This window comes from Pseudoalteromonas sp. XMcav1-K (genome assembly GCF_044005875.1).
GTDB classification, from domain to species: Bacteria; Pseudomonadota; Gammaproteobacteria; order Enterobacterales; family Alteromonadaceae; genus Pseudoalteromonas; species Pseudoalteromonas spongiae.
The window spans coordinates 1-57,671 of record NZ_JBIPJE010000031.1; the positions used below are offsets into that span (position 1 = coordinate 1).

The window sequence follows — 57,671 nt, forward strand, 5'->3', positions numbered from 1 at the left end:
ATGTGTGGCCTAGTAATCTAAGCGAATATCGAGCAACAATGAGAAAAGTGCGCTCAAAAGAACCGTTCGGCAGCGCTTGATTGGCTTTTCTACTGTGTTATCGGCTGGCTCACATAGAATAACTATGTCACGCAGCCTCTGCCTAGTATAAAACCCAATCAAACTGCTGCAAAAACGAACTTGAAAGGTCAACAGACCCTAGTTAATAACCTAGATTATTGAAGAATCAAAAAAGGCCGCATATGCGGCCTTTTTGTTTTATAGAGTTACTATTTTAGAACTGTAACTCACCAACAGTGACTGGCACTTCAATAACTTTACCTTCACGAATAATTGTAAAGTTTAATACGCTACCTGGAGGTGTGTTCGTTACTAATTCCAATGTTGTATTGGTATTCACGACTTTTTTACCGTCGATTTTTGTCACGATATCGTTGAGTTCAAAGCCGGCTTGCCATGCAGGTCCCAACGGGTCAAGGCGAGCAATGCGCATGCCATACACCGGGGTGTGATTGTTTCTCACAAAACGACCTGAACTGTCGACAGGGTCGGCGTCAAAGCCAATATAGCCACGAATAACACGGCCATACTTGATGATTTTGTCCATCACTTCTTTGGCAAGCGAATAGGGAACCGCAAAGAAAATACCTTGCACTTCTAAATTGCGTGCATGCTTAAACTTAGCTGAGGTAATGCCCACTAGCGTACCGTTGGTATTAATCACTGCACCACCCGAATTACCGGTATTAACCGCGGCATCCATTTGTAAAAAACGGGTATGGCGGGTTTGCGCAATATTAGTTTTGTCAGTGGCACTAATAATGCCTTGCGTAATTGTTTGACCTAAGTTTAATGGATTACCAATTGCTAAAATAACGTCGCCCACTTGTGGAATAAAGTCGTTATTGGTTGGGATTTCCGGTAGATGTTCAGCGGTTATTTTTAATAATGCCAAATCCGTAGGTACGTCAAAACCAATAAGCTGTACATCAGTAAATTGTCGGCCATCGTTTAGTACAACTAAAATTTGGTCCGCGTTATTAATAACGTGATAGTTAGTGAGAATATAGCCTTTTTTGGACATGATAATGCCAGAGCCAAGCTCTCTTACCGGAGTTGATGGACGCAGGCTGCGAGGGCGATTACTAACTGATTCTGAATATATGTTCACAACAGCAGGCGATGCGGCTTTTACCGCGTTAGCAAAGCTTAAATGACTGGCATTAAGTGGCGCTTTATTTGTTGAAAGCTGTTCACGCAATAACTCTGGTGAAAATACCAATAGGTAGATAAAGGCAAAACCAAGTCCTAATAAAATAGGGGTAAGCAAAAACTGAAGCTTCTTTAACACGCTGCGCCGTTAATTATTATTTTCAAAGGGTGTTTATTGTGGCAAGAATATGACTATTCGGCAAGTTGCAGGTTTTTACACTAATCCATAAAAAAACGCCCAAATTACTTTGGGCGTTTGGATTAGCAAGGTGTATGATTTTTTGAACCGCAGAGATTACTGAATTTGTACGTTAAAAATACGAGAACCACGTTGAACTCGTAGGAAAATATAACCTTGTACATCTTCAACTGCCTTGGTTAAGTCGCGCACAGAATCTACACGGGTGCGGTTAACCATTAAGATTACATCGCCTTCCTCTAACCCTACGCGTGCAGCTGGAGCACGGTTAGAATCAATCGATTTAATCAACACACCTTCTTTACCATCGCTCGTTTCGCCGGCTTCTAGCGTTGCACCCGTTAAATTGCGATGTAGTTTATCTGCCGAGGTTGCAACATCTGATATCCCGCCTAGTTTAACCTTAACGGTTTTGCTCTTGCCGTCACGAATAATTCCTAACTTAACCGTTTTACCTTCACCAGCGGTTGCGATTTTACTGCGCAGCTCTAAGAAACTATGGATTTTCTTACCATCGATACTGGTGATTACGTCATTCACCTTTAAACCCGCTTTTTCAGCAGGGCTATCTTCATCAACCGCGTTTACGAAAGCGCCTTGTTTGGTTTCTAGATCAAATGCTTCTGCTACGCCTGCATTCACATCACCACCGCGAATACCTAAGCTACCGCGACGAACTTCACCGTATTCTAAAATTTGGTCTACAAGACTTTTCATCATGTTTGATGGAATCGCAAAACCAATACCAACGTTACCGCCAGATGCGCCTAAAATTGCAGTGTTAATACCGATTAGTTGACCGTTTAAATTTACCAGTGCACCGCCAGAGTTACCTTGGTTAATTGCCGCATCGGTTTGAATAAAGTCTTCGTAACCTTCAATGTTTAAGCCCGAGCGACCAAGCGCACTTACTATGCCTGAAGTTACTGTATGGCTTAGCCCAAATGGGTTACCAATCGCCACTGAAAAATCACCGACACGTAGTTCGTCTGAATCAGCCAGTTTTACTTCAGTTAAATCATCGCCTTCTACTTCAAGTAATGCGATATCAGACTGAGGATCGCTACCAACTAACTTGGCTTCAAATTCGCGGCCATCTTGTAAGGTTACAATAATTTTTTCAGCGTCTTGAATAACATGGTTGTTGGTAACGATATGACCGTCTTTTGCGTCGATAATTACGCCAGAGCCTAAGCCACTAAACGGGCGTTTTTCGGCGCGGGGTTGGCGCTGCGGGTTACCAAAAAAGAAATCAAACGGGTCAACGCGTTGGCGTACTTGTTTTGAACCAGAGACGCGAATACTTACAACACCGGGGGTCACACGTTCTAGCATAGGCGCTAGCGTTGGCAGTTGTTGTCCGTTAACCGAAACAGGTAATTTTGCATGGCTAATTGCCGGTGAAACTAAAATAGTTGCAGATAGTATTGCTGCACTTAAAACGGTAAATTTAGTTTTCATAGTCAAAATAACGCTCCTTAAATCAAAAGGGTAGCTGATTTGCTTTTTGTTGTTAGCGGCAAACCAGCCAGTTACTTATAATGACTATGGGGTCAAAAAAAAGTTCATCAAGATGCGATTAAGCACTTTCTGTTTGCTTGTTTTCTGAGCTGTTACCTCTAAAAATGCCCGATTCGCCAGTGACAAAGTCGGCTGGTGCTGCTTGTAATTCAGCGTTTCGTGCTAATAACTCAGAGCGAGTTTTGTCGTTATTACGTGTCTCAGACAAAATCTCGTTAGCTTCTTGTGAGAAGAAAGGTACGACTTCAACGTTTTTTTCAGCAACTAATAACTTGTTAGTTTCTTCCATATGCTTAACTAGCTGTACGTAGCTGTCTTGCATTTTATTAACAAGTTTATTGGTGTGAGCAACATGGTCGGCCACATCTTGTTTAAATTGCTCAAGGTCACCTTGTGCTTTTTCTACTTCTTTTTCGAGCTCATCATGTTCGTATTGACGTTTGGTAATTAGGCTTCCGATAAAAAAGCTAGCAACGGCAGTGACTACTAATAGGGTGATCCAAATGGCTGTACTCATACTATTAAGCCTTATAATTTTTCAAAATAGATAGTTTAAATATACGCTTTGATTGCGCTCGTGTTAATATTTTACATCAAAATTTCAGTAACGCTTTGTATTTATCATGACCCCTTGGCAAAAATATCAACAAGATTTAACTCGCGATGACTTCCACCATGATGCTGCGCAGGAAAATGCAGTGCGTCATTTGCAACGTTTGTACGACGATTTAACTGCACAGCCACCGGCTAAAAAAGGCTTTTTTGCCAGCCTTTTTTCAAAACAAGAAGTAAAGCCGATCAAAGGCTTGTATTTTTGGGGCGGGGTTGGGCGTGGTAAGACTTATTTGGTTGATACGTTTTTTGATTCGCTGCCGTTTGAGCGCAAAATGCGAGTGCACTTTCACCGTTTTATGCACCGTGTACATGATGAATTAAAGCAGCTAAAAGACGTAAAAGATCCGCTTGAAAAAGTTGCTGATAAATTTAAAAGCGAAGCGGATATCATCTGCTTTGATGAGTTTTTTGTGCAAGATATTACCGACGCTATGCTATTGGGCGGTTTAATGCAAGAGCTGTTTAAGCGCGGCATAGTACTCGTTGCTACATCCAATATTGTGCCTGATGAGCTCTATCGCAATGGTTTACAGCGTGCTCGCTTTTTGCCAGCAATTGATTTAGTTAATGCGAATACTGAGGTGGTTAATGTTGATTCGGGCATTGATTACCGTTTGCGTACACTTGAGCAAGCAGAAATCTATCACAGCCCTTTAGATGCACAAGCAGATAAAAATTTATTTGAGTATTTCGATAAATTATCACCTGAAGCCGGTTGCTTAGATAAGGTGATTGAAATTGAGGGACGTAACCTTACGACGCGCAAAGAAGCTGACAGCATAGTGATGTTCGAATTTAGCGAGTTATGTGAAACTGCGCGTAGCCAAGTAGATTACATGGAACTCAGTCGTATTTATCATACTGTGTTGCTATCAAATGTAATTCATATGGGGTCGGAACATGCTAATGACGACGCAGCGCGCCGTTTTATTGCTTTAGTTGATGAGTTCTATGAGCGTAATGTAACTTTAATCATTTCAGCGATTGCACCATTAGAAGAGCTTTATACTGGTGGTATTTTAGACTTTGAATTTAAGCGCTGTATCAGCCGCTTACAAGAAATGCAAAGCTTAGAGTATTTAGGGCGCGAGCACTTAGCTTAATCTATAAAAAGAAGCGAGATATGACGATCTCGCTTCTCAATACTATTTATTCTTGATTCAACTTTACGCTTTTTATTTTTACCCAGGCGTTACCGCCTTTCTCATCGGTTAGATTTGGCACAAAATAAAGTGCAGAAACATTGGCTTTTATAATGCCTTTATCCTTTGACCAGCTTGGCGTCCATTCTGGGCGGTTGAAATCATCTAAGGTCAGAGTGTGCGTTTGCCATTGATTAGCGCTTGGCAAAAGCGTTTGATAGTGTGCATAGCTTTTATCACCTTTTCCACCATAATCCTTCTGCGATAACTTAACCACAAGCGGTTTGTCGCTTTGGTAGGTTAGTTCAATATTCGCAATGTCGTTTAATGATTTATTCGGCAGATCGTAAATTAACTCTACCCACGAATTATTCTGTGCATCAACGCGGGGTACTCGGTTGAAAGCAATCCCCACATACTCTTCTTTAACTAAGGGCTTTTCATAACTTGCAGTACTGCCGTGCGGGTCTACTGCATAGCGCCATTGGCTTGCATCGAGGGTTTGCCCAGCGTAAAGCGCAGAGCTTGAAAATAGTATTGCTGTATGCAGTGATTTTAAATACATGATCTTTTTCTTATGGTGATTATTTTATGTGTGTAGCAATACAGGGGAGGTTGCTGGGTGAGTGTTTGATTGTACGGTAGTTTATTTTGTTGTGGAAGTGGGAGGTTAGTCTTACTTTGTTGTGTCGTTCTGAACTTGTTTCATAGCAATGGACTAAAGAATCACGTCTGGGCAATTGAGTTTACTGAAACCATGTCTGCCGCGCTGGCGACGGCAGCCAAAGGGAAGCTAACGCCGGCCTCCCCTTGGAACCCCTCGGCGCCCCGAAATCAAACCTATCTTCAAATAAGTTTTAATTGTGAACATAAACGCCATCAAGCAACATCCCTGTCGCGCATTATTCACTTAAAACCTCATTTTCAGGTTTGATTTAAGGGGCTAAAAACCCCGGTGAATAATGATTGTCTATAATGTAGCCAATCAGTTTAACTAACTGGTTGATTAATATTTGAATATTTTAAATAAGTAGTTAAAATTTTGCGGTTGAAAACTAGAAAGGGATTTAAATTCAATGAATCGTTATTTATTCGCTAGTATCTGTTTATTGATTTTGTCAGGGTGCAAGTCTAACAACTCAGCAAGTATTCAAACGGAATCACAGTTATCACTTGAGTTGATGGAAATAAACGGCATTCAAAGTTACCAGAAGGGTGATTATGAAAATGCTTTAAGATTATTAAATAAGCCTGCGGCTTGGGGATATAAAGGTTCACAATACACTCTAGCTTTTATGTTTCTCAAGGGGCAGCATGTTCCGCAATCAACACTTATTGGAATGGGGTGGTTAGGTGTAGCAACTGAAGTTGAGACTGAAGAATGGTCAGAGCAATATCGACAGTTTTACGAAGCGGCTCCCGTTCAAATGAAAAGTGAAATTGATTCTATTGTTAATGAATATATTCGACGATACGGTATGAAAGCGCAAAATATTACTTGTAAAAAGGGCCCCACGATTCATACAAGAGCGGTAAGACATGTTTGTACCAAGTCTGATGCAATAAGTACAGTTTATGACATAGATTTAAACGAAGAAGATGTAACGATTAAACAATAATTCTGATGGGGATATTATCCTAGAACCCTTTAATCAAGCCTGAAAAAGGGATTTAAATGAATAATGTGAGACAGGGAGCGAAGCGGTCGAGCAAGCCATGCTTAGGCTTGGGTGAATAGTGTCTTGAAACGAACAAGTTTCGGCTAGTAATTCCGTTTTAACCAACCTTAAAAGTAGGTTTTAATTAACAATACGAGACAGGAAGCGGAGCGTGTCGAGTAAGTCATACTGAGATAGGGATATCGATTTATGACGTTTATCTTTAAATTAAAAGCTACTTTGAGGATCGAGTTTGATTGTACGGTCGCCTTTCTTTTGGTTACTTTATCTTTGGCGAAGCACTAATTTGTCGGGAGCAAATTAGAATGCCGTAGGCAGTCTTTAGATGTAAAGAGGGACCTTGCAATAAAGAAAAGTGACATGAGCCCCATGGATGGGGTTTATAAATATACAAAGAAGTAAATGCTGAGGTTTTGTTCAATCTTTCAAAATCCTACCAAACCCCATGCTAGTAGCCAAAAACCTTTATTTTCCTCAAATTATTAGTAGAAAAACTATCCAGCTCTTGCTATACTCCGCGTCCGCCACTTACCGTTCTACCTCGGTTAGTTTAGCCACAGCTGAGGGTTTTAAGTCTTGAGCTCGAAGGGGTTGAAGCAAGTGTAATAGAGCAGCAGAAATTTTTCTGCTTGTGGTTTTTAAATTGTAAACATTGGATTTTTAATAAATGAAAACGTTTGTTGCTAAGCCAGAATCTGTAAAACGTGACTGGTACGTAGTTGACGCTGAAGGCAAAACTTTAGGTCGTATCGCTACTGAAATCGCTCGCCGTCTACGCGGTAAGCATAAAGCTGAATATACTCCTCACGTAGATACTGGTGATTACATCATCGTTATTAACGCTGAGAAAGTTACTGTAACAGGTAACAAGACGACTGATAAAATGTACTATGCTCACACTGGTTTCCCAGGTGGTCTTAAGTCTATCACTTTCGATAAGCTTCAAGCTAAAAAGCCTGAAATGATCATCGAAAAAGCAGTTAAAGGTATGTTACCAAAAGGCCCTCTAGGTCGTGAAATGTACCGTAAACTAAAAGTATACGCAGGTTCAGAGCACGCACACGTTGCTCAACAGCCTCAAGTACTGGACATTTAAGGAGCATAACTCATGGCAAATCAATACTACGGTACAGGTCGTCGTAAAAGTTCAAGTGCTCGCGTATTCTTACGCCCAGGTACTGGCAACATCGTAATCAATCAACGTTCTATCGAAGAATACTTCGGTCGCGAAACTTCTCGCATGGTTGTTCGTCAGCCACTAGAGCTAGTTGAAATGACTGAAAAGTTTGACCTTTACATCACTGTTGAAGGTGGTGGTTCTACTGGTCAAGCGGGTGCTATCCGTCACGGTATTACTCGTGCGCTTATGGAGTTTGACGAGTCTCTTCGTTCTTCACTTCGTAAAGCTGGCTTCGTTACTCGCGACGCTCGTAAAGTTGAGCGTAAGAAAGTGGGTCTTAAGAAAGCACGTAAGAACACTCAATTCTCAAAACGTTAATTTTTTACGTTTACAAGAATTACAAAACCCGGGTTTATACTCGGGTTTTTTATTGCCTAAAATTCGTGTTTGTCAGAAAGTCACTATTTTTAAAAATTACTATTTAACGGTTTTGTTACGGCACCCTACATTTCTCAACATTTTCCCACAGTCACTTACAGAGAGTATGGGTATTATTTCCCGCGTTAACTTCTTACTCAACTAATCCGTATCAAGGAAGTGATATGACTTCATTTAAACCGATCTCTTTAGTCGCGCTGGCTGTGACGAGTGTATTTGCAACTAATGCTTTGGCTGAACAAGTTAAAGGCGAACAAATTGAACGCATTCAAGTAGTATCGAAGCGTTCAAGTGTACTTACTGAAATTACCGAAGATGCTGAAAAGCTGATCAATATGCCGGGTGCTTTGGGTGATCCTTTGCTTGCTGTATATGCATTGCCTGGTGTCGTAGCAGCCGGAGGCTCAATGGGTGAACCCGCTGTACGTGGCTCATCGCCAGATGATAACTATTTTGAAGTCGACTTTATGCCTGCAGGCTATATTTTCCATGACTTTGGCAGCTCGATTTTTAATAAGTATTTGGTGCAGGACTTTCGCCTTTATTCTGCGGGCTATGGCACTAGCTTTAGTGATGCAACTGGGGCGGTGTTTGACGTCACACTGCGTAACCCAAAAAATCAGGATATTAAAACCACGCTTGATTTTACTATGTTTAAAGCGGGGGTTTTTGTTGAAGGTGCAATCACCGACGATATTTCATTTTATCTGTCTGGGCGAAAAAGTACGCTTCCGTTGTTTTTCTCAGAAGGTGAGGAAATTGAAGACGAAGATGGCGAAAACACAGGCATTACAATAAACGATGCTCCCGATGACTATGATTACCAAAGCAAATTTGTTTTGGATATTAATAACAACAATGTGTTAAGTGTGTTGTTTACTGGCGCAGAAGACAGTGCCGCAGCAAGTTTTAGTGAACGCGCGGATTTATCACTTAAGAATCCTGACTTTCAAGGCGATGCAGATTTTGCGCGTTCCTTCGATAGCCAAAATGTTATTTGGGATCATTATGGTAAAGGTTATCAAGCAAAAGTGGGGGTTGGCTCGTTAACACATTCGGGTCGATTAGATTATGGGCGCAGCAAGTTAACACCCAAGGGATATTTTGAAGAAGAAAAAGAAGAGCTACTTACCTACAAAGGGCGTGTAAGTATAAATGTGGTAGGTGATGACTTACTTACATTTGATGCCGCTTATTTTGATAAAACGATAAGCTATGAATATGATACTTTTCTCTATGTCTGTACAGAATTAGATCCAGATTGCGAGCTTGCCAAAGGAGAGCGCATAGCAGGTAAACGAGAAGTCGATATTGGTAGTTACTTTATTGGCGCAAATTATCAATACACGATAACCGACTCGTTAATTGCCGACATTGGCGTACAACATCAAAAAAATGATTACAGCGATGAGTCGTTTACTCACCCGCGTTTAGGATTAACCTATCACATTAATCAAGATCAATCAGTGTGGGTTAAATATGGCAGTTACAATCGCCTGCAAGATATTGGTACGATTTTAGAAGACACAGGTAACCCCAACTTAAAGTCGCAAACAGCAAATCAGTCGGTTGTTGGTTATCAGCAGTTTTTGGCGGATGACTGGAGTTGGTCAATTGAAACCTATTACAAAACCATGGACGATTTACCTTTAGCACTGACTGCAAACGATGTGGATCAGCATTTACGTTATAGCAACGATGTAACGGGTAGAGCTTATGGTGTTGATTTACTTATTAATAAAAACAAAACCGACCGTTGGTACGGCTGGATGAGTTTAAGTTACGGTAAAAGTGAACGTACGGATGAACGCCGTAATATCACTCGAGACTACTATGCTGACACACCGCTAGTGTTTAATATGGTGTTTAATTACCAAATTAGCGAACGCTGGAATGGTGGCTTTAACTTCACAGCACGCAGTGGTCAATCTTACACACCTATTGTAGGTGTGCGTGAAAACCCTGAATTTGAGGGGAATTTTTTACCGGAATATGGCGAACCATTCTCTGAGCGTTTTGATGCTTATCACCGTTTAGATTTGCGCTTTGAACGCAAAACGGATTTCTTTGGGCTAGATGCGTTGCTGATTTTAGAAGTAATGAATTTATACGCTAAAGACAATACGGCGTATATTGACCTTGATTACGCAAAGGTGCAGTCAACCGATGACTTGATTTTGAAAGAAGAGAGCGATGACTTTGAAATGCGCCCGTCAGTTGGTTTTAGTTTCACATTTTAGTCACAAATTAGTCTAAAGCGAGGAATTTCCTCGCTTATTTCATTGGTTAATCCTCCCGCAGGTTGCTATACTCTGGCATGCATCAAATGTGGCTCGAAAAGCATAATTTAGCGACTAATTACTTTGAATTTCACGCATACTTCTACGGAGTTTTGATCTCTATCAGGACACGCTCACTCAATTTTGGGTAGGCTCTGTAAAAGCACAGAATTTTCACAGTTTTAGGCTGTGTGTTCGTGATTTCAAATAAATCGAACTAAAATACAATTTAATTGTGCTTGAAGACCGGTATAACCTTGTTTTAATCAAGGCTTTTATTTATGATCGCACCTATTTTGTAAAGTCAAAATTTAAACTGCTGTAACTGATGTTCTCAATATGGCAAGTGTTGAGAATCATAGTGGAGATGAGTGGATGAGCAATGCGCCAGTAGACAATAGCCGCCGTCGCTTTCTAACTATCGCAACTTCTGTTGTTGGTGGTGTGGGAGCTGTAGGGGCTGCTGTTCCTTTTATCGCGTCGTGGAACCCAAGTGAGAGAGCAAAATCTGCAGGCGCGCCTGTAGAAGTTGATATCTCAAAGCTTGAGCCAGGACAATTAATTCGTGTTGAGTGGCGAGGTAAGCCTGTTTGGGTTATTAATCGTACACCAAAAATGCTTGAGCAGATGAAAGCTCACGAAGGTCAACTTCGTGATCCTAATTCTGAAGAGCCACAACAACCAGAGTTCGCACAAAATGCGTACCGTTCGCAAAAAGAGAATATCTTTGTTGCTGTTGGTATTTGTACTCACTTGGGTTGTTCACCAACTTTCCTTAACGGTGGTTTTGGTGAAAAGGTTGAAGGTACTGAAGATGGTTTCTTCTGTCCTTGTCATGGTTCTAAGTTTGATATGGCTGGCCGTGTTTTCCAAGCTGTACCAGCACCATTAAACCTAGAAATCCCTCCTTACACATTTATCGATGACACCACTATTTTAGTTGGTGGAGAAGAAGGGGCTGCGTAATGTTTGCGAATATTATCGATTGGATTGATCAGCGTATTCCGATGACTCGCGTTTGGAATATGCACATTGCACAATATCCTGCGCCAAAAAACTTTAACTTCTGGTACTTCTTTGGTTCATTAGCCATGTTAGTACTTGTTAACCAAATCGTAACGGGTATTTGGTTAACAATGAACTATGTTCCTTCAGCAGAAGGCGCGTTTGCTTCAGTTGAATACATCATGCGTGATGTAGAATACGGCTGGTTACTGCGTTATTTACATTCAACGGGTGCTTCTGCATTCTTCGTTGTTGTATACCTGCACATGTTCCGTGGCATGATCTACGGTTCTTACCAAAAACCACGTGAACTACTGTGGTTATTCGGTATGTTTATCTTCTTAGCGCTAATGGCTGAAGCATTTATGGGTTACTTACTACCTTGGGGACAAATGTCTTTCTGGGGTGCTCAGGTAATTATCTCGCTATTTGGTGCTATTCCAGTGATTGGTGAAGACCTTACTCAGTGGATCCGTGGTGACTACGTAATCTCTGGTGCAACGCTTAACCGCTTCTTCGCACTACACGTAATTGCATTACCACTGGTACTTGTTATCTTAATTTTCTTACACATTATTGCACTTCACGAAGTGGGTTCAAACAACCCAGACGGTGTTGAAATTAAACGTAAGAAAGGCACTGTTGCTGAAGAAGATAAAGCTAAATTCAAGTTCCATGAATACTACACAGATAAGAAAGATATCGTTGACGCGATTCCGTTCCACCCTTACTACACAGTAAAAGATATTGTGGGTGTAACAGGTTTCTTAATCTTGTTCTGCTGGGTTGTTTTCTTTGCGCCAGAGATGGGTGGTTTCTTCCTAGAAGCGCCAAACTTTGAAGCTGCAAACCCGTTGAAGACGCCTGAGCATATTTTCCCTGTTTGGTACTTCACACCATTCTACGCAATCCTACGTGCTATCCCTGATAAGCTACTAGGTGTAATCGCGATGGGTGCATCAATTGTTGTGCTTGCGTTACTACCTTGGATTGACCGTGGTAAAGTGAAATCAATTCGTTACCGTTGTGGCTTCCACAAGTTAAACATTGCTCAGTTTGTTGTTACTTTCATCATCCTAGGTTGGGTTGGTGCGACACCACAAACAGACTTTAAAACTGTGTTATCACAAATTACGACTGTAACTTACTTTATGTTCTTCGTATTACTGTTCTTCTACAGTAAAAACGAAAAGACTAAGCCAGTGCCAGAGAGGTTAACGAAATGATGAAAAAGCTAATTATTGGTTTATTCGCTTTGTTGCCTTCACTAACAATGGCAGCAGGCCCGTCGGTTCCACTTTTAGAAGCGAATCATGATTTAACGGACAAAGCATCGTTACAACGTGGTGCTAAAACGTTCATGAACTACTGCTTAGGTTGCCACCAAATGCAGTACCAGCGTTATGAACGTACATTCCGTGATATCGGTATTCCTACTAAAGTGGGCGAAGAGCAACTTATTTTTGATGGTTCAAAAGTAGGTAGCCACATTCTTAACGCAATCGAGCAAGACGATGCTGCAAAATGGTTTGGTGCTGCGCCACCAGATCTAACATTAGTAGCACGTGTTCGTGGTGCAGATTGGATTTACACTTACCTGAAGTCTTTCTATGTTGATGAAAGTCGTCCATTTGGTGTAAACAACACTGTATTCCCATCGGTTGGTATGCCACACGTATTGCAAGAGTTGCAAGGTGTACCTACTGCGCGTTTCGAAGAGGTTGAAGAACACGGCGTTAAAGTTAAGAAAGTTGTTGAAATTACGACTGATGGTTCAGGCGAAATGAGCGATGACGAGTACGACCAAGCGGTACGTGACTTAACTAACTTCTTAGCGTATGTTGGTGAACCAACACGTTTACAGTCAGAAGCGATTGGTTATAAGGTATTAGGTTTCCTAGTAATCCTGTTTATCCTAGCGTTCTTACTGAAGAAAGAATACTGGAGAGATGTGCATTAATTTGCACACTTTTTAGCACAAAATTTGTAATAGGGGCTTAAGCCCCTATTGCTGTTTTTAATATACTGGAGGAAAGCATGGCTGTAGCTGCCAATAAGCGCCCTGTGATGACACTGTTTTCTGGTGAAAACTGTATGTATAGCCACCAAGTGCGTATCGTACTTGCAGAGAAAGGCGTAAGTGTTGATATTCACCTAGCAGAAAAGGACAATTTGCCAGAAGCGTTACATGAAATTAACCCTTACGGCACTGTACCAACATTGATCGATCGTGAGCTTGGTTTATACGAAGCAAACATCATCATGGAATACCTTGACGAGCGTTTTCCTCACCCACCACTAATGCCTGTATACCCAGTTATGCGTGGTCGCAGCCGTTTAATGATGCACCGCATCGAAAACGACTGGTATAGCCTTGCTAAGAAAATTGAAGCAGGTGTTGATGTTGACGCGTCACGTCGTGAGTTAACTGAAGGTTTATTAGCGATTGCACCTATTTTTGGTGAAGCGCCTTACTTTATGAGCGAAGAGTTCAGCTTAATTGATTGTTACCTAGCACCACTACTATGGCGCTTACCTGAGTTCGGCATTGAACTTACAGGTCAAGGTAGCAAAGAGCTTAAAGACTACATGATGCGTTTATTTGAGCGTGAGTCGTTCCAAGCATCATTAACTGAAGCTGAGCGCGAGATTCGACTTTAATGACTTCTAATCGCCCTTATTTACTGAGAGCTTTCTTTGATTGGATTGTAGACAATCAATGTACACCGCATTTAGTGGTGAATGCTGAATTTCCAAATGTTACTGTGCCAATGCAGTTTGTGCAAGACGGACAAATTGTGTTGAACATCAACCCAAGTGCGGTTGCACAGTTTCATATGGATAATCATGAAGTAAGCTTTAATGCACGTTTTGGTGGTCAGCCAATGCGTGTGGTGGTACCAATTGGCGCCGTACTTGCTATTTACGCAAGAGAAAATGGCGAAGGTACAGTGTTTACCCCTGAAGACTTTTCAGAATATGAAGAACCAGCAGAGGTTGAATCACAAGAAACACCATCTGAGGGTGATGGTAATGATGAACCACCGAAAAAGCGTGGTTCTCATTTAAAAGTGGTTAAGTAATCGCAAAAACCGGCAATAGCCGGTTTTTTTATAACCTGCGATTTTTACAACCTACGATATTGCTATCTTGTAACAATCTCTGGAAACATCACTAATAAACCAAGCATCAGCAACATAATCAAAAAATACGGTAAGCAGGCTTTTGCCAGCTGAGCCAAAGAGGCATTGGTGAGTGACTTTAAAACAAACAAGTTAAAGCCAATTGGCGGCGTGATTTGCGATATTTCTACCACCACAACCAAGTAAATACCAAACCAAATGAGATCGATGCCAGCTAGCTCTACAATAGGTAAGAGTATGGCTGCGGTCAGCACAATAATCGAAATACCATCTAAAAATAACCCTAATAAGATAAACGCTAAGGTTAAATAGATTAGCAGTTGATAGTTACTAAGTTCTAGGCTGGCTATCCAAGTGGCAAGCGTTGCGGGTAATTGCAAAAAGCCCATTGCGATGGTAACAAAACTCGCACCGAGTAAAATCAGTAATATCATAGCTGTGGTCATCGCCGCATCTACTAAGCTTTGCTTAACCAGCTCTAGCGTCAGTCGTTTTTTTGCTTTAATTAAAATAAAACTACCCAGGATACCTAACACTGCCGACTCACTAGGTGTTGCAAAGCCGAAGTAGATGGCTGCAATAACAAATGTGATTAACAAGATAATTGGAAGTAACGTTAATGGATTACCTGAGCTTGCAAGGAGTTGGCTTTTATCTACCGGTTTTAAGTAGCCGCGAATCGCAATATAGGTGGAAAACAGCGCTAATAAAATTAACCCGGGCAGAATGCCGGCAATGAATAGGTCTGCAATGGAAATATCCGCAGCAACGCCATATACAATCAAAATAATCGATGGTGGAATTAGCAGTCCAAGAGTAGCAGAGCCAGCGAGCGAGCCATAAATATCTTGCTCGTTATAACCGCGTTTTTTTAGCTCTGGAATAGTCATACGGCCAATGGTTGCGGCTGTCGCGGCAGAAGAGCCTGAGAGCGCAGCAAAAATACCAGAACCAAACACGTTAATGTGCAAGTGTCCGCCCGGTAACTTTGCCAGTATAGGGCTTAAACCATTAAATAAGTCATCGGCTACTTTGGCTTTATATAACAGTTCGCCCATCCAAATAAATAGCGGTAAAGCGATTAATGACCACGGTGTTAAATGCGCAAATGCAGTGCCTGCAAATATCAGGTCGATAGCCGAATTGTTATTAATAATAAGTGCTACCAAAGCAACGCCAATTAAACTAAAACCAATCCATACGCCTGTTAGCAGTAAAAGGGCAAAAATAACCGCCAAAATAGCGCTAAGGCTAACTATGTCCACGTAATACCTCCAATCCCTTAAATGCAATGGTAATAGTTGTTACGCAGCTGGCATAGGCCATAATAGCTTGAATGGGCCATTCTAAAATAGCAATCTCACCGCTCGATACTTCATGAAAATGATAAGAGTCGAGCGTTAGCTGAATACATGCATAGCTAATAAAGGTGCAAATTAAGGTCGCTGTTAAATAGCTAACCACTTGGGCGAAATGGCTGAGATTGGGGTTGTCGAATTCAAACACCAGAGCCACACGAATATGTTTCTCTTGTTCAAAGCTATAGCCTAGCGCCAAGAAAAAGCTGCTGATTAGCAAATATCCGCATATCTCATTGAGTGACGGAATGTACAAATTAAACAAACGTAATACGATTTGGCTGAGCACTAACAAAAAAATCGCAACGATGAGTAAAATGCTCACTTTCATGTTCAACGCATTTAATTTATTGAGCATTTTGTTGCTCCTTAAATTTTTGCAGTACGTGCAACTCGCTTTGCGTTGCATTGAGTGCCCATTCTTGCTCCATGTTAGCGCCAACAATTTTTAAACTCTGCGATAAACTATCGCTCACAGGCGAAATAATCATGCCGTTATCCGCTAATAGCTTAGTCATCTGTGTGGTTTGCTGCTCAGCTTGTTGCCACGCGCGCTGCTGATACTTGTTCACGATTTGTTTCAGTTTCTGTTTTTGCGTTGGGGTTAAAGATTGATACAAGGCATGGTTCATTAACACCATATTTTTTGGGATCCATGCATTGATTGGTGTGTAATAGCGACTAAATTGCCATGCTCTGCTCGAAACTCCCGTCGCTGGCGAGGTGATCATTGCTTCAATCATGCCGGTGGCAAATGCCTGTGCAATCTCAGCGCTTGAAACGGCGGTTGGGATCATTTTAAGGTGGTTTGCTAATTTTGCTGTCATTGCGCTATAGCTTCTAACCTTAAGGCCACTTAGGTCGTTTGCAGTTTTGATTGCTTTACTAGTAAATAAACCCTGTGGCGGCCAAGGGTTGGTAAATAACAGATGTAATCCGTGCTCGGCAAATTGGCTACGTAATTCAACGGCTTGTTGGTTAGCTAGTTGTTGAGCGCTGCTAAAATTTGTGGCTAAAAACGGTAAGTTGTCGAGTTGATAGATAGCGGCGTGATTGCTCAAACGAGCGATAAATATTTCACCAAGTTGTATTTGGTTTGTGCGCAGTGCGCGGTAAATTTCATTGTGCTTATAAAGGCTTTCACCGCTATGAAAAACAATGTTAAGCCCTAACTCTCGATTTACTTCATCAGCAAATGCCTTGGTGATTTGGGTAACATAAACACGTTCGCTATAGGGTGTAGCAAAATGCTGCTTGGCGTGTAGAGTGAATACTGCAAATAGCAGTAACAGTAAAATTAAATAATGGCGCATGTTTTTATTCTTATTTTTATAATAAAAAAGGCGCTAACTGCGCCTTAAAGGTATTCGAATACTTTTATTACTTTTTCGACTCCCGAAACATGACGGGCAACGTCGGCTGCTAAATTAGCTTCTTGTTCGGTAACGAGTCCCATTAAAAAGACTTCCCCGTTTTCGGTAATTACCTTGATATCATTAGCACTGACACTTTCTTCTGATACCAACATGGTTTTTACCTTTGAAGTTAGCCAAGTATCGTGTGTTTTAGTGCTAACACCTGTGATATTACCTATGCGAATTTGATTATGGATTTTTTCAACGCCACGTATTGGTTTTACAATCGCTTCGGCTTTAGCGCGCATTTCTGTAGTTGGTGTTTGGCCAATCAGTAATACGCGGCCATTTAAGCTCACCACAATAATATTGCTAAATTTTGCTAACTGCTCGTCGTCTTTTAAGGCCAGCGTGGCTTTGATCTCAAGGTTGTTATCATCAATCTGTGTGCCAAGCGTGCGGCGATCGGTTGCTGATGTTACTGCGCCTGCAGTACCAGCGACTATGGCAGCGCTACACCCTTGTAAAAGAACAATAGATGCAACAACAGCTAATTTAAATTTCATTAACTATCATCCTGTGGAAAAAGGGTTAAATCGATAAGCTCACTTAAGCAATGGATATTAAACAAGTGAGATTCGATAATTCGGCTTGGTCTTTTTGAGGGCACGCGTATTTCAACATCGTTTGGCCCTAATAGTCCTGCCAGCTCGCCGCCATCATCACCACTTAATACAATTACTTGCATATCTTTGGTTAGAGCAGCTTCAACGGCGCTGATCACTTCTTTCTCGTTACCGGTTACCGTGATCACCACAAGCAAGTCACCGCTTTGTCCGTAGGCACGTACTTGGCGTGAAAAGCTTTCGTTGGCATCGGTTGTGGCATAGCTCGACAGATGTGTTAATTCGTTGCTTAATGCAATCGCTGGCAAGCACGGGCGCTCAGTTTCATAAAAATTAACCAGCAAATTGGCAAAATGCGCTGCTAACATATGATTATTGCTGCCACCGCAACACAGTACTTTATTGCCATTAATTAGGCTTTGCACTATGGTAAATGCCGCAGCTTCTAAAGCGCTAGGTAATGCTTCACCAGCGGCAATTTGAGCTTGAATGCTTTCTGTGTATATTTCTTTAACGAGTTCTTGCATACTAAAATGCGCTTTTAATCCAAGTAAATTGTTCTGAGTTCTGCCCGCTTATTGCGACATAGTCGACTCTATATGGACAATCCTCTAGCCTATTTTGTTTCAAATAATAAAACAAGGTGCGTGTTAGTTTTTGCTGTTTAGCGTGCGATAACGCGTTAATTGCACCGCCAAACGCCTCTGACTTACGGTATTTAACTTCAACAAACACTAAAGTGTTACCGTCTTTCATTATCAAGTCGAGTTCACCGTAACGGCAATTATAATTACGTGTTACCGGTGTTAAACCTTGTTTCTTTAAATATTGCTCAGCTTGCAGTTCGAAAAAGTTTCCCTTTTCTTTACTGTTTTTAAATAACTTAGAGGTCCATCCCATGCTATTCCTTTTGCCTTACAAAGCCGCGTCCTGCGTTTCTTGTTGGTGATTTTTAATAAACAACGGCGTTGGTTTTTGCGACTTAATATCGAGCGTTACGATTTGTTTTTCTCGATATTGTGCCCACTTTAATGCGCGTTCAATGTCGCCATCTTGATTTACTGTTAGATCACCTGTTAGGCCTGTTAATGTTTTGCCTGGTACCATTTGTAGTTGGCGCAATTGCGGAATTAACTTAACCGCATCAAAACCCATGGCAAACAACTGTTGCTCTAAAGTTGTATGCTCAGGCCAGATTTGATCAAATTCACTGCGTAAAGACTGTTGTTCGCCTGTTAATGGCAGCATCCACGGAATTTCTGAAAAATACAAACCGGCTAAGTCTTTTTTGTCGGTTTTATCAGATTTAATATCGTGGCTACGCGAGCTGGCAAAAATAGGAATGCGCTTAGCAAACGTTGAAATATTCACATCAAAAGACGGTTTCAGCAGTCGCGTTTGCGCGGCATCGGCAATAATATAAATCGCATCAATGTCACGGCGAGAGCGCGTTTCTTCATGCAGCTTGCCTCTGAACATTAGACTGATTTCTCTAATACGCTGCTTACTCTTATCGACTTCAAGTAGCTCTTGCACCAGCTTTTGCATATCACGCTTGTTTGCATAAAAACCTACTTCCGGCTCATTATCAGAAAACTCCAACCACTGGTTGGTGAAATGGTTGGCTAATCGTTTACCTAAACGGTTGCCTGGTGCAATGACAAGTGGCTTGTTAAACTCTTTATTTACAAAGTGATAAACTGCTTGGGTTACTTCATGCTCAGGATTAAGTGCAAAGGCAAAGTGATCAATCGACTCAAGTGCCTGTGGTGTGGTGTTAAGATACATTGTAGGATAAGCATCGAGCGTGCCCGCTTGTTGTAACTTATCAATATTTTCTTTTAAAAGTGGGCCAATAACAAAATCAGGCGCGAGTTCATTTAGTTGCTCTGCAATTTGTTCTGCGCTCAATGCTGAATTAATAAAGTGCAATTCTCGGTCAGGGTGTTTTTCTGATGCCGCTAAAATGCCCGCCTTTAATGATTGCGATAATGCTTTTTGCTTACTTTGATTGCTTGGCAAAATAATTGCGATGCGGTTCACATTAATTGGTTGCACATCGATAATCTGCTGCATGTTATCAGGTAGAGCAAAGCTTGCCGGGTGATTTGAATAGGCATAATTCCACTTATTTAGCGCGGCTTGTAATGAGGTCGCATCGCCAATATAAAGCTGGGTATAAAGTGCCAAGCTAACCCATCCTCGTTGAATACTGCTACCTGAGTTAAGTGCTTCAAGCTGTTTAATTGAAAGTTGGTTTAAAACCTGCCAAAGTGCTTTATTTACTTTGTCGGCCTTAAAATCGTGTTTATTTGCGGTTTCTGACGCGCGAATTAAATACGGTGCCGCCTGATGAGGTAAGGCTTGAGCTGAGTATATATTGCCGTAAATTTCTTGGTGTAGAAAAAAATGCATTGGGGATGTGAGTTTGGCATTGAGCGACTCAAGCGTTTTTAATGCCGTGTGATAATCTTTTTGCTGGGTGTAAGCAAAGGCAATATAAAGCTGATTACGCACACTATCTGGGCCACCCGATTCGATTAGTTGTTCGCAAATGGTAATAACAAGCTGCCAGTTTTGCTCTTCAATTGCACGGTCGCGTGCAGTATAAAGTAACTGAATCTTATCAAAATCTCGTTTAGATAAGGCTTTTTGATATAAATCTTGTGCGCTGAGATCTACCTCAACAGCGGGTTTGGCTTTTACCGTTTCAACAACCGGTGTTTTTTCGGTTGTACTACACGCTGATAACAAGGAAAATATAGCTGTTAACCCTAATAGTTTTAGTCGCACGCTGATCTCAGTATTTTTCTATCCAATTAGGTCATATATTACAAACTGTTGTAGGAGAGCTCAATGGCAAATAGCCAGAAACCAACCGATTTAGGAACATCAAATCACCAAAGCGCTAAAGGGCAGTTATTTGTAGTAGCAACACCCATTGGTAATTTAGAGGATATTACGCAACGAGCACTCAGTGTTTTATCAAGCGTTGACATTATTGCAGCAGAAGACACGCGCCATACCAACAAGCTATTAAGCCACTTTTCAATTAAAGCAAAAGTGATTGCGGTACATGATCATAATGAAAAGCAAAAAGCGAGCGAGCTACTAGATTGGTTGGAGCAAGGATTAAATGTGGCGCTTGTATCGGATGCAGGCACGCCGCTGATTAGCGATCCTGGTTATGCCGTGGTTAATTTATGTCGTGAAAAAGGCGCAACAGTAAGCCCAATTCCAGGAGCATGTGCTGCAATTGCTGCGGTTTCATGTGCTGGCCTAGCGACAGATCGCTTTCAATTTATTGGTTTTACACCAGCTAAAAGCAAAGCGCGCCAAGAGTTCTTTATTGATGCGTACAATTCAGGCATGACAAGCATTATGTACGAAAGTACACACCGTATTATGGCCAGCTTAGATGACTTAAAACTCGCGCTTGGTGATGAGCAAAAAGTGGTGTTGGCAAAAGAGTTAACGAAGAGCTTTGAAACTTTCTTTAGTGGTACTGTGGTGGAATTAATCGATTTCTTAACGGAAGACACTGCACGTCAGAAAGGTGAAATTGTGTTAATGTTGCCTGGAAAACAAGCGGATAAAAATGCAATACCACCTGAAGCAATAAAACTGATTCAATTGCTACAAGCAGAAATGCCACTGAAAAAGGCTTGTGGTATTGCCGCAGACTATTTAGATTTAAAGAAAAACGCGCTGTATAAAGCAATGCTCGAACTGGAGTAAAAAAACACATATTCACATGTAAAGCGCATTAACTGTGCGCTTTTAAATATTAAACAGCAATAGATTAAGGAAGATAGATGTTTAAAAAAGCACTCGCATATTCATGTGCACTCTTACCATTGGTTGCAATGGCCAGCTCAGATGGCTTCGTCGTGGCAAAAAATGAGAGCGCCGAAACCCTTAGCAGTGCGCAATACGCGTATATACCTACTGTAATAATGATGGACAATGAAGGTAAACAATCCGTTGAAATTACAGGTCAATATAAGTCTTATGTTCAAGAACAAATAAGTCAGCCTAGCATCAGTTACTCGCATTACCTTGAAGAATTAGCAAATAACCTAATTGCAGACGGTTTTACAATTGCCACAAAATGCCTTACAGATTGCAGTACAAAATCTTACCGGAAAACCGTTGAAAACAGCTTTCGCTATAAAAATATTTACCAAATAGGTTATACAGGTGTCAGAAAAAATCGCTTTGGTTACCTTTCGGCGATAAAAGGAGAGGAGGGCAGTCGCCAAGCGATACAAGTGTTTGTACAAAATGATTATCGAGATGCATTAATGTATGCCTATGAACAGATTGTTGAAACGAAAATGCCAGATATTGGTGTATCTGTGGATAATAACTTTAAAATCAAACCATTCGATTTTTCGAGTTTAAAGGCACCAGAAGATGATGCTAGAGGCAGTGCTGACCATCCAATGATAGAGCGCTTCCCTGGCAGTTATATTGTTCATTCAGCGGTTAATGATTTTGAGTCATACCCTTTAATAATTGGCCCGTATAAAAAGTCGATACCGACTAAAAAAGTAAATGGTAAAGTTACTACGATTAACTACCGTATTAACAAGAAGGTTGGCCCCTACGCCGTGCATCAGAATTACATTAATGCATTACAAAAAGCAGGGTTTAACTTAATTTATGAGTGCAGTGCAGTAGATTGCGGTAACTATATTCTCCGCGATAACCTTCAAAACACAATTCATGCCAAGAATCACCGCTCAGACATTTATAATATAACCCGCAAGAGTCATTATTATTTATTCAGTGCTGAGAAAGTGACACCTCAAGGTAAGATCTACGCAACCATTTATAATCTGCAGTACAGTGGTAAATACGATGTAGAAATGGTGGTTGATATTATTGAAGAACGTGCAATGAGCCAAGTTGCACTTAATATTGATAGCGATACCCTAAGCAAGCAAATTCAAGCGACAGGCAGTGTGTCTTTGTATGGCATCGAATTTGATTTTGATAAGCACACACTAAAAGCTAGTTCAGATAAGCAACTAGCAGAAATTGCAGACTTTTTGAAAAACTCGAAGCAAGTATCTTTATATGTGGTGGGACACACAGATAACAAAGGGCAATATGGTTACAATCATGATTTGTCTAAACGCCGTGCTGCAGAGGTGGTTAATACGCTGGTATCAAACTACAAAATTGATAAGCAGCGTTTGACGCCTGTAGGTGTAGGCCCAGTTGCACCAAAAGCAGCAAACGATACCGAGTCGAATATGCAGCAAAATAGACGTGTTGAACTAGTTTTAAAATCGCCGCAGTTTCTTTGATTTAAGATGAATGGTTTTGCGGGGGCGCTAATAAAACTAGCCGCAGACGTTAAAATCCGTATAATGGCGCCCTGAGTCAGCCAGATAATCGCTGCTTTATCGTTGTATCTTCGGATATACGGGTAAAGGGGAGGAAAGTCCGGGCTCCACAGGGCAGGGTGCCAGCTAACGGCTGGGAGGCGCGAGCCTACGACAAGTGCAGCAGAGAGAAGACCGCCAACTTCGGTTGGTAAGGGTGAAAGGGTGCGGTAAGAGCGCACCGGGCCACTGGTAACAGTTGGTTGCAAGGTAAACTCCACCCGGAGCAAGACCAAATAGGGTTCCTTATGGTGTGGCCCACATCGGAACCGGGTAGGTTGCTTGAGCTTAAGAGTGATTTTAAGCCTAGACGAATGATTATCCACGACAGAACCCGGCTTATAGGCTGACTCAACAAATACAATAAAAAAGCCCAAGCGTTTTAGCTTGGGCTTTTTTATGTGTGGAATTAACCACTAGCGCTTAATAATTTCAGCGCGGTGTGGTGCGAGCTTTGCAAGTACTTGGTTTTGAACTGGGTAGCTTATGTTGTTGTCTTCCATTGCTTTTACCAATAGCTCGACAATGCGGTTAAAGTCGGCTTCATTAATATTCATGCCGGTGTGAATGTCGACCATATTATCGCCTTTATATTCACAAGGTCCGCCTATGACATCACATAAGTGCGTAATAAACCCAGCACGGAAGTGGCTTACGCTGGCTTTTGCAAAGTAATGAAATATTTGTTCATCATTAGCGATGTGTTGAATAAAACTATCAACAATATTTTCCAGCCCTTGTTCGCCTTTTAATTGGCTATAGAGTGTTTGATTTGCGTTATTGGCGGCACATGCTGTTAGTAGGACTGCAGTAAGAAAAAGTGTTAAGAGCTTAGCCATTAATAATACCCCGTGAGAGAAAGATACCAGCCACGTTGCTTTTCGATACCCGCAATCGTGCCTAAATTGATATAGGCCGCGGTAACGCTAATGTGTTTGTTAGGAAACCAAGCGACAAACACATCATGCCAATCATCTTCTTTTAGCCCCAAGTTGTCAGGCTTTTGCCGATACTCAGTGCCAATGGCAAGGTGTTTGTTGACTAAAATGGCCGCGGAGGCTTCAAACTGAATGTGGCTTTTTTGTTGTGGTCCGCCAAAGCCAAGTAACCCGATTTCATTTGCGTGTGTGTGTCTAACGGTGGCGTTCCATAACAGGTTATAGCCGGCGACCGCGCCTAAATATAGTTTGCTTGCGGCAAGGTAAAAGTCAGTAGCAGAATCATCTTTTGCACCTAGGGCAAAGGCGATATCTGCTGTCTCGAGTCGCTTGTGTTGTATACCAAGCGATATTTGAGGGTAGCGACTGTAAACAAGGTCGCCGTAGAGTTTCACTTTCGCGCCATAAATTGATTGCTCGAGTGTTGTTGCAAGCGGTAGAACATCAAAGCGCTGTGCTGTGTAAGAGAGCTCAATACGGTCATACAAGTTACCTTGTACGCCACAAGTACTTAATTCAAAGTCATCAACATTTGCCTGTGTGCAATATCCCGAAATCGACATTTCATCTTCGCTTGCGTAGCCCGCGAGTTGCGCCCATGGCACTAAGCCGCCGCCAGCGGCCCCTTCAATTTGTGAAACGCCCGGCGTTGCCAGCAATTTACCATTGCCATAACAACTCGTGGTAATCAGCAATAATAAAAAACTAATGATTTTTGACATAGTGTGCATACCATTCGCTAAGCTGCTCCGCCTTTTGCGGTTTAGCTAAGTAGTAACCTTGAATATAGTCGCAGTTAAACTGTGTTAATAAATCTAAACTTGGTTGATTTTCAACCCCTTCGGCAACTACACGCAGCCCTAGTTTGTGGCCAAGCGTAATAGTTGATTCGACAATATCTTGATCTTGTGAAGACTCATTAAGTTTAAGGATAAAACACTTATCGATTTTTAATTCATCAACAGGTAAGTTTTTTAATTTGGCAAGTGATGATTGTCCGATACCGTAGTCATCAACTGAGATTTCAAAACCGAGTGATTTTAAATGGGTTAATTTGGCGATGACTAATGCTTCGTTTTCGGCAATGTCGCGCTCGGTTAGCTCTAAGATTATATTTGAAGGATCAACACAATAATACGTTGTTGTTTCTAATAAAAAGTGCACAAATTGCTCATGCTGAATATCTTGCGCAGAAAGGTTGACCGATACATTAAAGTACAGCCCTTGCTGGTTCCAAATTTGTATTTGATGCGCGGCTTGGCGAATAACCCACTGGGTTAAGGTTACAATAAGGCCTGATTGTTCGGCGAGCGCAATGAACATTTCGGGATTTACAAATTCATTGTTTTTATCGACCCAACGAATAAGCGCTTCGGCTTTATCTACTTGTTTTGTTTTTAAGTTGAGCTTAGGTTGATAGGTTAAAAATAAATTTCCAGTATCTTGCTCTAAAGCGAGTTTTAACTCTTCAATTAAATTCAATTTGTATAGGTAAGCTTCATCGTCACCGTTTTGGTAAAATTGCAACGTATTATTACTTTTAACTGCATTTGCTGCGGCCATTGAGGCGCGACGAATTAGCTTTTCGCCATCGTTACCGTGCTCAAGAGAGTTTGCAATGCCGTAATAAATTTGCAGTGATAAATCGATGCCATCTAAATAAAAAGGACGCTCTAATTCATTGCGTAGTTGAGAAATAAGGCCTTTAATTTGCTGTTCATCTGAAATGGTTATCGCAACAATAAACTCATCAGCGTTGGGGCGCGAAAGCAAGCAATGTTTAGGTGTTTGGCTTTGTTTATGAAAGTTGCCAAGCCTTAGCGCAATTTCTTTTAAAATAACATCACCATTGGTAATGCCAATAGTGTCGTTAAGTGCTTTAAAGCCTTTAACATTTAGGTTTATTAATACGATTTGCAGGTTTAGCTTAAGCAATGCATCAATATCATTGATTATTTTGTAGCGGTTGTATAAGCCAGTCAGTAAATCGCGCTCAGCTTGGTAGGTAATTTTTTCTTCACGTTGTTTAATCGCGCTGCTCATCAGGGAAAAGCCACCATAAAGCTTCTCTAGCTCTTTAGGAAAGCGATTATTTAACTGAGGTACTAGAAAGTTACCATCACTAATGTTTTTAGTGATGTTCATTAATTTATCAAGTGGTTGTGTAATACGTTTCGATAAAATGCGCGATAAACTAATGGCAATAAATAAAATAAATAAAATAGCCAGTACCGTGGCGATAATAAGTCGGTTTATATCGCGATGTAACGGATCAAGTGAAGCAGAGAGCACGGCAGAAATATTGTTAGCGGTTGTAATTTCTATTGGTTGATGAAAAAACGACGCAGACGATAACAGTAAGCTGGTACCTGTTAAATTCGCACCAAAAACATTTTCATTGGCTAGTACATCTTTTGTTAAGCTGGACTGAATAATGTGTTTATTGGCTAAAAATGTAATATCCAACGATAGTAATTCACGTAATTGCGATAAGGTATTTTGATCAATGCGAAAACCAATTATTGCATAGGCAATGGTGCGTGGCGCTTTTACCGGAGCGAGTATAATTTGATAGATACTGTCGTTAATTGCGAGCATTTGCGCGTTAACCGCTTTTAGCGGAAGTGCATTAAGGTGTTTACGAAGTTGCGCTAAAGAATATGAATTATTGTTGCTGGCAATAAACTCGCCGTTTAGATCAATTAACACCATAAGATCAGCTTTAATACGCTGACCATGATTAAGCAGCGCGCTTTGCAGTGTTTTGGTGTCTTGGGTCGCAACAGCTTGTTTAAAACCAAAATCGGCAGTTAGCACGTTGGCCGATGTAATCAGCACTTGCTCTTGTTGTTTAAGGTTTTGCTTGAGTACATTCTGTGCAAAATACACCTGTTGTTGTAATTGCTGTTCGACATAGCTTGCCGTGGTTAGCCAGTAATTAATGGTTAGCAACAAGGTTGTCATAATAATAAGGCTGGCAGCTAGCCATGTAATTTGCGCCCGCAGGCTAAGTTTAATTAGCTGTTTTAAAAACATCTTGGAAGCTACCTGTTGCTTTTGCAGGTGAAACTGTTAACGCCAACTTTATAGCCCCTTTTGTTTGCTTCAGCTTGGTAAGATCAACCACTTGTTTATGATTTACCCCCTTAGCGTTTCTCGGATGCCAAAGCCAAGCTTTTTTTATTTCAGAGGGTGCTAAATCAATTATTGCTTCGCCTTTAGTACCCGATATATAAGTACGATTATTGTTGTGCACATAAATATATCCCACCATCGCATCATGGATATTGCACCCAAGTACGACTACGCCTGTGTTTTCAAACATGATGGGTGATTTTGGCTGACCCGCATAGAGTTTTAATTCAAACGGTTTAGCCTTAGAAAAAGAATAGACATGATGACGAATATCATCACTATTAGGAAAGCTAACATAGCTATTTATTGGCACAGCGAGTACATGTGGATCGAATGTTTTATTGACTTGATCCATAACCAGAGTTTTTTTTGAGTTTGACTGTGGTGCTGGAGCTAAAACTTCAACTTCGATAATGGCATGTTCTAGTGCTTGGTCATTTTGATCTGTGATTTGCAATGAAATAGCAGCACTTACGTGAAACGAAAACAGTAAAGTGCTTGCTAAAAAGCTGTGTTTTAGCAAAGCTGGCAAGTGAGGTTTCTCATCAAAAGTGGCATACAAATAATACTAGTAAGGCAAACCGAACGCGTCCAACAAATATCTAAAAAATCAATATTTTTAAAGCGTTAGTAATAGCTTTGCTGTGTCATGATAATGCATGACACAGCTATTTTTTGCGGTTAGGCGTGAATATTACCGTTATCGACTGCGCATTTATCTAAGCGACCGCTGTAACGCGTTACCACTAGGGCGAGCGCAGAAATTAGTGCGCCAATCCATGCGGTATCTTGCAATGTCAGTTGTTCCACAATAACGCCTCCTAAAATAGATCCCAAAGCAATGCCAATATTGAACGCTGCAATATTAAGACCCGATGCAACATCCACAGCATTTGGGGTAAACTTTTCGGCAAGCTTAACGACATAAACTTGTAATCCGGGTACATTACCAAATGCAAAAGCGCCCCAAACCAATACCGTAAATACGGCACCTATTTTCGATGTCATGGTAAACGTTAGAGCAAGTAAAATCAGTGTTAAGGCGCTAAAAATTATGGTTAACGCATTAATTGGTCCTTTTTTATCGGCGAGTTTTCCACCGTAAATATTTCCGACAGCAACCGATACGCCATATACCAGCATGATCAAGCCGATCGCATTTGCTGAAAAGCCACTTTCACTTTGTAAAATTGGAGCAAGGTAGGTAAATGCGGTAAAAGTGCCGCCATACCCTAAAATAGTCATTAAATACACTAACAACAATCGAGGTTGTACTAACACTTGAGCTTGCTCTTTTAAACGAGCAGGGCGGTTTTGTTTAAGATTTTTAGGTACCAGCAATGCGCTGCCAATAAGCGCGATTACGCCTAATGCAGAGACTACTAAAAAGGTTGCTCGCCAGCCAAAGTGTTGTCCTATCCAAGTGCCAAGTGGTACGCCTGTAACTAACGCTACCGTTAATCCGGTGAACATAATAGCTATGGCGCTGGCTGCTTTTTCTTTACTTACCAAGCTGGTGGCGATGGTCGAGCCAATAGAAAAGAACACTCCATGTGCAAGGCCTGTTAATATTCGAGCGATTATTAAACTTTCATAGCTAGGTGTTTGCCACGCCAGCAAATTACCCACAACAAATAATGCCATTAAGCTAAGTAGCAAATATTTTCTATTCCATCGCCCTGTTAAGGCGGTTAAAACAGGCGCTCCAATTGCTACGCCAAATGCATAAAGGCTAACCAATAACCCTGCACTGGGTAAGCTAACCTGCAAATCGTTGGCAATGGTGGGCACGAGCCCGACAATCACAAATTCAGTTGTGCCTATAGCAAAGGCACTTAGCGTTAACGCAAATAATGCTAACGGCATAAAGTTTCCTATTTTAGTTATCTACTAATGAGAGGACTATTGTGAGTATTAATTTATTTGCAAAAAATGGCGGTAGTGACAAAATACTTTTGTTAAAATTGAAAAGGTGGGTGTATGTCTGTTTCTGCTAAAACTGAAGATTTAGAAGCATTTATAACTGTGGTTGATAGCGGTAGCTTTTCTACTGCAGCAAACTTGCTTAATTTACAAGTCGCTAAAGTCTCTCGGGCGGTCACGCGTTTAGAACGAACTCTTGACGTAACCTTACTCAATCGCACCACAAGGCGATTAGAACTGACTGAAGAAGGGGCGTTTTTTTTGCGCCATGCGCGTGATGGCCTTAATGTTTTGGCAAAAGGCGAAGAAGCCTTGCGTTTACTAAAACGTTCACCGTCAGGAAAGTTGCGAGTTGATGCTGCCAGCCCGTTTGTGTTACATCAAATTGCACCGCTAATAAACGAATTTAGTGAGCTGTATCCAGATATTCAGTTAGAGCTTACTAGCCACGACAGCATTATTGATTTACTCGAACATAAAACAGATATTGCGATTCGTATTGGTGAGTTAAGCGATTCAAACTTACATGCGCGTTTACTGGGAAAAAGTAAATTACATATTGTGGCAAGCCCTAAATATTTAGCTAACGTAACGCTTGAAAACGGGCAGTTCGTTCCCCAAAACCATCGTTTAATTGGTTTTAGTGACGCGCCCCATTTAAATAATTGGCCACTTAAAAAGCCACAAAAGCTGGATTTTGCAATTAGTGCTTCCAGCGGCGAAACGGTGCGACAATTGTGTATTGCAGGGCAGGGGTTAGCGTTGCTTTCTCACTTTATGATTAAAGATGATTTAGCTGAGGGCCGTTTAGTGAGTGTATTTCACGATCAAATTGTATCGCCCAACAAACGCGAGAGCGTTCAGGCGGTGTATTATCGCAATAGTGCGGTATCGTCGCGGATCTCGGTATTTCTTGACTTTATTTCGGCGCGGCTAAGTTTATAAAAGTAAAATCAACCTTTGGAATTTACATTCGAAGTGCAGCACATTAAACTTATTAAATGAGATTAAAAATCATTTTGGTTAGCTGTTGCAGTGATGAACATATTGCTCATTGAAGACGATAAAACGTTAAGTTGTTATCTCAAAGACATGTTAGTTAAATCGGGTTATCAAGTAGAGCAATGCTTTGATGGTGAAAGAGGCTTAATGTGCGCCCGTGAACATCGCCATCACTTAATCTTGCTGGATAAAATGCTGCCTAAACTGGATGGTGTTACATTATTAAAATCATTACGCGAGTTTAGCCAAGTTCCTGTGATTATGGTGTCTGCTCAAGGTGCTGAAGAAGAGCGCATCATTGGCTTATCGCATGGCGCTGATGACTATGTTGCAAAACCATTCAATGCTAAAGAATTGTTGTTGAGGGTTGAGAGCTTATTACGCAGAAGCCAAGCGAATAGTTTTACTAACGTGGAATCCGAAATTAGCATCGATGGTTTGACTATTAACGCATCTTCTCAGCAAATCCAAGTGGATGGAAAACCACTCGAATTTACGCCAATTCAATTTAAATTATTATGGCAGCTGATCTCTAAACCAAATATTGTGATCGATAAATCAGAGCTGTACCAATCCGTGCTTAACAGGCAATTAGGTGCGTACGATCGCAGTTTAGATATGCATTTAAGCCGTGTTAGGCGCAAGTTATCACAAGCAAATTGGCAAGGAGAGCGCTTGCAAACGGTTCATGGAAAAGGGTATTGCTTTAAATGAAGCGTACCTTGTTATGGAAACTGTGTTTTATATTGGCTACAGGGCTGGTTAGCTTTTTTTATTTTTTACACATAGTTACGATAAAAACCGAAGAAGGCATGAGCTTCATCGCAGAGCAGCATCGCAACCAACTTAATGCGTGGGGAAGGCAGGCCGAAACACTATACTTAAAAGAGAATAAAGCTGCACTTCAAGCTTGGCTTGAAACACTCAAACGGCAAGAGAAAACATATGTGTCGATAGCGAGCTTTGAGGCATTACATATTGCAGGTGATACGTTAGATAAGAATATTGTGGGGGCATATCACTTTGGCCGCAGTGTAGAGTGGAAAATTCATCTGTATTTTGATGAAAACCCAATTATGGAAGTGCCATTTACGCAAACAAATGCAAGTTTGGTGATTCGTTTACCTGACTATATGCGTCCCGGCTCTTATTGGATAACAACTAAGTTTTTGCTGCAGGTAATTACGCCAATGGCCTTGCTATTGTTGCTTTCAATAATGCTGTATCGTCACATCATTACGCCGCTTCAACAGCTCGAAAAGGCCACATCAGAATTTAGCCGAGGTAATTTTTCGGTGCGGGTAGGCAAGTACCTCGGGCGACGCAAAGACGAACTGGCAGATCTTGCGAAAACATTTGATACTATGGTAGCAAGAATCGGTGAACTTATTGGTAATCAGCGCCAATTGATCGCCGATTTATCGCATGAGTTAAGAACACCTCTCACCCGTTTAGATATTGCGGTAGCTAATTTTGAATATCTTGATGCCAGTGACCATTTGGCGCGTATTGAAAGGGAATCTAAGCATATTCGAAAGCTTGTTGAAGATAGCCTCACACTGGCATGGCTTGATAATGAAAAATTGATTTTACAACAAGAAAGCGTTGATTTGGTCGACTTACTTGATGTGTTAGTTGATGATGCGCGTTTTGAATTCCCTGAACATCAATTAGAGCTGATTACACCAAATAACGCCATTGTTCATAACAGCAATCATCGCGCTTTGGCGCCTGCTATCGAAAATGTGATTCGCAATGCGTTAAGGTACACTCCGTCGCGTGGTCTTGTGCAAATTTTATTAACACTAAACGATGGTTACTATGTACTTGAAATAACCGATCAAGGACCGGGTATTCCAGAGCAATACTTAGAAAAAATATTTGAGCCATTTTTTAGATTGGATAAGGCACGCATTGCTAATGGCGATAGCTTTGGTTTGGGGCTTGCACTTGCGAAGCGTCATTTAGCAAGTGTGAGGGCAACGATTCAAGCAAAAAATAAACCTGATAACGGCTTAAAAGTGATAATTATGATTCCTTTCGAGTAACGGGGCTAGCAGCTGCTCTAATTTCATGCACAAACACAATACTGCTGTGTTTTTACCGAATAAAAAAACTCGTCATTGCAAATGTAACAATTGTAAAATTGCTATCCTAAAATGCTCTAAATGGTAATAATTCCTATTATCTTTACTCGGTAATATAGAGAATTTTCCATGCACATAAATAACCGCACTAAGAAGCACTGCTTTACCTTAAATACCTTCACGACTTTATTAATTGGGTTAGGCTGCTCACTGCAAGCTAATGCTAATCCAACTTCGCAAAAATTAGACGAAAAAATCGAAAAAATTATCGTTGTTGGTGCCACAACAAACTCGGAAATTACGCCAGCAGAAATAGAAAACTACCAAGCAAATGACCTGGAAGATATTTTCCGCCATACGCCTTCAGTAACAGTTGGAGGTTCGCTGGGAATTGCACAAAAAATATTTGTACGCGGTATGGAAGACTCTATGGTAAATATTACCGTTGATGGTGCACCACAGACCAGTACGCTATTTCACCATATTGGCCGTGTTTCAATTGAACCTGAATTACTACGCAGTGTTGAAGTGCAAGCCGGTGCGGGTGAAGCTACCGCTGGTAGCGGCGCGGTTGGCGGAGCTATTCGTTTTAAAACTAAATCGGCAAAAGATATGCTTGCCGACGGCGAAAAGTTTGGTGCACTTGTGAAGGCGAGTTACTTTACAAATGATGGCCATAAAGAGAGCGTATCGCTATATGGTGAGGTGACTGAGTCGGTAAATGTGTTAGCGTCTTACGTGAATGTAAGTCGCAATAATATGGATGATGGGGATGGAAAAGAAATCCCCGGTACTGCTGCCGATCAAACATTGGCTTTTGTTAAGTTAAATGCAGAGTTAACAGATAACCAAGAACTAACGATTAGTTACGAAAAAAGAGAAGAAGAAGGGAAGTTTGGCAAGCAAACTAACTGGGCACCATTAGAAACGGATCCATTATTCAAATCATGGGGTGATCGCGAAACGATAGTAGCTAACCACACTTGGTACTTAAATGCGCTGGTAAATCTTGAAACCACACTGTATCAAACGGAATCGTCATTTAAACGAGAGCTTTATACTTGGGATGCGTCAATTAAAACCACCGGTTTTGATATTCGTAATACAAGCGATCTAGGTGACCACTCAATTACTTACGGCGTTGATTACAAGCAAGATAAAGTCGATTCACAATCATACGCTGATTTCGGTGGCATTTATGCCGAAGAAGGCACGGTAACGGGGCTGTATGCGCAAGACCATTGGCAACTCACTGACGACTTACTACTAAGCTTTGGTGTACGTTATGATGCTTATGAACTTGATCATCAAGGCGAACACGCAAACTGGGTTAAAGTAGACGGAGTATGGGTTGTTGAAACCGACGCGAACGGTAACCCGATTACATCGAGCTCGTCATTTTCAACAGAAAAGCAAGATGGTGTGAGCGCAAACCTTGGTTTTACCTATAACTTTACTGAAAGTCTAAAACTTACCGCTGGTTATGCTGAAGCGTTACGTGGACGCCAAGTCGCAGATGCATTTACCGTCGGTGAACTGACGCCCAATCCGGATTTAACAGCTGAAGAAGTCGATAACATAGAGATAGGATTAGGGTATAACGATACTACGTGGCTATTTGAAGTTTCATTGTATAACAGCACGATTAACGATGTGGTATTTGATAAGTTTAAAGGTCGTGAGGGCGTTTTTTATGAAAACATCGGTGATTTAGAGACGAAAGGCGCAGAGGTTGTAGCAGGTTATCAAGCAGATAACTTCGATGTGATTGTAAGTTATAACCATAACGATGTTGAACTAAATAATGTTGATTTTGTGTGGCCAGATGCAACTGCTGAAAGTGGTTATCGCACGCGGACATTTGATGGCATTGAGTTAGCTGCTTATGAATATGGCGGACTTGGTAATGCTGTTGGTGACTCCCTTAATGTGAATTTCAATTATTACTTGAATGAGCAGATAAAAACGGGCTTAAGCTTCCAGCATGTAGCAAGTTTAAATGATATTGAAGTGTTTCACCGTTCGATTGAGTTAGGCTGGATGACGGAACTAGAAACCGTTAATAAGCCTGGTTACAACCTTGTCGACGCTTATGTAAGCTATGAGCCGTTAAAGAATTTACGCTTAGACTTGGCAGTACAAAACTTATTGGATGAGTCGTATCGCAGTCATGGTAGTGTTGCGGATTATGGCCATATTCCGGGCTATGGAAGTGTGGTTGGTATTAAAGAGCCGGGTCGCGATATTCGCTTGAGCGCTTCGTATCGATTCTAGGCTAACTCATTTAGGTAACCTTAGGTTTGGATAAAAATAGTGGCAATTCTATTGGTTCGCATAATTTGTTATCCATATCTGAGGTTGCGTATTATCTTAGGTTATAGAATCAAATATCCCGTTTTTTATGGCATTATTGAATTTACGTTGGTGAAGAAAACAGTAAGTGCAGAGTATCTTTAACATCGTCAATTGAAATCGGCTTTGAAATATACTCATTCATGCCTGCTGCTAAGCACTTTTCTTTATCACCTTCCATCGCATTGGCAGTCATCGCAATAATGGTTGTGTGCTGGTGTTGTTCACCACATTGGTTTTGTCGTATGGCATTTGTTGCTTGGTAACCATCCATTTCCGGCATTTGAATATCCATAAAAATTACGTCGTACGGTGTTGATTGTGCTTTTAGCTTATTTACTGCATCAAGGCCGTTTTCAGCGATCTCACAAGTTAGCTTGAGCTTAGACAAAATACCTTTTGCAACCATTTGGTTTACTTTATTATCCTCAACTAACAACGCATTAAGTTGTGGTAACTCCTTGCTGCTAGGCTTAACCTTGGTGTTATTTAGTTCATTAATGTAGTGGCGTGTTAACAGTGGTTCAGCGTGTTTTAACGGTTCGCCGTTATCGACAATAATCTGTAAAGCCGCGCGCAGATCCGCACTGGTCGCAGGTTTTGGAAAATAGCCATCAAAGCCAATCTCTGCAAAACGCTTAGCATCGCCTTTATGTTGCATTGAGGTCATCATAATCAACTTAATAGCAGCCAGTTGGTTATCTGCTTTAAGCTCTTTAGCCAGCATTTCACCACTCATTATTGGCATTTGCATATCAAGTATCGCTACATCAAATAACGTTTCGCTCGCTTTGAGTGCATTACATCGCGCTAAGGCTTCTTGTCCGTTTGAAAACGTAGTAACCTTGGCGCCCCAGTTTTTAAGCTGCTTTGCTAATATTTCACAGTTAGTTTCATTATCATCGACAACTAAAATATTTAATCCACTTATTGCTACATTAGGCTGAGAAAGCGAGCTCTGATTTGCCTTTTTAATACGTAAATTACAAACAAACTCGCTGCCTTTGTTTGTGGCACTGGTCAAGCTAATATCGCCATCCATGTGATTACATAACCGCTTTACGATAGCTAAACCAAGCCCGGTGCCGCCATAATTACGTGTGGTTGAAGAATCTTCTTGGCTGAATAGCTCAAATACATGTTGATGTTTTTCTTTAGAAATACCAATGCCAGTATCTTTTACCGCTAAGGTGAGACGCCAATAGTGTTCACTGTCATCGCATAGAGCGGCACTCACAATGATTTCGCCTTGGTGAGTAAATTTAATGGCATTGCCGATTAAGTTACTCAGAATTTGGCGAATTCGTCCAGGATCGCCGATTACGAAATGCTCATTTAAATTGACCGTATCTAAAATAAGCTCAAGCTGTTTTTGCTCTGCGCGAGTAGCAAATAGCTCAACAAGCTCAGAAAGTAACAGGTGTAAATCAAATTGAATTTGCTCCAGCTCCAATTTATCAGCTTCTATTTTTGAAAAATCGAGAATATCGTTAATCAGATTTAAAAGAGAATTTGCACTATTTTTGGCGATGGTTAAGCGGTGTGTTTGCTCATCATTGAGTGGACTATCTTGCATTAACTCAAGCATACCAATAACGCCATTCATTGGCGTACGAATTTCATGGCTCATACTAGCTAAAAATTCATCTTTGGCTACCATGGCAGCTTCGGCGTTAACTTTGGCTTTAGTGAGTGCTAACTCATTTTTAACACGCTCGGTTATATCGTAGTTTACTCCGATCATATTGGAAACTTGCCCGTTGCCATCGAGCTTATTAATTGCAGACGCTTTTATATAGCGTGTTTCACCTGCTGGTGTGATAATTCTAAATTCAGTATCAAATTTAGAATTGGTTTCTAATGCGTGTGTGAGTGCGGCAACAGCGTCGGCTTTGTCATCGGGATGTAACCCGTTTTCCCACGCTTCATATGCCCCGATAAATTGGTCATCATCAACTCCGTACAACTTAAACATCCACGTATCCCAAGTTAATGCTTGGGTTTGTACGTTGTAGTCCCAAATACCAATGCCTGCGGAATCAGCGGCAAGTGCCATGCGCTCGTTTTTATCTTGAATTTCGAGTTCAGCTTGTTTCGACTGATGAATATCGAGGTGTGTGCCGATCATCCGCTTTGGCGAACCATCGGCATGCCATTCAACTATTTTTCCGGTGTCGAGTACCCAAACCCATTCGCCGTTTTTATGTTTCATACGGGTTTCACAGCTATAGTGTTCGTCTTCTCCCTGCCAGTGACGCTGTAATTGCTTTTCTGCTTTAGCTAAATCATCGGGGTGTAGCAAGCTCATCCAAGTATCAACTGAGGTGGGTGCTAATTCATCAAGCGTATAGCCAATCATGGTCGCCCAGCGATCATTAAAGGTGGTTTTTCCGCTATCAACGTCCCAATCCCAAATACCCACACTGGTAGATTGCAGCACAAACTGTAAGCGCTGGTTAGTATCGGTTAAATTATCTCGCGCTAAAACTCGGTCGGTAATATCTTGGAATGAACCAAATACACGTAGGCATTGGCCATTGTGCATTTCTGGTTGAGCGCGTGCCGCAACCCACTTCTCGTTGCCTTTAGCTGTGATTATTTGAAGCTCTTCTTGGAAAGGTGTGCCATGCTCAATTGCGTTTGCCATTAATTTGGCGATGCGGTCACGGTTTTCGCCAGGCTTGTAGTAGTCAATTGCTGTTACAACTTGTGGTTCAAAGTTGTCACTGACATCGTGGATTTTTTTGGTCATATGTGACCAATATAACGAATTGTTTGTTACGTTATATTCCCACGCGCCAATTAGTGCTTGCTCACTCATTTCTTCCATTAACTGACGCTGTGAAAGCAATTTGTTTTGTTGCGCTGCGCGCGTTAACTCAAAGCCAATCCAGTGGGCAAATAACCGGATCAACTCGAGATCGCTATTAGTAAACGGGTGCGATGATGCATCAGGGCTTGAAAAGTTTAGTGTGCCAAAGCGCTTGCCATCGACAAATATAGGGCAGCCAATATAACTTTCTAGGCTAAAGTTTAAATAACAAGGATGCGTTGCAATTTCACTTTTTGCCACATGATGAAATGCAATTGCTTGGTCAGCATTAAAGGTGTGAAAGCAGTATGTATTCTCAAAATCAAATTGATCATTTGGTGAAATTTCATTATTTGGGCTTTTGGCGTATAGCACTTTATAGTTGTTTGAAATTTCACTTACTATGCCAAGCGGTAGCTGAAAAATATCACAACCGAGTGTTAGCATGGCGTTCATTTTATCATCGATGCTTGCATTGATATCACTGGTTATCTCATGTAGACGTTTAAACGCTAACTCGGCATGCTTTTGCTCAGTAATATCGTTTTGAATAATGATTGATGTGTCTTTTTGCTCATCATTACTGCGCAGCGGCACTATGGTGGTGCTAAACCAATAAAAGCGCCCATCTTTAGCTTTATTGCATAGTTCGCCATGCCATACCGTATGTTTTGTGATGGCATCGGTTATTTCTTGATAAAGGGTGTCGTCATGGTAATAACTTCTGAGCGTACGCGTTGAATGGCCAATAATCTCATTTTGCTCATAACCATAAAAATGCGTGAACATTTTATTGCAGTACAAAATGTTTGTTTGGTTATCAACTCGCAAAACTGCGGAATGTTTATTGATTGCGAATTCAAAATCAGATGCCCGATTACGTTGCGTTAGCAGTTTAGAGTAGGTATCTGCAAGCCAAGATTGCGTTGGTTTTAGTAGCGAAAATGCAAGCCCAAGCAGGCATAACAGTGAGCCAATCCAAGTAATATAAATCAGCTCATTCTGCGTTTGTTTGTCAAGTATAACAGCGTTTTCAAATACACTAACAACTCGGTCTAATTGAGTGAGTATTTGGTCGGTTTTATCTGTTGTAAATAAACTACTTTGTGAGGTCGAAAGCGTTTTCCCTTGTGAGAGAGATAATGCAGCGTTTGCGTAGGTTTCAAGGGTTGCTTGCAGCTGGTTATCAGCAAAGTAAATTTGTTTAATTTTTTGCTGAGTACTTTCGTCAAACAGCTCAAGTTGTTTGAGTAGCTGTGTTTGATTACTTAGTAGCTTTTCTGCGGCCTTCGCAAGTTGTTGTTGATGGTATTCGGTCGGCTCACGTTGAGCAAATAAGGCAATACGCTGGGATAACATTCGTTGCTCGCCGGCACTATTAACAATACTGGCATAGCTTTCTTGTTGCTGTTGTTGCAGGGTAATAATTAAAAACGCACATGAAATGAGCACCGCAATTGCAAAAAGCGCTGTTTTATAACGTTTGGAAAAGTTAGTAAGTAAAGACTCCGTGCTAAGCATTCAACTTCCTGAGGCGGTGCTGTTTTATTAGAACTTTAAATATTGCACTAAATGGCGCGTCTTGCCAGCGCAAAATGATTAAAAACAGGTGGTTACTTCAGATTAAAGTGCCTTTACTATTTTTTAGCTAAACCTAAAGTAGTCAATCGATATTGAGCTCTTTAAGTTTGCGGGTTAGAGTATTACGCCCCCAACCGATTAAGTGCGCGGCATCTTGTTTGTGGCCGTTGCTGTGTTTAAGCGCACTTTTAATAATTTGGCTTTCAATTTTGTTTTGTATATCGGGCCAGATATTGTGTTTACCTTGTTTTAGCTCGTTTTCAAACCACAGTTGAAATTGCTGTTGCCAGTTTGAATCATGGCTATCGCCACTATGGCTTGCTTTTTCGGTAATTTCGCTTGGTAAATCTTCAACGCTAATAAGCTGACCTGGGGTCATCACCGTGAGCCAACGGCAGGTATTTTCGAGCTGACGCACATTCCCCGGCCATGTAAATTCCATCATTTTATTGGCAGCTTCTTTAGACAGGATTTTGCTGTCGACTTTAAGTTCTTTCGCACTGCGACTCAAAAAGTAATTGGCTAACTTTTCAATATCGACGCTGCGTTCGCGCAGTGGTGGCAGTTTTAAGCGGACTACATTTAAGCGGTGAAATAAATCTTCTCTAAATTTTCCTTCGCGAGCCAATTTTTCAAGGTTTTGGTGGGTTGCGGCAATGATGCGTACATCTACTTTAATGCTTTGATGGCCACCGACACGATAAAATTCACCGTCGGCCAGTACGCGTAGTAACCGAGTTTGCACATCCAGCGGCATATCACCTATTTCATCTAAAAACAGTGTACCGCCATTAGCTTGTTCAAAGCGGCCTTTACGCACGCTATCGGCACCGGTAAATGCCCCTTTTTCATGGCCAAACAGTTCTGATTCAACTAAGTCTTTTGGAATTGCTGCCATATTGAGCGCAATAAAAGTTTTTTCGCGGCGCGGACTGTGATTATGCAGTGCGCCTGCAACCAGTTCTTTACCCGTACCGGATTCACCGTTGATAAGTACGCTCATACTTGAAGCGCTGAGTTTACCTATGGCTCTGAATACTTCCTGCATGGCGGGCGCTTCGCCAATAATGTCAGGTGCTTTTTTCTCGACTTTTTTCGGCTTTACTTTAACGCGTGTGTTGGCGCGACATGCGCTTTCAACAAGTGAAACAGCTTCATTTAAATCAAATGGCTTTGCTAAATATTCAAATGCCCCTTTTTGGAAAGCCTGTACCGCTGAATCGAGATCGGAGTGGGCGGTCATAATAATCACCGGCAAGCCTGGATTTTGCTCAACAATATTTTCAAGCAATGACATGCCATCTTGGCCTGGCATGCGCACATCTGAAATCAGTACGGTTGGTTGATCGTATTCAAGCGCAGAGGCTGCCGCTTCTGCACTGGCGAATGATTCGGTATTAAATCCTGCGCGCTTAAGTGCTTTTTCTAGTACAAAGCGAATCGAAGCGTCATCGTCAACTAACCAAACGGTTTTCATTATGGCTTCTCCATAGACAGGGGTAGATAAATATTAAATTCGGTGTGACCTGGCCAACTATCACATTCAATATAGCCTTGATGTTGGTCAATAAGCGTTTGTGCAATGGCTAGCCCTAAACCTGAGCCGCCGTCTTTGTTGGTGACCATAGGAAAAAATAGGGTTTCTTTTAGCGCTTCATCAATGCCCGGGCCGTTGTCGATAACTTGAATGATGAGGGCATTTTTAAATGCTTTGTTATGTAAGCGTACATGGTGCTTAACTCGAGTTTTTAACGTTATTGTGCCAAGCTCAGCCAGTTTATTGAGTGCATGTTGCGCATTTTTAACAATGTTGAGCAACACTTGCTGAATTTTACCGTTATCGATAAATACATCGGGAATACTCGGATCGTAATCTTTAACGAGTTTTATTTTGTGTTGATTGTCTAACAAGCTTAGTTTTATCACTGACTCTAAAGTTTGGTGAATATTTATCCACTCTTTGTTTGGAAGCTGGTTTGGCCCAAGTAGTCGGTCAACAAGCTCAGTGAGACGATCGGCTTGTTCGATAATTAAATTGGCGCATTGTTCGCGTTCTTGCTGATCGCTCTCATATTGTAGTAATTGCGCTGCACCGCGAATTCCGCCTAGCGGGTTTTTGATTTCATGGGCGAGGCCACGGATTAAATTACGCGCTGCACTTTGTTGGTGCATTTGATGTGAAGCCTGATCATGCTTGAGCTCTTGATTGAGTGAACGGCATTCAAGCAGCATTAAAAGCTGGTTATCTAATTCGACGCGACGCGCAGAAAGGCTAATGGTTGCATGTCGACCATCGTTAAATACCACATTGGCGCGATGTTGAACACAGTCGTTACCACTGAGAAAGGTATTTTCTAAGATTTTATGTAAATCAATCGAGTGATAATGAAATAGTTGTTTAAAATTGGTTGTGACAATGCGTTTGGTACTGATGCCAAATAATTCGCTTGCGCTGGTATTTGCGTAGTGAAGTTTAAAGTCACCATCGACTAACAATACACAGCTTGTAAGATTTTCTAGTAGTTTAATGTAGCTGGATAAGTCTTTAAGCATCATTGCACCATTTTAGTGCGCTATTTTAATTAAAATCAATGTAAATTGATGTTTAATTAGAAAAAGCAAGAAGCGTTCCGCAATGAGCGTATTTAGAGAGTTATTTTGCGATACTGCTTGCGCGGTGCATAAAGAAGGTGATTTGCTCGCTGGTAGCAACAGTATTGCCTTTTTCATCAAATAGTTGCGCTTGTATTGTATGTGCGCCGCGGTCTACATTACGCATTACAAAAACCGATTTGGATTGCGGTGGGGTGTTGCGTTTGCCATTAAATAATAGCTGTACTTTATATTTGGGATTAAAGCTTGGTGTTATGCGAATAGAAACATGGAGAGAACCAGTGTTATCACGAATCGTTTCTTCATGACTTGGCGATACAATCTCAACACCGTATTCTATTTTTTTATTGGGGTCATCCGGTTTATCAAAGATGGATGTATCCGCTTTTTTCATGCTGGTTGCTTTATCGTCAGCTAAAGAGATCACTTTTGCACCCGGACGTTTCGTATCTGAGAATACTAAAACACCGTTTTCATCGCGCCACATATAAATTTCTTTCGCAGTGGCGTTTGTTACTGGAAGTAACATGATAAAAATTAAAAGTGATAGCAGCGCGCTTTTAAAAGCCACATCAGCTCCTTGCTTAGATATGTTATTTTTTATTTTAGTACTGAACGAAAAAATTCGCCTGTTTTACAGACAAACTAGTTATAAAACACCTAGCGAAACAATATGATAAGGTTCAGATGGTACAAATGTATAATATATATATTTATTTTTCCACAAAAAAAGCCCGCAGAACGGGCTTAGGAACACACATTGAAACAATAAATTGATTCTGGAGGCGTGAAATTATTACACGCTGTAGTACATTTCAAACTCAACTGGGTGAGTTGTCATGTTTAATTTTTCTACTTCTTTCGACTTAAGTGCGATGTAAGCATCGATTAAGTCGTCAGTGAATACACCACCTTGAGTTAAGAACTCACGGTCAGCATCAAGTGCTGCAAGTGCTTCGTCTAATGAAGCTGCAACAGTTGGGATTTCAGCTGCTTCTTCAGCTGGCAGATCGTATAGATCTTTATCCATTGCTTCACCTGGGTGGATCTTATTTTTAATACCGTCAAGGCCAGCCATTAACATTGCTGAGAATGCTAAGTATGGGTTAGCTGTCGGATCTGGGAAGCGAACTTCGATACGACGTGCTTTTGCAGATGGTACTACTGGAATACGAATTGATGCAGAACGGTTACGTGCAGAGTATGCAAGCATTACCGGAGCTTCAAAACCAGGTACTAGACGCTTGTATGAGTTAGTTGACGCGTTGGCAAATGCATTGATTGCGCGAGCGTGCTTGATAATACCACCGATGTAGTAAAGTGCTTCTTCAGATAGACCGCCGTACTTGTCACCAGCGAAGATGTTTTGACCATCTTTAGCAAGTGATTGGTGACAGTGCATACCTGAACCGTTATCACCAACAATTGGCTTAGGCATAAATGTAGCCGTTTTACCGTAAAGGTGAGCCATGTTGTGAATAACATATTTCATTTCTTGAATTTCGTCCGCTTTGATTACCATTGTATTAAAGCGAGTTGCAATTTCGTTTTGACCAGCTGTTGCTACTTCATGGTGGTGAGCTTCAACAACTTGACCTAATTCTTCTAGCACTAGACAAGTAGCTGAACGCCAGTCTTGTGATGAATCTACTGGTGCTACTGGGAAGTAACCGCCTTTAACACCTGGACGGTGACCTGAGTTGCCGCCTTCGTAGTCTTTGTCTGAGTTCCATGACGCTTCTTCAGCATCGATTTTGTACATAGAACCAGACATGTCAGTTTTGTACTTAACATCGTCAAATAGGAAAAACTCTGGCTCAGGACCGAAAAGTACAGTATCTGCGATACCAGTTGAACGCATGTATTCTTCTGCGCGTTTAGCAACAGAACGAGGGTCGCGCTCATAACCTTGTAGTGTTGAAGGCTCTACTACGTCACAACGTACGATTAGTGTTGCTTCTTCAGCAAAAGGGTCTAGTTTAGCTGAATCTGCATCTGGCATTAATACCATGTCTGATTCGTTAATGCCTTTCCAACCAGCAATTGAAGAACCATCGAACATTTTACCATCTTCAAAGAAATCTTCGTCAGCTTGGTGATGAGGAATAGAAACGTGCTGCTCTTTACCTTTTGTATCTGTGAAACGTAGGTCAACAAACTTAACGTCGTTTTCCTTGATAAATTGTAAAACCGTATGTGACATGGTGTCCTCCAACCGTGTGTTGTTTTTAATTGTGAAATCGCTGTCTATAAAGCGGCTTTTGTGCCAGTTTTGTAACTCAATGAATATTAATGTTTTTTAGTAAGCTCGATTTACTTTGCACCATTTTGATGCACCAAAAAGATCCCTGCTTGCACTGATGTGGTGCGCGATAAAGTCTAGAAAACACGGCTAAAATCGCAAGGTCAAAATCGTTTTTTTTAAATAAACCAGTAATGTGACAAAAATATCGCAAAAATCAGCTATTTTTATTCTGTCTAAACTTTCATCTGTCACAGTAATAGGGGATAATATGCCACTTTTTTGCAGGCGCAGACCCTTTTGAGGTCATCATTAAGATGACATAAAAGGTGTTTAGCTTAGATTTTTAGCGGGCTTTGATGGGTATTGTGCCTATTAGATAATCCGTAGCTTCTATCCAGAGCACTAACTTGAGTAAAAATATGAGTATCGAAAAATTACGTAATATTGCGATTATCGCGCACGTTGACCACGGTAAAACAACACTAGTTGATAAGCTACTTGAGCAATCAGGTACATTAGAAACACGTGGCGGTAATGAAGAACGTGTAATGGATTCAAATGATATCGAGAAAGAGCGCGGTATTACAATCCTAGCTAAAAATACAGCAATCGAGTGGAATGACTACCACATTAATATCGTGGACACTCCGGGACACGCTGACTTCGGTGGTGAAGTAGAACGTGTTCTTTCAATGGTTGATTCAGTATTACTACTTGTTGATGCACAAGAAGGTCCAATGCCACAAACGCGTTTCGTAACGCAAAAAGCATTCGCATTAGGTCTTAAGCCTATCGTTGTTATCAACAAAATTGACAAGCCAGGCGCACGCCCTGATTGGGTTATGGACCAAGTATTCGACCTTTTCGATAACTTAGGTGCAACTGATGACCAGTTAGACTTCCAAGTTATTTACGCGTCAGCAATCAATGGTTGGGCAACATTAGATCTAGACTCACCGTCAGACAACATGCAACCTATGTTTGAAGCAATTGTTGATCAAGTAGAAAAGCCAGATGCCGATCCTGAAGGCGCATTCCAAATGCAAATTTCACAGCTTGACTACAACTCATACATCGGTGTTATCGGTGTAGGTCGTATTAAGCGTGGTACGGTTAAAGTTAACCAGCAAGTAACAATTGTTGGTGCTGATGGTTCTAAGCGTAACGGTAAAGTAGGCCAGGTACTTACTTATTTAGGTCTTGATCGTCACGAAGCTGAACAAGCGCAAGCTGGCGACATCATTGCAATTACAGGTTTGGGTGAGCTTAAAATCTCAGACACAGTATGTGATGTAAACCAAGTTGAAGCACTTCCTGCACTTTCTGTTGATGAACCAACAGTAACCATGACGTTCTCTGTAAATACTTCACCTTTCTCAGGTCAAGAAGGTAAATTCGTTACTTCACGTAACATTCTTGAGCGTTTACAAGCTGAACTAGTTCACAACGTTGCACTACGTGTTGAAGAAACAGATAACCCAGATAGCTTCCGCGTATCAGGTCGTGGTGAACTTCACCTAGGTATCTTAATCGAGAACATGCGTCGTGAAGGTTACGAGCTTGCAGTATCTCGTCCAGAAGTAATCCTTCGCGAAGTAGATGGTCAATTAGAAGAACCATATGAAACAGTAACAGTTGACGTTGAAGAAGAGCACCAAGGTTCTATCATGGAACAACTTGGTCTGCGTAAAGCTGAAATGACTGATATGGCACCAGATGGTAAAGGCCGTATCCGTATGGACTTTATGATGCCTTCACGTGGTCTAATCGGTTTCCAAACTGACTTTATGACACTAACGTCTGGTTCAGGTTTAATGTACCACACGTTCGATCACTACGGTCCTCACAAAGGCGGTAACATTGGTCAGCGTAAGAACGGTGTACTTATTGCTAACGCAACAGGTAAAGCGCTTACTAACGCACTATTCAACCTACAAGACCGCGGTAAACTATTTATCGGTCACGGTGTGGAAGTATACGAAGGTATGATCATTGGTATTCACGCACGAGATAACGACCTTACAGTTAACGCACTTAAAGGTAAGCAACTTACTAACGTTCGTGCATCAGGTACTGATGAAGCACAAAACCTTGTGCCACCAATCATTATGTCTCTTGAGCAAGCGCTTGAGTTTATCGATGATGATGAGCTAGTAGAAGTAACGCCTGAAAGCATTCGTATTCGTAAGAAACTTCTTACTGAAAGCGAGCGTAAGCGTGCTAGCCGCGAAGCGAAAAAATCGTAATAGCGATTTCGTTTTGTAATAAAAAAAACCAGCCTAGGCTGGTTTTTTTTATGTTTGAAATTTAACGAAATGCTCTGATACCAATTCGCTTAAGTAGCTAATCATCCTAGCGGGCTAAATATCATGCTAACTGCGTTAGAATTTATCAATGTAGAACAACTACATAAGAAAAATTCCGCCTTGTTACCATTTCATTTATCCAGCGCTATCCCTGATCACATAGTTAACAGAATTGGTATGAAATTATAAAAAGTCAGTTAATAAAATACCTACACCAAAGCGTTCAATGTGTTGGTTGTAATCAATTAAACTTTCGCCATAACCATTGTAATATTGCGCGTAACCTCGTAAACGACCCCACGCAGGGAATGACCAATCAAGCTGCACTGCACCTTTGTTATCTGACTTTAAGTTGTTGCGTAACATTACGGTAAATTCATGTTCTTCATAGCGATAAATCGTTGCAAACTCAAAGTGTCCCATGTAGTCATCAATATCTGGGTTATCATCACCAGTTGGGTCATCTTCGTTGCGTCTTTCTTCTTCAGGGATGCGGTACCAAGGCCTAAAGCTAAACACAAAGCCATCTTGCTCCCAAAACAGGTTCGCATAAATTCGATTCCATGAACGTGAAAGTGGAATATTTCGGCCATTTGATTGGTGTTCAAAACCAAGCACTATGCCCATTTCGTCACCCCATAAACGATTTTCATCGTCCAGTAAATTCATCCAAAATACTTCGGGTTGATAGTTGGTTTCTCGAAATGGCGATGAAATATCATTATTGTAGAGTTGCCAATACGACTGCATGGTAAAACCAAAATAAAATGCTTGGTCGATATCAGACTTAACTTGGTATAGCGGCACTTTTAACGACAGCTGAAACTTAGCTTCTAACTCATCTAAAGGCGCACCTTTTAAGTTAGGATCGCTTTCTGCAGGCGTGTTCTTTGGGCGATCCATGTAAGTCACAGGTAGAATATAGTTGCGATTATGTGGCGTAATTACATTGGGATTGTTGGTGGTAACTTTTTCTCGGATAACGCGTTTATCAATTGCCGACATGTCATCCATATCTGTTATTTTCAAACACTTTTTCTTAACTTCAGCAAGTGTTTGCGAATCATCGCCTGCAGCAAGTTCGTTAAGAATACATTGCTTGGCGAGTTCTTTTTCAGAAGGGTCGTCGTTTGCAAATGCAAGCGAGCTGGCCAGTGAGAGTATTAAGCTAGAAGCTAAAAGGCGCATTAATTATATCCCTAAAATGAGTGAGCTTTTATTATAACCATTTTAGAAACATAAAAAAGGCGGCATATTTGCCGCCTTGTGCCCCAAAGGGGACTTCTCACGCAACTGTTACAATTCAAAGTAGTTTGTAAAAAATTTATAAAGCTCAGTGCCTTGATTTACGCTGGCTGACGCAAAGTGCAAAATTGCTATGCCATCTTGCTCTAGGGTAATTTCATTTAGTGGCTGTTCAGATAAATAGCGTTCCATACGTAAAATTTTGGCAATGGTATCGCCTGCTTTTACGTGGCTACCGAGCGCTGCTGTGTATTCAACCATGCCACCCATGGGCGCGTAATACGCAAGATAATCATCTAAATAACAGGCGTAGCGGGTAATGGCTTGTGGCTGGTAATGAGAATCTTGTAATGCTTCTTTATACGTTAAATAGCTTAGTATGCTGTTTGCATCGTTAGCGGCTTCTGTCAGGTCAATCTTTTCTTGTGAACCTAGCTCAACGGTAAAGGCTTCCACTAAAACGGGAATGTCGCGACCTGTTTTTTTATAGGCTTGGCTTAGTTGCCACCATGGACAAAAATTCGCTTCGTCCATTGCGCCATCAAATTCATTTGGAATAAGTAACACATGCTCAATATCAAAATAACGGGCACTGTCTTTAGCATATTCTGGGCAATATAAATGCTTCGCTGAGATTGGCCCTGTGTGTAGGTCGAGCACAATGTCTGCCTGATGCGCTAATTTTTGTAAGTTTAAAGCAATTCGCTTACCCGTATTGAGTGCGTAACTTGGCCCTTCTAAAATTTCGGCAGTTGCATTTATTAGGCGCGATTTAAACGCACTTTTAATTGTTGCGATATCAGCATCCTGATATTCCACAACAAAGCCATCGACCAAAGCCGAGTGGTTTTGATACATACGGTTCCAGTTGGTACCCGTAATTGGATCAAATCGTCCTAGGGTAAACTCTCCTGACTTTTGGTTGCAACCAATTGGGTTTGCATAAGGCACTAAGGTAATGTTTGATGCCAACGTCTCGCGCTTCAGTTTTTCAAGTAACTGATATATCACCGCGTTGCCTTGTACTTCTGCACCATGCATATTGGCTTGAATATACACATTTGGCCCTGTGCCGTTTCCTTTGAGGCGATAAACCGGAATAGTCAGCGGTAAGCCGTTGGCAATTTCACCAACTTGAATGTTTTCTTGGGTGATTAGGTTCATAGTTACCTCAAGTAATAATCAGCGCTTTCGCTTTGTCTGACACATGTTACGACGCCATTTTTTACGACAAATTCTGCGGGTAATTCATGGCATAAAAAGTACGGCATACTTTCAGTAAAGCCATACGCGCCACATTGGGAAAAAATAAGCCAGTCAGTGTCGTTAATATCGTTGGCTAATTCAAACTCGCCTAAGCTATCTAGTGCTGTACAAAGCGGTCCGTGCACTAAATAGGGTTTAGTTTTGCTGTCTGTTTCACGCAATAACTCCGCAGGGAATGCCTGATTGGTAACCGCAGGGCGTAAAATGTGGTTAATGCCGCCAGCAACAATAAGTTGATTAGCACCGTAGTTTTGCTTTTGTTCAACGACAGGATTGGCATAAAAACCCACTTCGCCAACCGCATAACGGCCGAGTTCCATCCAAAGCTCTTCGCAACCTACCGAGTGCTTTATTGTTGCCAATGCATCTACTAATTCCTGCCAGACAAGCTCTGTGCTTGATGTGCAATAAGGAATGCCTAGGCCGCCGCCTAAATCTAAAATACGTAGATCAAATCCGAGTTGCTTACTTAAACTTTGTAATGGTGCAATCATGGCACGCCAAAGCTCAGCTAGCTTCTCTGTGCTGAGCATATTGCCCCACTGAAAAATATGTAAACCAGCAAAGTCGAGCGCTGGGTAATCGGCAATATTCAACGTGGACCATTCGTCACAGCCAAGGCCAAACGGTGTTAAGCTATCGCCACCAAGAGGATTCTTTTCACTGTCTGGCCAGCGCAATTGCACTCGCAATAAAATGCGCAGGGTTAGGTTATGTTCACTAGCAGCTTGGTTTAACCAAGCCACTTGGTTGTGACTTTCAGCGACAAAGGTGCGAACACCTTTATCGAGAAAGTGCCGGATCTGCTTTTTCGATTTTGCAGGTCCAGTGTTGAGCACACGTTTTGCGTCTATGCCTTGGGCTAAAACTTGGTTTAGTTCACCGCTGCTTGCTACATCAAAGTCAAAGCCACATTTATCTAACGTTTGGATAATCGCTGAAAGCGGGTTTGCTTTTACTGCGTACCACAGTTTCACCACATTTTGTGATGTAAGCTGCGTTAGATGCGCTTCTAGCTTATCTAAATCGTATAGATAAAATGGCAGATCTGTTTGTTGGCAAAGCTCTGCAAGTAATTGACGTTGTGGTGTGCTCAAAAAGCTCATTAACGTAAAGCCTCTTCCAGTTCTAATGATGCATCGCTTTGTTCATCACGATATTTAACGATAAGCGCACATGACATGCTTAAGCCTTGCTCGCGGCCCCATTCACTTGATGAAGGGCGTGAACCTGGAATAACAATCGCATTTTCTGGAATTGGTTCGCCTTTTTCTAAAACGCGCTCATTTACACAGTCATAAACAGGAATAGTCGCAGAAAGACGCACGCCAGGTGCTAGTACCGCACCTTTTTTAACTACAACGCCTTCAACGATGACACAACCTGCGCCGATAAATGCATCATCTTCAATTACTACAGGGCTTGCGCCAACAGGCTCTAATACACCGCCAATTTGCACTGCAGCACTTAAATGTACGTTTTTACCAATTTGAGCGCATGAGCCTACTAATGCATGGCTATCAACCATAGTGCCGGTATCGATGTAAGCGCCAATATTCACATAGGCTGGTGGCATAATCACTGTGCCGCTTGCAACATAGGCACCTGGGCGAACACTCGTACCACCTGGCACCATGCGTACACCTTCTTGTGCAGAAAAGCCGCGTACAGCAAGGTTATCTTTATCTACAAAACCACCTGGAAACTCAGTGTTAGTACCATTTTTGAAAACATCTAAAATGCCTTTTTTAACTTCAACGTTCGCGTGCCAGTTACCATTTTCATCTTGGTTTGCTGCGCGTAAGGTGCCGTTTTCTAGGTTTTTTAATAGTTCTTGCCAGTTCATAGTACTTCTCTCTTAATTCCAAGATAAAATTGTTTGATTAGCAGCGAGAATTGCTGCAGGTGATTCCAGCTCATGATGGGTAAGCGGTGGACGTAAATTTGGGGTGTTGAGCTTGCCTTGTTGGTGCATTAGCACTTTTACCGGCACAGGGTTAGCTACTTCAAATAAGCTATTTACCGCGTCGCTCCAAGTAGTAAACAGGTTTGGTGTGCCTAAAAGCGATCTGCGAACAAACTCTGCGGTTTGTTTAGGCCATGCGTTAGCAGCAACCGATACTAAACCTTTTGCGCCAGCTTGGGCAAAATATGGCATTAAGGCATCATCGCCACTGTAAATAGCTACATTAGGATTGCTGCTTCTAAATACTTCAAATTTACTAATGTCACCACTAGCTTCTTTTAAAGCCCATAAGTTAGTGTGATGACTTAATGCGGATAACAGTTCAGGAGCAAGTGCCACGGCGCTGCGTCCTGGCACGTTATACAACATGCAGGGAAGCTCTGTGGCACTAAGTAATGCATCAAACCACTGAATTTGGCCTTTAATGCCGGGTTTGGCGTAAAGTGGTGAACCTAGTAATAGTGCGTCAATCGGTTGTTGGTTACAGAATTCTAACCACTCAAGTTGTTGCGGTAAGTTGACCCCGCCTACAGCAACCATCAAAGGTACCGTCGGTGATAAGTCACAGACAAAACGCACGATTTGCTGCTGCTCTGCGATGGTTAATGCTAAACCTTCACCTGTGCTGCCGAGTAATAAAATGCCATTGTTGGCATCTTGTTGATCTGCTACTAATTGCGCAAGATTGTCATAGTCAACTTCACCCGTCTCAGTGAAAGGGGTGACTAATGCAGTCCACAGCGGGTACTGCGTTAAATTAAATTGTGATTTCATCTCTAGCGAACTTAATATGTGTTCGAAGAAGGGATAAGAGAAAGGCTTAGTCCAGCTTCGAACAACTAAAAATTCGAAGAGCAATGGACTTAAAAAATAGATAAGGCGAATGGCCTTATTTTTCTAAGACCAGAAGCTCTCCACCAAACATATTTACTTAATACAAGTAATTGGTGACAGTCGCCGGGATTCAGCCCAAGCGCCCGAGATAAGTTATCAGCAAAAAAGCTTATCTCTCGGCGTTAATTCCCCTCATTCAGTGTCATTGGAGTTTGCTCCCCTCAACTGAATTACCTGAATAACGCACCTCTTCCAGCCCTAAGCTAGCCGCTATTTTAAATAGCCACTAACGTAAAATAGGGTGATTGAGCGGCAATTGAAACATTTTGGACGTCTAAATGTCAATAAAATTTATTTTAGAGCAATGTAATCGCGTGATGTTTAATGATATAACTAGCGGCTATTGCGGTTGAAATTAAGTAAAAATAGTTAGTTGTGAGAAAGTTAGTATTTCTGTTGTGCGTTGTTATAAGCTTGCCATGCGATGCATCGGTGAAAAAAACCTATGAGGAATCGTTTGCGTCCTCGGTAGTATTAAGTGACTCTGACGTTGTGCGCTTTGGCTTTGGTAATTTTGACCCGGTTAATATTTTAGAGCAACTCGGTGATGATGCAGGCGATAAAAATGTAAATTTAAGAACTCAGCTACAAGTATTTGCACTGCCTTATACCTACACGTTAGACGAAGATTCACGCGTAAATACGCACTTTTCTTATATTTCACAATCGCAAGACATATTGCTGGATGATGTGGCTATACCTGACGACAGCCATGATCAAATCTTCACCGCTTATGCCGATTATGAAACAGCGCTGTATCGTTACGATAATTGGTTGTTAGAAGGCTCAATTGGTGCGCATGTTATGCATTACGACAATATTCATGACTACAACAGCCCTGAAAGCCGCGCCGCCAAAGCAGAAGTGGAAGGTATTTATTTTAATACAACTGCAAACTCAGTTTTAACCGATATGGGGTTAACTCTCAGTCGCAGAAAAGCCAGTCGTTGGGGGCATTGGTTAGTTAAATCGAGCTATAATCACTTCTTTGGTAAAGGATTTGGTGGTGATGATGCAACACGTGATTCAACCCCATCAGGTTGGTATTTTGCGAATAGCGTCAGGGCAACCATAAAGCTCGACCAAAAATTAAAACATACAGAGTCAATCTATCTTAAATTTCAACGTGTTGATTTGGGTGGAGACGCACGTAGCGCCTTTAGCACTGGCCATTATTATGAGTACGGTGGCGGCTTATTAATCGACACTCGGCCATGGACATCTTGGTTTGATAATATCGGCATTGGCTTGCATTACAACGAGGGTAGTGTACTTAGTGGCGGCAGTATTGTAATCTACTTTAACGAAGAGTAACTCCAACTCACTGTAATCGTTATCACTCTAGTGGGCTTAACGCCATGCTAACTAGGCCTAAAATTATCGGTGTAACGCAATATTATCAGATAAAAGTCGCCTTATTAGTATATCATTTGTTCAGCGCAATATTTGAATATAGACGTAAAGAGTTGGTGAACGCCATTAATATAAAAGGACTTAGATAATGATTCTATTACCGCTTATAACGCTGTCTGCAAGTGTCTTGAGTGCAGCTGATACATCTGATTTAGCAAACAAAACCGAACAACTTCACTTAAATACCATTGTCAATGCTGAGGCAATTAAACGTGTGCCGCCTAAATATCCAATCAATGCTGCGCGTGACGGTAAAGAAGGTTGGGTGCAGCTAAGTTTTGTAGTCGAACCAGACGGTTCAACATCTAATGTTATTGTTGAAGATTCCTCTAATGAGGCATTTGAAAAGTATGCACTGCGCTCAATCAAAAAGTGGAAATACTCACCAGCCACTAAAGATGGAAAGCCAATTCAGCAATGTCGAAATCAAGTACAATTGGACTTTAAATTAAGTAATGTCCCCAAAGGTGCATCAAAGTGGTTCTTTAGGCAATATCGCTCGGCAATGGATTTTTTAGAGGAAAATAAAGTCGCTGAGGCCGAAGAAATAGCGAAGAAGATCGAAGAAAAAGGTCGTTGGAATGCGTATGAAGATATGTATTATTCAATTCTTACCTCCCTTATCGCTGAAAAAAATACCAACCCAAAGGCCGAGCTAGCAGCAATTAAAAAGGTTTTGTCTTATAACGACTTACAAAAGGAAGCACAATACAGCTCGCTTGCTGCGCGTGCATTTAGTTTAGCGGTAGAGCTACAGGAATATGGTGATGCGCGTTCGATTTTTACAACACTTAAAAGGCATTACCCTGAAAATGAAAAGTTGGCGATGCTTACGCCTTACTACAATCAAGTAACTGCGTATTTAAAAAGCGACAAACCTATTATAATTAATGCACAAATAAGTAAGCGTGATTTTTGGAGCTATCAGCTCGAACGCAGTGCTTTTATTATTGATAATGTGGAAGGCAATTTAACTAATCTTGAAGTGCGTTGTGATAATCATCATTCCCAATTTTTGGTTGAGTCAGGCAATAAATGGCAAATTCCTGAGTCTTGGGGAAGCTGTTCTGTGTATGTGTTTGGCGATAGCAATGCCAAGTTTACATTGGCCGATGTTCACGGCGAACAAAAAATCTAAATAATAAAAAAGGCGCTTAACGCGCCTTTTTTAGTTACTTGTTGCGTATTTTATTTACGCACTTTGATATCACCTACACCTACTTCGGCTTCAATGCTGTGCTCACCTGCGCCAGAGTAACGTGTTTCAGAGCTAACAATATTACGTGTGCTTTCTAAGTCACCACTAAAGCCTTTAATGCTAGTATCGCCAACGCCTGTTGATAGTTCGATGCGCTTAAAGTCATCAAGTACTGTATCGACACGAATTGAACCAACACCTACTTCTGCTTCAAGTGAGTTTTCAAGTTTTTCTACATCAATGCTGCCAACGCCAATTTCAATGTCGATCGCTGCATGCTTTGGCACTTTTACAACCCATTCTTGACTTAAGTTTTCTTCATCAATTTCCAGTGAAATACGGTTATCACGAACGCGTTTACTTAGTTCTATATTTGATACATCACGATTTTTTGAAAACCAGCCTTCGTCTTTGCCCTCAATTTCAATTTCAATGCTAAGCTCGTTGCTATCTACAGTGATAATTTCGATGCTGCCCACAGGGAAATCAATTTCAAGATTTTGGCCTTGGTTTAATGTAAGAGTTTCAGTAATACGTTTTTCATCGCCAGCATAAAGATTAGTTGAGATACTTGCGGCGATTAATGTCATTGCTAACGCTAATTTTTTCATGATGATTATTCCTTTTGATGACTGCGCTTAATCAGTTTTAACTGTTTGTTATTTAGTTAGACGCAGGCATCAATTAAAAAGGTTTAAAAAATTATTTATTTTTTTTCGAAAGTTTAAAGCCTTCCTTTTCAAGAAGCTTTAATAAACCTTGTGGGCCGTATAAATGAAGTGCGCCAACAGCAATAAAATGTGGTTGTTTGGTTAGAGGAGCCTTTAACTGATCTACCCAGTTGTTATTGCGATCAGTAAGCAGTACTTTTTCAGTTAACGCGCTGTAGCTGTCACCCGTAAAGGTTTCGCGGTAGTAGTTTTCAAGTGCGCTATCGTTGCCTCGCTTCCAGTTACCAATCAGACGATTAAAGTACTTATCCATATCAGCCAGTTCTTTTAAACCGTCTTCAATCATTTTGTTGTTATGTTTGCTAAACCCTTTAAACATTCCCATTTGTTGCTCTAGCGTTTCTAGTTGCATAATCGGAATTTGCAAACGTTGCGCGACATTCATTACTTGCTTGTCGATACCAAAGGAGTCTTGATAACCTGCTTTTTGGTATTCCATTAGGGTGATCTGTAGCATTACAGCAAAGGGCTGCATCTGTTGAAATAGCTCCATACCTAGGCCTAATTTCGCCATATAATTGCTTAGCGCTTTGTAATTTTTAGCAGATAGCTCTGACTGTAATGTTTTACCTGCAGGGAGCAGCATATAGTTCATCATTACTTGCTGCTGTTCTATTGGGTTCACCTTAGATAGATCAACCTCAACAACCATTTTGTCGGTTTTTTCAATCGCGCTTTTTACGTAGCTTGGTAATCCCGCCATTTGCTGATCACCCAAGTGAACAGTGCCAAGTAAATAAGATGTCACGCCATTTTTTTCAATTTTCCAAAGACTTGGGTTGATATTGCTGTTTGCAAATACTGGTTGAGCTAAACCGAGTAACAAAATTGGTAGTAGCAGTATTCGCGTAATTAAGAAAAGTCGCATTGCAGATCCTTGCGTTAATAATTAATTTTGCGTATCAGTGTACTTGATAGTGCAATATTAGTCTTTGCCTAATTATTAACAAAAAAGTTATAAGACTTTTAAAAATAAAGCGATATTCAAATAAGCTTTAGTCTTAGCATACATAATCTTTAAAATTGTATAAAATGGATTTTTTATTCTTTTTGCGTGTTTTTTTATGCTTATCTTGGTTTTAAGTTAATTCTATTGATTTAAAAATGCATAGATTTCTTGATTGACTTTTTTGCTCATAAACGATACTAATAAAAAAGAGGCCAAGCAGACGAACGCTTGGCTATTTTTGTAAAGAATTTATGGTTGCTTAAACACATGTTTAAAACAGTAAACGTATTAGTCCTAATTATTAACGTGGTGATTATTATTACCGCGGGGGCTTCGTAGTGCTGTAGCAAAAGTTAAGCATTGAGAGAGCCCCCGAACTGAAAAGTCCGGGGGCTTTTTTTTGGCAGTAAGAAAATGAGCAAGAAGTAAACATCACAGGGTAGAGAAAATGACAGGTGCAGAGTTAACAATCGATTTATTAGCCAAACATGGCGTGAAAGAGGTATTTGGTTACCCTGGTGGTGCGATTATGCCAATTTACGATGCGTTGTATGGCTCGCCTGTTACTCACTATCTAACCCGTCATGAACAAGGCGCTGGTTTTGCCGCTGTTGGTTATGCCAGAAGCACGGGCAAACTAGGGGTTTGTTTTGCAACTTCAGGCCCTGGTGCGACAAACCTTATCACCGCACTTGCCGATGCCATGATGGATTCTGTACCACTGCTTGCAATTACCGGCCAAGTACCTACCGCTGCGATTGGCTCAGATGCTTTTCAAGAAGTTGATGTGTTAGGTATGTCACTGAGCTGTACTAAACACAGCTACATGGTAGAACGAGCTGAAGATTTAGCCGAGGTTTTACAAGAAGCGATGCATTTAGCGCAATCAGGCCGACCAGGCCCCGTGCTTGTTGATATTCCAAAAGATATCCAAATGGGCGCTGTTAATTATCATCCTTGGCTTGCGGCAGACGACTACAAACCTGAATTGAGCCAATTGGAACTAACCAAAGCTAATGAACTACTAAGCCAAGCGAAAAAACCACTGGCGTATGTGGGTGGCGGTGTACAAATGGCAGATGCACAAGATGAGCTTATGCAATTCTTAAAAGCGACTAATATGCCTGCTGTAAGCACATTAAAAGCGCTTGGGTCTGTGACACCTGATTATGCCTATAACCTCGGAATGCTGGGCATGCACGGCGGTCAAGCAGCTAACTTAGCAGTGCAAGAATGCGATTTGCTAGTGTGTATTGGTGCTCGTTTTGACGACCGTGTAACAGGTAACCTTGCTAAATTTGCCAGTAAAGCTAAGGTTATCCATTTAGATGTTGATGCTGCTGAGGTAGGTAAGCGAAAACCAGTTAATGCCTCACTGGTTGCTGATTTAAAAGATTCATTACCGCATTTAGCGACGCACAAAAGTAATCCAGAATGGTTGGCGCATATCAGTCACATGCAACAGCAATATGCATGGCGCTATGACTACCCTGGTGAAAAAGTATATGCCCCTTATTTATTAAACCGCTTAAGCCGTTTAATGCCAAATAATGGCGTGGTGTGCTGCGATGTTGGTCAGCACCAAATGTGGGTTGCGCAACATATGACGTTTTCACATCCAAGTAATCATTTAAGCAGTGGCGGTGCAGGCACTATGGGCTTTGGTTTACCCGCCGCAATCGGTGCGCAAATCGCTCGTCCTAACGACTTTGTCTTAACCGTTTCTGGCGATGGTTCAATCATGATGAACATTCAAGAGCTAGCCACAATTCGTCGTAACAACTTACCCGTTAAACTACTTATTTTAGATAACCAGCGTTTAGGTATGGTTAGACAGTGGCAGCAACTTTTCTTTGATGGTCGCTACAGTGAAACAAATCTTTCAGATAATCCTGATTTTGTACAATTGGCCGCTGTTTTTGGTATTCCG

48 protein-coding genes, 1 other RNA gene and 1 riboswitch (1 of these 50 running past the window's edge) are annotated in these 57,671 nt (G+C 41.3%); of the genes, 21 read left to right on the forward strand and 28 right to left on the reverse strand.

Annotation, left to right across the window (positions count from 1 at the left end; translation table 11 throughout):
* Positions 1 to 274: 274 nt before the first annotated feature.
* The 3 genes from ACHSBP_RS04665 to ACHSBP_RS04675 form a co-directional block, all read right to left on the reverse strand.
* Complete coding sequence (locus tag ACHSBP_RS04665; protein WP_010561584.1) at positions 275 to 1,351, reverse strand: trypsin-like peptidase domain-containing protein; 1,077 nt, start codon at positions 1,349 to 1,351, stop codon at positions 275 to 277.
* A 156-nt stretch (positions 1,352 to 1,507) separates the two neighbouring features.
* A complete protein-coding gene (locus ACHSBP_RS04670; RefSeq protein ID WP_395388236.1) occupies positions 1,508 to 2,872 on the reverse strand; it encodes a DegQ family serine endoprotease in 1,365 nt (454 codons plus the stop codon).
* Between the two features lie 118 nt (positions 2,873 to 2,990).
* Entirely contained in the window at positions 2,991 to 3,449 is a 459-nt protein-coding gene (locus ACHSBP_RS04675; protein ID WP_010561586.1) for a ZapG family protein, read from the reverse strand.
* A 106-nt stretch (positions 3,450 to 3,555) separates the two neighbouring features.
* Between ACHSBP_RS04675 and zapE the strand changes: the two genes are divergently transcribed.
* Entirely contained in the window at positions 3,556 to 4,650 is a 1,095-nt protein-coding gene (zapE, locus tag ACHSBP_RS04680) for a cell division protein ZapE (protein ID WP_010561587.1), read from the forward strand.
* Between the two features lie 46 nt (positions 4,651 to 4,696).
* On the opposite strand, the gene ACHSBP_RS04685 is transcribed toward zapE, so the two are convergent.
* Positions 4,697 to 5,254 carry a hypothetical protein gene (locus ACHSBP_RS04685; protein WP_010561588.1) on the reverse strand — a complete coding sequence of 186 codons (558 nt, stop codon included), beginning with the start codon at positions 5,252 to 5,254 and terminating at the stop codon, positions 4,697 to 4,699.
* A 511-nt stretch (positions 5,255 to 5,765) separates the two neighbouring features.
* On the opposite strand from ACHSBP_RS04685, the gene ACHSBP_RS04690 reads away from it, so the two are divergent.
* The 9 genes from ACHSBP_RS04690 (at position 5,766) to ACHSBP_RS04730 (ending at position 14,293) form a co-directional block, all read left to right on the forward strand.
* Positions 5,766 to 6,308: a hypothetical protein gene (locus ACHSBP_RS04690; RefSeq protein WP_010561589.1), complete on the forward strand. Its 543-nt coding sequence runs from the start codon at positions 5,766 to 5,768 to the stop codon at positions 6,306 to 6,308.
* A gap of 727 nt (positions 6,309 to 7,035) precedes the next feature.
* Positions 7,036 to 7,464 carry a 50S ribosomal protein L13 gene (gene rplM, locus ACHSBP_RS04695; RefSeq protein ID WP_010561590.1) on the forward strand — a complete coding sequence of 143 codons (429 nt, stop codon included), beginning with the start codon at positions 7,036 to 7,038 and terminating at the stop codon, positions 7,462 to 7,464.
* Between the two features lie 12 nt (positions 7,465 to 7,476).
* On the forward strand, positions 7,477 to 7,866 hold the full coding sequence (gene rpsI, locus ACHSBP_RS04700) for a 30S ribosomal protein S9 (protein WP_010561591.1): 390 nt from the start codon (positions 7,477 to 7,479) through the stop codon (positions 7,864 to 7,866).
* A gap of 224 nt (positions 7,867 to 8,090) precedes the next feature.
* Entirely contained in the window at positions 8,091 to 10,166 is a 2,076-nt protein-coding gene (locus tag ACHSBP_RS04705; protein ID WP_010561592.1) for a TonB-dependent siderophore receptor, read from the forward strand.
* Positions 10,167 to 10,580: 414 nt separating this feature from the next.
* Positions 10,581 to 11,171 carry a ubiquinol-cytochrome c reductase iron-sulfur subunit gene (petA, locus tag ACHSBP_RS04710; RefSeq protein WP_010561593.1) on the forward strand — a complete coding sequence of 197 codons (591 nt, stop codon included), beginning with the start codon at positions 10,581 to 10,583 and terminating at the stop codon, positions 11,169 to 11,171.
* Positions 11,171 to 12,436 carry a cytochrome b N-terminal domain-containing protein gene (locus tag ACHSBP_RS04715; RefSeq protein WP_010561594.1) on the forward strand — a complete coding sequence of 422 codons (1,266 nt, stop codon included), beginning with the start codon at positions 11,171 to 11,173 and terminating at the stop codon, positions 12,434 to 12,436. Before petA ends, ACHSBP_RS04715 begins: the two co-directional genes overlap by 1 nt.
* The gene (locus tag ACHSBP_RS04720; protein ID WP_040641442.1) at positions 12,433 to 13,170 is read left to right on the forward strand and encodes a cytochrome c1; all 738 of its coding nucleotides are present in this window, start codon (positions 12,433 to 12,435) and stop codon (positions 13,168 to 13,170) included. The genes ACHSBP_RS04715 and ACHSBP_RS04720 overlap by 4 nt, the downstream gene beginning before the upstream one ends.
* 77 nt (positions 13,171 to 13,247) lie before the next feature.
* Positions 13,248 to 13,871 carry a stringent starvation protein SspA gene (gene sspA, locus ACHSBP_RS04725; RefSeq protein ID WP_010561596.1) on the forward strand — a complete coding sequence of 208 codons (624 nt, stop codon included), beginning with the start codon at positions 13,248 to 13,250 and terminating at the stop codon, positions 13,869 to 13,871.
* Positions 13,871 to 14,293 (forward strand): ClpXP protease specificity-enhancing factor, encoded by a 423-nt coding sequence (locus tag ACHSBP_RS04730; protein WP_010561597.1) that lies wholly within the window; start codon positions 13,871 to 13,873, stop codon positions 14,291 to 14,293. The genes sspA and ACHSBP_RS04730 overlap by 1 nt, the downstream gene beginning before the upstream one ends.
* A 62-nt stretch (positions 14,294 to 14,355) precedes the next feature.
* On the opposite strand, the gene ACHSBP_RS04735 is transcribed toward ACHSBP_RS04730, so the two are convergent.
* Genes ACHSBP_RS04735 through ACHSBP_RS04765 form a run of 7 tightly spaced genes read right to left on the reverse strand, consistent with a single transcriptional unit; the run spans position 14,356 to position 20,485 of the window.
* Positions 14,356 to 15,618: a TRAP transporter large permease gene (locus ACHSBP_RS04735; protein WP_010561598.1), complete on the reverse strand. Its 1,263-nt coding sequence runs from the start codon at positions 15,616 to 15,618 to the stop codon at positions 14,356 to 14,358.
* Positions 15,605 to 16,069 (reverse strand): TRAP transporter small permease, encoded by a 465-nt coding sequence (locus ACHSBP_RS04740; protein WP_010561599.1) that lies wholly within the window; start codon positions 16,067 to 16,069, stop codon positions 15,605 to 15,607. The genes ACHSBP_RS04735 and ACHSBP_RS04740 overlap by 14 nt, the downstream gene beginning before the upstream one ends.
* Complete coding sequence (dctP, locus tag ACHSBP_RS04745) at positions 16,059 to 17,024, reverse strand: TRAP transporter substrate-binding protein DctP (RefSeq protein ID WP_010561600.1); 966 nt, start codon at positions 17,022 to 17,024, stop codon at positions 16,059 to 16,061. The genes ACHSBP_RS04740 and dctP overlap by 11 nt, the downstream gene beginning before the upstream one ends.
* Positions 17,025 to 17,068: 44 nt before the next feature.
* Complete coding sequence (dolP, locus tag ACHSBP_RS04750; protein ID WP_010561601.1) at positions 17,069 to 17,632, reverse strand: division/outer membrane stress-associated lipid-binding lipoprotein; 564 nt, start codon at positions 17,630 to 17,632, stop codon at positions 17,069 to 17,071.
* Positions 17,632 to 18,219 (reverse strand): SIS domain-containing protein, encoded by a 588-nt coding sequence (locus ACHSBP_RS04755; RefSeq protein ID WP_010561602.1) that lies wholly within the window; start codon positions 18,217 to 18,219, stop codon positions 17,632 to 17,634. The genes dolP and ACHSBP_RS04755 overlap by 1 nt, the downstream gene beginning before the upstream one ends.
* A gap of 1 nt (position 18,220) precedes the next feature.
* Positions 18,221 to 18,592: a YraN family protein gene (locus tag ACHSBP_RS04760; RefSeq protein WP_010561603.1), complete on the reverse strand. Its 372-nt coding sequence runs from the start codon at positions 18,590 to 18,592 to the stop codon at positions 18,221 to 18,223.
* A gap of 15 nt (positions 18,593 to 18,607) precedes the next feature.
* Positions 18,608 to 20,485, reverse strand: coding sequence for a penicillin-binding protein activator (locus tag ACHSBP_RS04765; protein WP_395388237.1), 1,878 nt, complete (start codon positions 20,483 to 20,485; stop codon positions 18,608 to 18,610).
* Positions 20,486 to 20,548: 63 nt separating this feature from the next.
* On the opposite strand from ACHSBP_RS04765, the gene rsmI reads away from it, so the two are divergent.
* The 3 genes from rsmI (at position 20,549) to rnpB (ending at position 23,443) form a co-directional block, all read left to right on the forward strand.
* The gene (gene rsmI / locus ACHSBP_RS04770) at positions 20,549 to 21,430 is read left to right on the forward strand and encodes a 16S rRNA (cytidine(1402)-2'-O)-methyltransferase (RefSeq protein ID WP_010561605.1); all 882 of its coding nucleotides are present in this window, start codon (positions 20,549 to 20,551) and stop codon (positions 21,428 to 21,430) included.
* Positions 21,431 to 21,507: 77 nt separating this feature from the next.
* Positions 21,508 to 23,007: an OmpA family protein gene (locus tag ACHSBP_RS04775; RefSeq protein WP_010561606.1), complete on the forward strand. Its 1,500-nt coding sequence runs from the start codon at positions 21,508 to 21,510 to the stop codon at positions 23,005 to 23,007.
* A 72-nt stretch (positions 23,008 to 23,079) separates the two neighbouring features.
* Positions 23,080 to 23,443, forward strand: an RNA gene (rnpB, locus tag ACHSBP_RS04780) — RNase P RNA component class A.
* A 58-nt stretch (positions 23,444 to 23,501) separates the two neighbouring features.
* Here rnpB and ACHSBP_RS04785 read toward each other — a convergent pair.
* From ACHSBP_RS04785 to ACHSBP_RS04805, 5 genes are all read right to left on the reverse strand, one after another.
* A complete protein-coding gene (locus ACHSBP_RS04785; protein ID WP_395388238.1) occupies positions 23,502 to 23,924 on the reverse strand; it encodes a group 1 truncated hemoglobin in 423 nt (140 codons plus the stop codon).
* A complete protein-coding gene (locus ACHSBP_RS04790; protein ID WP_395388239.1) occupies positions 23,924 to 24,745 on the reverse strand; it encodes a DUF3034 family protein in 822 nt (273 codons plus the stop codon). The genes ACHSBP_RS04785 and ACHSBP_RS04790 overlap by 1 nt, the downstream gene beginning before the upstream one ends.
* A complete protein-coding gene (locus ACHSBP_RS04795; protein ID WP_395388240.1) occupies positions 24,729 to 27,059 on the reverse strand; it encodes a putative bifunctional diguanylate cyclase/phosphodiesterase in 2,331 nt (776 codons plus the stop codon). Before ACHSBP_RS04795 ends, ACHSBP_RS04790 begins: the two co-directional genes overlap by 17 nt.
* A complete protein-coding gene (locus tag ACHSBP_RS04800) occupies positions 27,037 to 27,615 on the reverse strand; it encodes a methylamine utilization protein (protein WP_395388241.1) in 579 nt (192 codons plus the stop codon). The genes ACHSBP_RS04795 and ACHSBP_RS04800 overlap by 23 nt, the downstream gene beginning before the upstream one ends.
* Positions 27,616 to 27,839: 224 nt before the next feature.
* Positions 27,840 to 29,024 (reverse strand): MFS transporter, encoded by a 1,185-nt coding sequence (locus tag ACHSBP_RS04805; protein ID WP_395388242.1) that lies wholly within the window; start codon positions 29,022 to 29,024, stop codon positions 27,840 to 27,842.
* Positions 29,025 to 29,138: 114 nt separating this feature from the next.
* On the opposite strand from ACHSBP_RS04805, the gene ACHSBP_RS04810 reads away from it, so the two are divergent.
* The 4 genes from ACHSBP_RS04810 (at position 29,139) to ACHSBP_RS04825 (ending at position 34,444) form a co-directional block, all read left to right on the forward strand.
* Positions 29,139 to 30,026, forward strand: coding sequence for a LysR family transcriptional regulator (locus ACHSBP_RS04810; RefSeq protein WP_395388243.1), 888 nt, complete (start codon positions 29,139 to 29,141; stop codon positions 30,024 to 30,026).
* A 93-nt stretch (positions 30,027 to 30,119) separates the two neighbouring features.
* Positions 30,120 to 30,797 carry a response regulator transcription factor gene (locus ACHSBP_RS04815; RefSeq protein WP_395388244.1) on the forward strand — a complete coding sequence of 226 codons (678 nt, stop codon included), beginning with the start codon at positions 30,120 to 30,122 and terminating at the stop codon, positions 30,795 to 30,797.
* A 98-nt stretch (positions 30,798 to 30,895) separates the two neighbouring features.
* Positions 30,896 to 32,131, forward strand: coding sequence for a histidine kinase sensor domain-containing protein (locus ACHSBP_RS04820; RefSeq protein ID WP_395388245.1), 1,236 nt, complete (start codon positions 30,896 to 30,898; stop codon positions 32,129 to 32,131).
* Between the two features lie 168 nt (positions 32,132 to 32,299).
* Positions 32,300 to 34,444, forward strand: coding sequence for a TonB-dependent receptor domain-containing protein (locus tag ACHSBP_RS04825; protein WP_395388246.1), 2,145 nt, complete (start codon positions 32,300 to 32,302; stop codon positions 34,442 to 34,444).
* Positions 34,445 to 34,586: 142 nt separating this feature from the next.
* Here ACHSBP_RS04825 and ACHSBP_RS04830 read toward each other — a convergent pair whose 3' ends face one another.
* From ACHSBP_RS04830 to glnA, 5 genes are all read right to left on the reverse strand, one after another.
* Entirely contained in the window at positions 34,587 to 38,855 is a 4,269-nt protein-coding gene (locus ACHSBP_RS04830; RefSeq protein WP_395388247.1) for a PAS domain-containing protein, read from the reverse strand.
* Between the two features lie 142 nt (positions 38,856 to 38,997).
* A complete protein-coding gene (gene glnG, locus ACHSBP_RS04835; protein WP_010561617.1) occupies positions 38,998 to 40,392 on the reverse strand; it encodes a nitrogen regulation protein NR(I) in 1,395 nt (464 codons plus the stop codon).
* Positions 40,392 to 41,468 (reverse strand): nitrogen regulation protein NR(II), encoded by a 1,077-nt coding sequence (gene glnL / locus ACHSBP_RS04840; RefSeq protein WP_138629625.1) that lies wholly within the window; start codon positions 41,466 to 41,468, stop codon positions 40,392 to 40,394. Before glnL ends, glnG begins: the two co-directional genes overlap by 1 nt.
* A 100-nt stretch (positions 41,469 to 41,568) precedes the next feature.
* Positions 41,569 to 42,099 (reverse strand): DUF4124 domain-containing protein, encoded by a 531-nt coding sequence (locus ACHSBP_RS04845; RefSeq protein ID WP_395388248.1) that lies wholly within the window; start codon positions 42,097 to 42,099, stop codon positions 41,569 to 41,571.
* Positions 42,100 to 42,324: 225 nt separating this feature from the next.
* On the reverse strand, positions 42,325 to 43,731 hold the full coding sequence (glnA, locus tag ACHSBP_RS04850) for a glutamate--ammonia ligase (RefSeq protein WP_010561620.1): 1,407 nt from the start codon (positions 43,729 to 43,731) through the stop codon (positions 42,325 to 42,327).
* Positions 43,732 to 44,192: 461 nt separating this feature from the next.
* On the opposite strand from glnA, the gene typA reads away from it, so the two are divergent.
* On the forward strand, positions 44,193 to 46,019 hold the full coding sequence (gene typA, locus ACHSBP_RS04855) for a translational GTPase TypA (RefSeq protein WP_010561621.1): 1,827 nt from the start codon (positions 44,193 to 44,195) through the stop codon (positions 46,017 to 46,019).
* 243 nt (positions 46,020 to 46,262) lie between these two features.
* Here typA and ACHSBP_RS04860 read toward each other — a convergent pair whose 3' ends face one another.
* The 5 genes from ACHSBP_RS04860 to dapA form a co-directional block, all read right to left on the reverse strand.
* Positions 46,263 to 47,267 carry a phospholipase A gene (locus tag ACHSBP_RS04860; RefSeq protein ID WP_010561622.1) on the reverse strand — a complete coding sequence of 335 codons (1,005 nt, stop codon included), beginning with the start codon at positions 47,265 to 47,267 and terminating at the stop codon, positions 46,263 to 46,265.
* Positions 47,268 to 47,375: 108 nt separating this feature from the next.
* Positions 47,376 to 48,488: a succinylglutamate desuccinylase/aspartoacylase family protein gene (locus ACHSBP_RS04865; protein WP_010561623.1), complete on the reverse strand. Its 1,113-nt coding sequence runs from the start codon at positions 48,486 to 48,488 to the stop codon at positions 47,376 to 47,378.
* Positions 48,489 to 48,490: 2 nt separating this feature from the next.
* Positions 48,491 to 49,696 (reverse strand): PLP-dependent decarboxylase, encoded by a 1,206-nt coding sequence (locus tag ACHSBP_RS04870; RefSeq protein ID WP_010561624.1) that lies wholly within the window; start codon positions 49,694 to 49,696, stop codon positions 48,491 to 48,493.
* A complete protein-coding gene (locus ACHSBP_RS04875) occupies positions 49,696 to 50,436 on the reverse strand; it encodes a 2,3,4,5-tetrahydropyridine-2,6-dicarboxylate N-succinyltransferase (RefSeq protein WP_010561625.1) in 741 nt (246 codons plus the stop codon). Before ACHSBP_RS04875 ends, ACHSBP_RS04870 begins: the two co-directional genes overlap by 1 nt.
* A gap of 12 nt (positions 50,437 to 50,448) precedes the next feature.
* Positions 50,449 to 51,330 (reverse strand): 4-hydroxy-tetrahydrodipicolinate synthase, encoded by an 882-nt coding sequence (dapA, locus tag ACHSBP_RS04880; RefSeq protein ID WP_100914243.1) that lies wholly within the window; start codon positions 51,328 to 51,330, stop codon positions 50,449 to 50,451.
* Between the two features lie 125 nt (positions 51,331 to 51,455).
* Positions 51,456 to 51,650, reverse strand: a riboswitch (Lysine riboswitch).
* 175 nt (positions 51,651 to 51,825) lie between these two features.
* On the opposite strand from dapA, the gene ACHSBP_RS04885 reads away from it, so the two are divergent.
* Both ACHSBP_RS04885 and ACHSBP_RS04890 read left to right on the forward strand, forming a co-directional pair.
* Positions 51,826 to 52,764 (forward strand): Solitary outer membrane autotransporter beta-barrel domain, encoded by a 939-nt coding sequence (locus tag ACHSBP_RS04885; RefSeq protein ID WP_395388249.1) that lies wholly within the window; start codon positions 51,826 to 51,828, stop codon positions 52,762 to 52,764.
* 187 nt (positions 52,765 to 52,951) lie between these two features.
* The gene (locus ACHSBP_RS04890) at positions 52,952 to 54,001 is read left to right on the forward strand and encodes an energy transducer TonB (RefSeq protein WP_395388250.1); all 1,050 of its coding nucleotides are present in this window, start codon (positions 52,952 to 52,954) and stop codon (positions 53,999 to 54,001) included.
* Between the two features lie 50 nt (positions 54,002 to 54,051).
* On the opposite strand, the gene ACHSBP_RS04895 is transcribed toward ACHSBP_RS04890, so the two are convergent.
* Both ACHSBP_RS04895 and ACHSBP_RS04900 read right to left on the reverse strand, forming a co-directional pair.
* Positions 54,052 to 54,672, reverse strand: coding sequence for a hypothetical protein (locus ACHSBP_RS04895; RefSeq protein WP_395388251.1), 621 nt, complete (start codon positions 54,670 to 54,672; stop codon positions 54,052 to 54,054).
* A gap of 91 nt (positions 54,673 to 54,763) precedes the next feature.
* The gene (locus tag ACHSBP_RS04900) at positions 54,764 to 55,660 is read right to left on the reverse strand and encodes a TraB/GumN family protein (protein WP_395388252.1); all 897 of its coding nucleotides are present in this window, start codon (positions 55,658 to 55,660) and stop codon (positions 54,764 to 54,766) included.
* Between the two features lie 529 nt (positions 55,661 to 56,189).
* On the opposite strand from ACHSBP_RS04900, the gene ilvG reads away from it, so the two are divergent.
* Positions 56,190 to 57,671, forward strand: partial view of an acetolactate synthase 2 catalytic subunit gene (gene ilvG / locus ACHSBP_RS04905; RefSeq protein WP_395388253.1) — the 5' portion only. 168 nt of this gene lie beyond the right edge of the window; the window shows 1,482 of its 1,650 coding nt (coding positions 1-1,482); the start codon lies at positions 56,190 to 56,192; its stop codon lies beyond the right edge, outside the window.

Coding starts and splice junctions, on each gene's coding strand:
- ACHSBP_RS04670 (WP_395388236.1), bottom strand. CDS start 2,872: ATGAAAACTAAATTTACCGTTTTAAGTGCAGCAATACTATCTGCAACT.
- ACHSBP_RS04675 (WP_010561586.1), bottom strand. CDS start 3,449: ATGAGTACAGCCATTTGGATCACCCTATTAGTAGTCACTGCCGTTGCT.
- zapE (WP_010561587.1), top strand. CDS start 3,556: ATGACCCCTTGGCAAAAATATCAACAAGATTTAACTCGCGATGACTTC.
- ACHSBP_RS04685 (WP_010561588.1), bottom strand. CDS start 5,254: ATGTATTTAAAATCACTGCATACAGCAATACTATTTTCAAGCTCTGCG.
- ACHSBP_RS04690 (WP_010561589.1), top strand. CDS start 5,766: ATGAATCGTTATTTATTCGCTAGTATCTGTTTATTGATTTTGTCAGGG.
- rplM (WP_010561590.1), top strand. CDS start 7,036: ATGAAAACGTTTGTTGCTAAGCCAGAATCTGTAAAACGTGACTGGTAC.
- rpsI (WP_010561591.1), top strand. CDS start 7,477: ATGGCAAATCAATACTACGGTACAGGTCGTCGTAAAAGTTCAAGTGCT.
- ACHSBP_RS04705 (WP_010561592.1), top strand. CDS start 8,091: ATGACTTCATTTAAACCGATCTCTTTAGTCGCGCTGGCTGTGACGAGT.
- petA (WP_010561593.1), top strand. CDS start 10,581: ATGAGCAATGCGCCAGTAGACAATAGCCGCCGTCGCTTTCTAACTATC.
- ACHSBP_RS04715 (WP_010561594.1), top strand. CDS start 11,171: ATGTTTGCGAATATTATCGATTGGATTGATCAGCGTATTCCGATGACT.
- ACHSBP_RS04720 (WP_040641442.1), top strand. CDS start 12,433: ATGATGAAAAAGCTAATTATTGGTTTATTCGCTTTGTTGCCTTCACTA.
- sspA (WP_010561596.1), top strand. CDS start 13,248: ATGGCTGTAGCTGCCAATAAGCGCCCTGTGATGACACTGTTTTCTGGT.
- ACHSBP_RS04730 (WP_010561597.1), top strand. CDS start 13,871: ATGACTTCTAATCGCCCTTATTTACTGAGAGCTTTCTTTGATTGGATT.
- ACHSBP_RS04740 (WP_010561599.1), bottom strand. CDS start 16,069: ATGCTCAATAAATTAAATGCGTTGAACATGAAAGTGAGCATTTTACTC.
- dctP (WP_010561600.1), bottom strand. CDS start 17,024: ATGCGCCATTATTTAATTTTACTGTTACTGCTATTTGCAGTATTCACT.
- dolP (WP_010561601.1), bottom strand. CDS start 17,632: ATGAAATTTAAATTAGCTGTTGTTGCATCTATTGTTCTTTTACAAGGG.
- ACHSBP_RS04755 (WP_010561602.1), bottom strand. CDS start 18,219: ATGCAAGAACTCGTTAAAGAAATATACACAGAAAGCATTCAAGCTCAA.
- ACHSBP_RS04760 (WP_010561603.1), bottom strand. CDS start 18,592: ATGGGATGGACCTCTAAGTTATTTAAAAACAGTAAAGAAAAGGGAAAC.
- rsmI (WP_010561605.1), top strand. CDS start 20,549: ATGGCAAATAGCCAGAAACCAACCGATTTAGGAACATCAAATCACCAA.
- ACHSBP_RS04775 (WP_010561606.1), top strand. CDS start 21,508: ATGTTTAAAAAAGCACTCGCATATTCATGTGCACTCTTACCATTGGTT.
- ACHSBP_RS04785 (WP_395388238.1), bottom strand. CDS start 23,924: ATGGCTAAGCTCTTAACACTTTTTCTTACTGCAGTCCTACTAACAGCA.
- ACHSBP_RS04790 (WP_395388239.1), bottom strand. CDS start 24,745: ATGTCAAAAATCATTAGTTTTTTATTATTGCTGATTACCACGAGTTGT.
- ACHSBP_RS04795 (WP_395388240.1), bottom strand. CDS start 27,059: ATGTTTTTAAAACAGCTAATTAAACTTAGCCTGCGGGCGCAAATTACA.
- ACHSBP_RS04805 (WP_395388242.1), bottom strand. CDS start 29,024: ATGCCGTTAGCATTATTTGCGTTAACGCTAAGTGCCTTTGCTATAGGC.
- ACHSBP_RS04810 (WP_395388243.1), top strand. CDS start 29,139: ATGTCTGTTTCTGCTAAAACTGAAGATTTAGAAGCATTTATAACTGTG.
- ACHSBP_RS04815 (WP_395388244.1), top strand. CDS start 30,120: ATGAACATATTGCTCATTGAAGACGATAAAACGTTAAGTTGTTATCTC.
- ACHSBP_RS04820 (WP_395388245.1), top strand. CDS start 30,896: ATGAGCTTCATCGCAGAGCAGCATCGCAACCAACTTAATGCGTGGGGA.
- ACHSBP_RS04825 (WP_395388246.1), top strand. CDS start 32,300: ATGCACATAAATAACCGCACTAAGAAGCACTGCTTTACCTTAAATACC.
- ACHSBP_RS04830 (WP_395388247.1), bottom strand. CDS start 38,855: ATGCTTAGCACGGAGTCTTTACTTACTAACTTTTCCAAACGTTATAAA.
- glnG (WP_010561617.1), bottom strand. CDS start 40,392: ATGAAAACCGTTTGGTTAGTTGACGATGACGCTTCGATTCGCTTTGTA.
- glnL (WP_138629625.1), bottom strand. CDS start 41,468: ATGCTTAAAGACTTATCCAGCTACATTAAACTACTAGAAAATCTTACA.
- glnA (WP_010561620.1), bottom strand. CDS start 43,731: ATGTCACATACGGTTTTACAATTTATCAAGGAAAACGACGTTAAGTTT.
- typA (WP_010561621.1), top strand. CDS start 44,193: ATGAGTATCGAAAAATTACGTAATATTGCGATTATCGCGCACGTTGAC.
- ACHSBP_RS04860 (WP_010561622.1), bottom strand. CDS start 47,267: ATGCGCCTTTTAGCTTCTAGCTTAATACTCTCACTGGCCAGCTCGCTT.
- ACHSBP_RS04865 (WP_010561623.1), bottom strand. CDS start 48,488: ATGAACCTAATCACCCAAGAAAACATTCAAGTTGGTGAAATTGCCAAC.
- ACHSBP_RS04870 (WP_010561624.1), bottom strand. CDS start 49,696: ATGAGCTTTTTGAGCACACCACAACGTCAATTACTTGCAGAGCTTTGC.
- ACHSBP_RS04875 (WP_010561625.1), bottom strand. CDS start 50,436: ATGAACTGGCAAGAACTATTAAAAAACCTAGAAAACGGCACCTTACGC.
- dapA (WP_100914243.1), bottom strand. CDS start 51,330: ATGAAATCACAATTTAATTTAACGCAGTACCCGCTGTGGACTGCATTA.
- ACHSBP_RS04890 (WP_395388250.1), top strand. CDS start 52,952: ATGATTCTATTACCGCTTATAACGCTGTCTGCAAGTGTCTTGAGTGCA.
- ACHSBP_RS04895 (WP_395388251.1), bottom strand. CDS start 54,672: ATGAAAAAATTAGCGTTAGCAATGACATTAATCGCCGCAAGTATCTCA.
- ACHSBP_RS04900 (WP_395388252.1), bottom strand. CDS start 55,660: ATGCGACTTTTCTTAATTACGCGAATACTGCTACTACCAATTTTGTTA.